The sequence below is a fragment of the Streptomyces sp. NPDC058231 genome, from assembly GCF_042882275.1.
Lineage (GTDB): Bacteria > Actinomycetota > Actinomycetes > Streptomycetales > Streptomycetaceae > Streptomyces.
The window spans coordinates 1-57,671 of sequence record NZ_JBHVWN010000014.1; the positions used below are offsets into that span (position 1 = coordinate 1).

At 70.8% G+C, this 57,671-nt stretch carries 47 protein-coding genes and 1 tRNA gene (1 of these 48 running past the window's edge); 35 read left to right on the forward strand and 13 right to left on the reverse strand.

From position 1 onward, the window contains the following. Positions 1-70 precede the first annotated feature (70 nt). Positions 71-2,281: a transglycosylase domain-containing protein gene (locus ACFVXE_RS12705; protein ID WP_389671129.1), complete on the reverse strand. Its 2,211-nt coding sequence runs from the start codon at positions 2,279-2,281 to the stop codon at positions 71-73. A gap of 408 nt (positions 2,282-2,689) precedes the next feature. Between ACFVXE_RS12705 and ACFVXE_RS12710 the strand changes: the two genes are divergently transcribed. Continuing rightward, positions 2,690-3,040 carry a WhiB family transcriptional regulator gene (locus ACFVXE_RS12710; protein ID WP_389671131.1) on the forward strand — a complete coding sequence of 117 codons (351 nt, stop codon included), beginning with the start codon at positions 2,690-2,692 and terminating at the stop codon, positions 3,038-3,040. A gap of 30 nt (positions 3,041-3,070) precedes the next feature. Here the strand turns inward: ACFVXE_RS12710 and ACFVXE_RS12715 are convergent, their stop codons facing one another. Then, the gene (locus tag ACFVXE_RS12715) at positions 3,071-4,447 is read right to left on the reverse strand and encodes an ArsA family ATPase (protein ID WP_389671132.1); all 1,377 of its coding nucleotides are present in this window, start codon (positions 4,445-4,447) and stop codon (positions 3,071-3,073) included. Then, entirely contained in the window at positions 4,444-5,430 is a 987-nt protein-coding gene (locus ACFVXE_RS12720; protein ID WP_389671134.1) for an ArsA family ATPase, read from the reverse strand. Before ACFVXE_RS12720 ends, ACFVXE_RS12715 begins: the two co-directional genes overlap by 4 nt. A 71-nt stretch (positions 5,431-5,501) precedes the next feature. Between ACFVXE_RS12720 and ACFVXE_RS12725 the strand changes: the two genes are divergently transcribed. The 4 genes from ACFVXE_RS12725 to ACFVXE_RS12740 all read left to right on the forward strand — a co-directional run bounded on the left by ACFVXE_RS12725 (position 5,502) and on the right by ACFVXE_RS12740 (position 8,076). After that, entirely contained in the window at positions 5,502-5,660 is a 159-nt protein-coding gene (locus ACFVXE_RS12725) for a DUF4177 domain-containing protein (RefSeq protein ID WP_003967454.1), read from the forward strand. Further along, complete coding sequence (locus ACFVXE_RS12730) at positions 5,660-6,130, forward strand: RidA family protein (protein WP_389671136.1); 471 nt, start codon at positions 5,660-5,662, stop codon at positions 6,128-6,130. The genes ACFVXE_RS12725 and ACFVXE_RS12730 overlap by 1 nt, the downstream gene beginning before the upstream one ends. Positions 6,131-6,367: 237 nt before the next feature. Beyond that, positions 6,368-7,249 (forward strand): NUDIX hydrolase, encoded by an 882-nt coding sequence (locus tag ACFVXE_RS12735; RefSeq protein ID WP_389671137.1) that lies wholly within the window; start codon positions 6,368-6,370, stop codon positions 7,247-7,249. Next, positions 7,246-8,076, forward strand: a complete 831-nt coding sequence (locus tag ACFVXE_RS12740; RefSeq protein ID WP_389671139.1) for an MBL fold metallo-hydrolase — start codon at positions 7,246-7,248, stop codon at positions 8,074-8,076. Before ACFVXE_RS12735 ends, ACFVXE_RS12740 begins: the two co-directional genes overlap by 4 nt. A 139-nt stretch (positions 8,077-8,215) precedes the next feature. Here the strand turns inward: ACFVXE_RS12740 and ACFVXE_RS12745 are convergent, their stop codons facing one another. Beyond that, positions 8,216-8,890: a Crp/Fnr family transcriptional regulator gene (locus tag ACFVXE_RS12745; protein ID WP_014046869.1), complete on the reverse strand. Its 675-nt coding sequence runs from the start codon at positions 8,888-8,890 to the stop codon at positions 8,216-8,218. 253 nt (positions 8,891-9,143) lie between these two features. Between ACFVXE_RS12745 and nth the strand changes: the two genes are divergently transcribed. The 3 genes from nth (at position 9,144) to ACFVXE_RS12760 (ending at position 12,172) form a co-directional block, all read left to right on the forward strand. Then, on the forward strand, positions 9,144-10,124 hold the full coding sequence (gene nth, locus ACFVXE_RS12750; protein WP_389671141.1) for an endonuclease III: 981 nt from the start codon (positions 9,144-9,146) through the stop codon (positions 10,122-10,124). Between the two features lie 14 nt (positions 10,125-10,138). Beyond that, positions 10,139-10,879, forward strand: coding sequence for an NUDIX hydrolase (locus tag ACFVXE_RS12755; protein ID WP_389671143.1), 741 nt, complete (start codon positions 10,139-10,141; stop codon positions 10,877-10,879). A gap of 87 nt (positions 10,880-10,966) precedes the next feature. After that, the gene (locus tag ACFVXE_RS12760) at positions 10,967-12,172 is read left to right on the forward strand and encodes a MarP family serine protease (RefSeq protein WP_389671145.1); all 1,206 of its coding nucleotides are present in this window, start codon (positions 10,967-10,969) and stop codon (positions 12,170-12,172) included. A gap of 48 nt (positions 12,173-12,220) precedes the next feature. Here ACFVXE_RS12760 and ACFVXE_RS12765 read toward each other — a convergent pair whose 3' ends face one another. From ACFVXE_RS12765 to ACFVXE_RS12795, 7 genes are all read right to left on the reverse strand, one after another. Then, complete coding sequence (locus tag ACFVXE_RS12765; protein ID WP_389671147.1) at positions 12,221-12,424, reverse strand: hypothetical protein; 204 nt, start codon at positions 12,422-12,424, stop codon at positions 12,221-12,223. A gap of 163 nt (positions 12,425-12,587) precedes the next feature. Beyond that, positions 12,588-13,550 (reverse strand): alpha/beta fold hydrolase, encoded by a 963-nt coding sequence (locus ACFVXE_RS12770; RefSeq protein WP_389671149.1) that lies wholly within the window; start codon positions 13,548-13,550, stop codon positions 12,588-12,590. Further along, the gene (locus tag ACFVXE_RS12775) at positions 13,547-14,086 is read right to left on the reverse strand and encodes a phage holin family protein (protein WP_389671151.1); all 540 of its coding nucleotides are present in this window, start codon (positions 14,084-14,086) and stop codon (positions 13,547-13,549) included. Before ACFVXE_RS12775 ends, ACFVXE_RS12770 begins: the two co-directional genes overlap by 4 nt. A 44-nt stretch (positions 14,087-14,130) precedes the next feature. Beyond that, positions 14,131-15,537 (reverse strand): Na+/H+ antiporter NhaA, encoded by a 1,407-nt coding sequence (gene nhaA, locus ACFVXE_RS12780; protein WP_389671153.1) that lies wholly within the window; start codon positions 15,535-15,537, stop codon positions 14,131-14,133. A gap of 229 nt (positions 15,538-15,766) precedes the next feature. Then, complete coding sequence (gene acs / locus ACFVXE_RS12785) at positions 15,767-17,764, reverse strand: acetate--CoA ligase (protein ID WP_389671155.1); 1,998 nt, start codon at positions 17,762-17,764, stop codon at positions 15,767-15,769. 167 nt (positions 17,765-17,931) lie between these two features. Then, positions 17,932-20,865: a SulP family inorganic anion transporter gene (locus ACFVXE_RS12790; RefSeq protein ID WP_389671157.1), complete on the reverse strand. Its 2,934-nt coding sequence runs from the start codon at positions 20,863-20,865 to the stop codon at positions 17,932-17,934. An 831-nt stretch (positions 20,866-21,696) separates the two neighbouring features. Then, positions 21,697-22,692 (reverse strand): ATP-binding protein, encoded by a 996-nt coding sequence (locus ACFVXE_RS12795; protein ID WP_389671159.1) that lies wholly within the window; start codon positions 22,690-22,692, stop codon positions 21,697-21,699. 102 nt (positions 22,693-22,794) lie between these two features. Between ACFVXE_RS12795 and ACFVXE_RS12800 the strand changes: the two genes are divergently transcribed. Then, complete coding sequence (locus ACFVXE_RS12800) at positions 22,795-23,619, forward strand: oxidoreductase (protein WP_389671161.1); 825 nt, start codon at positions 22,795-22,797, stop codon at positions 23,617-23,619. A 590-nt stretch (positions 23,620-24,209) separates the two neighbouring features. On the opposite strand, the gene ACFVXE_RS12805 is transcribed toward ACFVXE_RS12800, so the two are convergent. Continuing rightward, positions 24,210-25,049 carry an HAD family hydrolase gene (locus ACFVXE_RS12805; protein ID WP_389671163.1) on the reverse strand — a complete coding sequence of 280 codons (840 nt, stop codon included), beginning with the start codon at positions 25,047-25,049 and terminating at the stop codon, positions 24,210-24,212. Positions 25,050-25,616: 567 nt separating this feature from the next. Between ACFVXE_RS12805 and ssd the strand changes: the two genes are divergently transcribed. The 7 genes from ssd (at position 25,617) to ACFVXE_RS12840 (ending at position 30,665) form a co-directional block, all read left to right on the forward strand. Continuing rightward, positions 25,617-26,708, forward strand: a complete 1,092-nt coding sequence (gene ssd, locus ACFVXE_RS12810; RefSeq protein ID WP_389671281.1) for a septum site-determining protein Ssd — start codon at positions 25,617-25,619, stop codon at positions 26,706-26,708. Beyond that, positions 26,705-27,853, forward strand: coding sequence for a TadA family conjugal transfer-associated ATPase (locus tag ACFVXE_RS12815; RefSeq protein WP_389671165.1), 1,149 nt, complete (start codon positions 26,705-26,707; stop codon positions 27,851-27,853). The genes ssd and ACFVXE_RS12815 overlap by 4 nt, the downstream gene beginning before the upstream one ends. Before the next feature lie 59 nt (positions 27,854-27,912). Then, positions 27,913-28,707, forward strand: a complete 795-nt coding sequence (locus tag ACFVXE_RS12820) for a type II secretion system F family protein (RefSeq protein WP_389671282.1) — start codon at positions 27,913-27,915, stop codon at positions 28,705-28,707. Then, positions 28,704-29,507, forward strand: coding sequence for a type II secretion system F family protein (locus ACFVXE_RS12825; protein WP_389671167.1), 804 nt, complete (start codon positions 28,704-28,706; stop codon positions 29,505-29,507). Before ACFVXE_RS12820 ends, ACFVXE_RS12825 begins: the two co-directional genes overlap by 4 nt. A 57-nt stretch (positions 29,508-29,564) precedes the next feature. Continuing rightward, the gene (locus tag ACFVXE_RS12830) at positions 29,565-29,765 is read left to right on the forward strand and encodes a DUF4244 domain-containing protein (RefSeq protein ID WP_389671169.1); all 201 of its coding nucleotides are present in this window, start codon (positions 29,565-29,567) and stop codon (positions 29,763-29,765) included. Between the two features lie 94 nt (positions 29,766-29,859). Next, positions 29,860-30,189, forward strand: a complete 330-nt coding sequence (locus tag ACFVXE_RS12835; protein ID WP_389671171.1) for a TadE family type IV pilus minor pilin — start codon at positions 29,860-29,862, stop codon at positions 30,187-30,189. Positions 30,190-30,206: 17 nt separating this feature from the next. Then, positions 30,207-30,665 carry an Rv3654c family TadE-like protein gene (locus ACFVXE_RS12840; protein WP_389671283.1) on the forward strand — a complete coding sequence of 153 codons (459 nt, stop codon included), beginning with the start codon at positions 30,207-30,209 and terminating at the stop codon, positions 30,663-30,665. Here the strand turns inward: ACFVXE_RS12840 and ACFVXE_RS12845 are convergent. Further along, positions 30,571-33,084: a DEAD/DEAH box helicase gene (locus tag ACFVXE_RS12845; RefSeq protein WP_389671173.1), complete on the reverse strand. Its 2,514-nt coding sequence runs from the start codon at positions 33,082-33,084 to the stop codon at positions 30,571-30,573. The two genes, ACFVXE_RS12840 and ACFVXE_RS12845, sit on opposite strands and share 95 nt — an antisense overlap. Positions 33,085-33,162: 78 nt before the next feature. Between ACFVXE_RS12845 and ACFVXE_RS12850 the strand changes: the two genes are divergently transcribed. The 19 genes from ACFVXE_RS12850 to ACFVXE_RS12940 form a co-directional block, all read left to right on the forward strand. After that, positions 33,163-33,516 (forward strand): STAS domain-containing protein, encoded by a 354-nt coding sequence (locus ACFVXE_RS12850; RefSeq protein WP_003967428.1) that lies wholly within the window; start codon positions 33,163-33,165, stop codon positions 33,514-33,516. 452 nt (positions 33,517-33,968) lie between these two features. Beyond that, a complete protein-coding gene (locus ACFVXE_RS12855; RefSeq protein WP_389671175.1) occupies positions 33,969-34,436 on the forward strand; it encodes an ATP-binding protein in 468 nt (155 codons plus the stop codon). 283 nt (positions 34,437-34,719) lie between these two features. Beyond that, positions 34,720-37,161 carry a sodium-translocating pyrophosphatase gene (locus ACFVXE_RS12860; protein WP_389671177.1) on the forward strand — a complete coding sequence of 814 codons (2,442 nt, stop codon included), beginning with the start codon at positions 34,720-34,722 and terminating at the stop codon, positions 37,159-37,161. 517 nt (positions 37,162-37,678) lie between these two features. Further along, a complete protein-coding gene (locus ACFVXE_RS12865) occupies positions 37,679-38,302 on the forward strand; it encodes a small secreted protein (RefSeq protein ID WP_389671179.1) in 624 nt (207 codons plus the stop codon). A gap of 81 nt (positions 38,303-38,383) precedes the next feature. Further along, the gene (locus tag ACFVXE_RS12870; RefSeq protein ID WP_389671181.1) at positions 38,384-39,892 is read left to right on the forward strand and encodes a methyltransferase; all 1,509 of its coding nucleotides are present in this window, start codon (positions 38,384-38,386) and stop codon (positions 39,890-39,892) included. A gap of 61 nt (positions 39,893-39,953) precedes the next feature. After that, positions 39,954-40,961 (forward strand): ArsR/SmtB family transcription factor, encoded by a 1,008-nt coding sequence (locus tag ACFVXE_RS12875; protein WP_389671183.1) that lies wholly within the window; start codon positions 39,954-39,956, stop codon positions 40,959-40,961. An 80-nt stretch (positions 40,962-41,041) separates the two neighbouring features. Next, positions 41,042-42,115 carry an ATP-binding cassette domain-containing protein gene (locus ACFVXE_RS12880; RefSeq protein WP_389671185.1) on the forward strand — a complete coding sequence of 358 codons (1,074 nt, stop codon included), beginning with the start codon at positions 41,042-41,044 and terminating at the stop codon, positions 42,113-42,115. Continuing rightward, complete coding sequence (locus ACFVXE_RS12885) at positions 42,112-42,903, forward strand: ABC transporter permease (protein WP_389671187.1); 792 nt, start codon at positions 42,112-42,114, stop codon at positions 42,901-42,903. Before ACFVXE_RS12880 ends, ACFVXE_RS12885 begins: the two co-directional genes overlap by 4 nt. Positions 42,904-42,923: 20 nt before the next feature. Then, complete coding sequence (locus ACFVXE_RS12890; RefSeq protein ID WP_389671189.1) at positions 42,924-43,739, forward strand: ABC transporter permease; 816 nt, start codon at positions 42,924-42,926, stop codon at positions 43,737-43,739. 181 nt (positions 43,740-43,920) lie between these two features. Continuing rightward, a complete protein-coding gene (locus ACFVXE_RS12895; protein WP_389671191.1) occupies positions 43,921-44,118 on the forward strand; it encodes a hypothetical protein in 198 nt (65 codons plus the stop codon). Positions 44,119-44,464: 346 nt separating this feature from the next. Beyond that, the gene (gene topA, locus ACFVXE_RS12900) at positions 44,465-47,335 is read left to right on the forward strand and encodes a type I DNA topoisomerase (RefSeq protein WP_389671193.1); all 2,871 of its coding nucleotides are present in this window, start codon (positions 44,465-44,467) and stop codon (positions 47,333-47,335) included. A gap of 193 nt (positions 47,336-47,528) precedes the next feature. Further along, complete coding sequence (gene tmk / locus ACFVXE_RS12905; RefSeq protein WP_389671195.1) at positions 47,529-50,654, forward strand: dTMP kinase; 3,126 nt, start codon at positions 47,529-47,531, stop codon at positions 50,652-50,654. A gap of 143 nt (positions 50,655-50,797) precedes the next feature. Next, positions 50,798-52,003 (forward strand): DNA polymerase III subunit delta', encoded by a 1,206-nt coding sequence (locus ACFVXE_RS12910; protein ID WP_389671197.1) that lies wholly within the window; start codon positions 50,798-50,800, stop codon positions 52,001-52,003. Positions 52,004-52,089: 86 nt separating this feature from the next. Next, positions 52,090-53,622 carry an alpha/beta hydrolase gene (locus ACFVXE_RS12915; RefSeq protein WP_389671199.1) on the forward strand — a complete coding sequence of 511 codons (1,533 nt, stop codon included), beginning with the start codon at positions 52,090-52,092 and terminating at the stop codon, positions 53,620-53,622. Between the two features lie 126 nt (positions 53,623-53,748). Continuing rightward, positions 53,749-53,822: transfer RNA gene (locus ACFVXE_RS12920), tRNA-Thr, on the forward strand. A 454-nt stretch (positions 53,823-54,276) separates the two neighbouring features. After that, entirely contained in the window at positions 54,277-55,491 is a 1,215-nt protein-coding gene (locus ACFVXE_RS12925; RefSeq protein WP_389671200.1) for an AAA family ATPase, read from the forward strand. 438 nt (positions 55,492-55,929) lie between these two features. Beyond that, complete coding sequence (locus tag ACFVXE_RS12930; RefSeq protein ID WP_389671284.1) at positions 55,930-56,340, forward strand: GntR family transcriptional regulator; 411 nt, start codon at positions 55,930-55,932, stop codon at positions 56,338-56,340. Then, positions 56,318-57,232, forward strand: a complete 915-nt coding sequence (locus ACFVXE_RS12935; protein WP_389671201.1) for an ABC transporter ATP-binding protein — start codon at positions 56,318-56,320, stop codon at positions 57,230-57,232. Before ACFVXE_RS12930 ends, ACFVXE_RS12935 begins: the two co-directional genes overlap by 23 nt. After that, positions 57,229-57,671: the 5' portion of a hypothetical protein gene (locus ACFVXE_RS12940; RefSeq protein ID WP_389671202.1), read on the forward strand. Its footprint extends 463 nt past the window's final position; the window shows 443 of its 906 coding nt (coding positions 1-443); its start codon is at positions 57,229-57,231; its stop codon lies beyond the right edge, outside the window. Before ACFVXE_RS12935 ends, ACFVXE_RS12940 begins: the two co-directional genes overlap by 4 nt.

The window sequence follows — 57,671 nt, forward strand, 5'->3', positions numbered from 1 at the left end:
CCCGCGGGGGGGGGGCCCCCCGACATCCGCGGGCCCCCCCCACCTCCTCGTCTCCTGGGCCGGGCGCCGGTCAGTGGCCTCTCGCGCCGCCGCGGTTCTGGCCCTGGCCGCCGTGCTGTGCCCCGTTGTTCCCGCCGATCAGGTCAGGCGAGATGTCGGCGAACGGGTCGTCGGTGGTGTCGCCGTCGTGCCTGTCCCTGCCCCGCTCCTCGTCGTCCCTCGGCTCGTCCGGGATGTCGACGGTGTTGAAGCCCGGAGCGGGCTGGCCGTCGAGCGCGCTCGTCATGGCGTCGCGCCAGATGGGTCCGGGGACCTCACCGCCGTACACCTTGTCCCGGTACACGCCACCGATGTTGATGCCCACCATCTTGACCTCCTGGGTCGGACTGCCGACCCAGACGGCGCCGGACATGTTCGGCGTGTAGCCGACGAACCAGGCGTTCCTGCGTTCATCGGTCGTACCCGTCTTGCCCGCGCTGTCGCGGCTCTGCAGACCGGCCTCCTGGCCGGTACCGGAGTCGATCACGCCGAGCAGCAGCGTGTTGACGGTGTCCGCCACGGTCGGCGTCATCGCCTGTGTGCAGGTCGACTTCGGCACGGGGAGGGAGGAGCCGTCCGCCTTCTTCACCGACTCGATGGCGACCGGTGTGCAGTACGTGCCGTGGTTGGCGAACGTGGCGTAGGCGCTGGCCATCGTCAGCGGCGAGAGGCCCTTCGAGCCCAGCGCGATGGCGGGGACCTCGGGGAGCTTGTCCCCGTTGCCCTGCACCACTCCGAGCTTGTCGATCATCTTCATGACCGGGCAGAGGCCGATGTCCTGCACCATCTGGATGAAGTAGGTGTTGACCGACTTGGCCATCGCCTCCTTCATCGCGTACGGCCCGCGCTCCGAATCGTTCTCGTTCGGAACGCGCTCGCCGTTCAGGTTCACGTACGGCTTGCCGCTGCAGGTCTGCACCGTCGGATAGGGCATCTCGTACGGGGCCGGGTAGACCTGCGTCGCGGGCTTGCCCGCCGTTATGGCCGCGGCGGCCACGAACGGCTTGAACGTCGACCCGGTCGGGAAGCCGTAGTTCGAACCGCCCATGTCCTTGTTGACCGAGTAGTTGTACTGGGTCTCGTCCGGCCCGAAGCCGTACGGCTTGGACTGGCCCATGCCCATGATCTTGCCGGTGCCGGGCTGGACCAGCGTCACGGCGGTGGCGACCTTGTCCTTCTTGTAGACGTGGCTGCTGATCGAGTCCTGCACGCCTGCCTGGGCCTGCGGGTCGAGCGTGGTGCGGATCGTGAGCCCGCCCCGGTTCCAGACCTTCGCGCGCTCCTCCTGGGTCTTGCCGAAGACCGGGTCGGTGAGGAAGATCTTGCGCACGTAGTCGCAGAAGAATCCGGCCCCGCTGGCGGCGGTGATGCAGCCGTTCTGCGGCTTGCTGACCTTCAGCTTGATCGGCGTGGCCTGCGCCTTCCTGGCCTCGGCCCGGGTGATGTCGCCGACGTCCGCCATGCGCTGCAGCACGGTGTTGCGACGCTTGGTCGCCTCCTCCGTGTCGTTGACCGGGTCATAGCGGCTCGGGGACTGGACGATGCCGGCCAGCAGCGCGGCCTCCTCCAGCTTCAGGTCCTTCGCCGGCTTGGAGAAGTAGCGCTGGGAGGCGGCTTCGATGCCGTACGCCTGCTGCCCGAAGAAGGTGATGTTGAGGTAGTTCTCCAGGATCTTCTTCTTGCCGAGCTCTTCCTCGACCTGGATCGCGTACTTCAGCTCCTGGACCTTGCGGCCCAGCGTCTGCTGGGTGGCCTGCGCGACCTTGTCGGGGTCGTCACCCGCCTCCTCGACGAAGACGTTCTTGACGTACTGCTGGGTGAGGGTGGACGCGCCCTGCGCGGTACCGCCCTCCTGCACGTTGCGGTTCATCGCGCGCAGGACGCCCTTGAGGTCGATCGCCCCGTGCTGGTAGAACCGGGCGTCCTCGATCGCGATGATCGCCTTCTGCATGTACGGCGAGATGTCCTTCAGCGGCACCACCGTGCGGTCGCGCGAGTAGACCGTGGCGAGCGCGCCGCCCTTGTTGTCCAGGATCGTGGTGCGCTGGCTCAACGGTGGAGTCTTGAGGTTGGCCGGGATCTCGTCGAATCCCTCGACCGTCCCCTTCGCGGTGAGCCCCAGAGCTCCGGCGGCCGGCAGCGCGATGCCTGCGAGCACGACTCCGGAGAGTGCGGCGACACCGAGGAACTTGGCGGCCTGCTGGGTCGCGGTGAGACCCCCGCCCGAGCGGTTCTTTGGCATGGGGGCAGCCTACGTTCTCATTCGCCGGACACGCGTATATGCGTTGGCCTAAGCTGCTCTCAACTGTCACAGCAGTCCGGTTCCGTATCAACCCCCCTGCATCATCCGGCCGTGACCCACCCGTGACTCGGCCACGACCTCGGGCGCCCCCGAATCCGCCCGTTGTCCCACCGAACATCCCTTACGTCCCAGGTGATCTGTCCCGTTTCTCCTGGGATAGTCGCTGATGTCCTTGCATCACTCCCCTGGGTGATCTGCCGCGTACGCATAGTCCGTTCGGGCCATTCAAGATTGGGCCCGAAGGGGGTGTTGTGCTGTCGCTGCCTTCCGTAACGTCCTCAACTGGCAGCGGTGAATATGCCGCTACCGCCGTGGGGGAGCCTCGATTCGGGAGAGGACGGCGCCGGGATGGGCTGGGTAACCGACTGGAGTGCGCAGGCAGCCTGCCGCACTACCGATCCGGATGAACTGTTCGTACAAGGGGCAGCGCAGAACAGGGCCAAGGCGGTGTGCACCGGATGCCCGGTGCGGACCGAGTGCCTGGCCGATGCGCTGGACAATCGCGTCGAATTCGGCGTGTGGGGCGGAATGACCGAGCGGGAGCGTCGCGCACTGCTGCGCAGACGGCCCACCGTGACGTCCTGGCGCCGACTGCTGGAGACCGCTCGCAGTGAGTACGAGCGGTCCACGGGCATCCTGCCGGCGGCGATCGGTCTGGACGACGACGCACTGCACGAGACGTACGCCGCCGTGGGGTAGCCGATCGGGGGCCGCCGGTCGTCCGGGCGGTTACGCAGCTCCGGCCGGGGTCGAATCGGTTGCGAGCCGGTCTCCGATGGCCCGCAACCCGGCGAGGTCATGCACATCACCGGGCAGCGCGGCGACTTCGGTCACGGCAACCTCCGGGTGCAGTGAGGCGAAGCGCTCGCGGGTGTGCTGCTCACGCGCGACGACCTGCATGCGTTCAGCATGCAGCCGCAGCAGACCAGCGGTCAGCTGTTCGACGGAGACCAAGTCGGCTTTCGTGCCGGGCGCTTGATCGATTTCAGGCGTTCTGCTGTGCTCGGAACGGGCGGGGGAGGGCGTCGACTCGGGGTCTTCGGGGGAGATGACTGCCGAGTCGGCCGGGTCACGAAGTCCAGCCTTCCCGGCCGCCTGATCCACAATGCCGATGTCGTCAAGATTTTCTGCGGCGGTCAGCGCGTGCTCGGCGGAGAGCCGGGCGGCGTCGCTGCCGTGGACCCGGTTGAGGACCAGCCCGGCCAGCGGCATCTCCTCGGCGGCCAGCCGTTCCACGAAATAGGCGGCCTCACGCAGCGCGTCCCGCTCCGGCGTGGCGACGACGAGGAACGCCGTGCCGGGGGCCTGCAGCAGTCTGTACGTGGCGTCTGCCCTGGTCCGGAAACCGCCGAACATGGTGTCCATCGCCGCGACGAATGTCTGCACGTCACGCAGGAACTGGCCGCCGAGCAGCTTGCCGAGGGTCCCGGTCATCATCGACATGCCGACGTTGAGGAACTTCATCCCCGCCCGGCCGCCCATCTTCGCCGGGGCCATCAGCAGTTTGATGAAAGTCCCGTCCAGGAACGAGCCGAGCCGCTTGGGCGCGTCCAGGAAGTCCAGTGCGGAACGCGACGGCGGGGTGTCCACGATGATCAGGTCCCACTCGTTGCGCGCCCGCAGCTGCCCCAGCTTCTCCATCGCCATGTACTCCTGCGTGCCCGCGAAACCGGCCGACAGGGACTGGTAGAAGGGGTTCTCCAGGATCGCGCGGGCCCGCTCGCCCTCCGCGTGCGCCTCGACGATCTCGTCGAAGGTCCGCTTCATGTCGAGCATCATGGCGTGCAGCTCACCGGCGCCCTCGCCGTCGATGCCCGGCACCCGGCGCGGAACGTTGTCCAGCGAGTCGATGCCCATGGACTGGGCCAGCCTGCGGGCCGGGTCGATCGTGAGCACCACGACCTTCCGGCCGCGCTCGGCCGCCCGTACGCCCAGCGCGGCGGCGGTCGTGGTCTTGCCGACGCCGCCCGAGCCGCAGCACACGATGATCCGGATGCCCGGGTCGTCGAGCAGCGCGTCGGCGTCCAGCGCGGGCGCGACGGCGCTGCCGGGGGTTGCGCCGGTGCCGGTCCGTGTTCCGGCACCCGTCTTCGTACCCGCTGTCATGAACCCGCCCCTCGGCCCGTCTCTTCGCCCACGCCCTGCTTGCGGAGCTCGACCGCCAGGTCGTACAGCCCGGGCAGGTCCACACCTTCGCCGATCAGCGGGAGTTCGCTGGTCGGCAGCCCGAGGCCGGCGAGGACCGTCCGCTGTTCACGCTCCAGCTCGACCCGCTGGGCATGCTCGGCGGCCTGCTCGACCAGGGGGCGTACCAGCGCCGCGGAACCGGTCACGCCCGCCCGGGTCAGCGCCTTGGCGATCTCCTTGCGGCGGCCGCCCGAGGCGGTGCGGAGCGTGTCCTCGTCCAGCAGGTGCGGGCGCACCATGTTCACGACGACCCGGCCCACCGGCAGTTCGGCCGCCCGCAGCTCCGCGATGCCGTCCGCGGTCTCCTGGACCGGCATCTCCTCCAGCAGCGTCACCAGATGGACCGCCGTCTCGGGGCTCTTCAGCACCCGCATCACGGCCTGTGCCTGATTGTGTATCGGGCCGATCCTGGCCAGCCCCGCCACCTCGTCGTTCACGTTGAGGAAGCGCGTGATTCGGCCGGTGGGCGGTGCGTCCATGATCACGTAGTCGTAGCTGTACCGGCCCTGCCTGTCCTTGCGGCGCACGGCCTCACAGGCCTTGCCGGTCAGCAGGACGTCGCGGACACCGGGCGCGATCGTGGTGGCGAAGTCGATCGCGCCGAGCTTCTTCAGCGCCCGGCCGGCGCTGCCGAGCTTGTAGAACATCTGGAGGTAGTCGAGGAGTGCGCGCTCGGCGTCGATCGCCAGGGCGTACACCTCGCCGCCGCCCGGTGCGACGGCGATCTTGCGCTCCTCGTACGGAAGCGAATCCGCCTCGAAGAGCTGGGCGATGCCCTGTCTGCCCTCGACCTCGACGAGGAGGGTGCGCCTGCCCTCGGTCGCGAGGGCGAGCGCGAGGGCGGCGGCGACCGTGGTCTTACCGGTACCGCCCTTGCCGCTGACGACCTGGAACCTGCTCACGTATTCGAGCCTAACCAGTCGGGCCCCGGGCTACGCACGAGGCCGTGCGTGCCAGGCATTACAGTCGGCCTATGACCAAGTGGGAATACGCGACCGTGCCCCTTCTCGTGCACGCGACCAAGCAGATTCTGGACACCTGGGGCGAGGACGGCTGGGAGCTGGTCCAGGTCGTTCCCGGCCCGAACAACCCCGAGCAGCTCGTGGCCTACCTGAAGCGGGAGAAGGCGTGATGGCGGGCGCGGTCGAGGCGAAGCTCGCCGAACTCGGGCTGACGCTCCCGGACGTGGTGCCGCCGCTCGCCTCTTACCAGCCGGCCGTTCAGTCCGGGGTGTACGTGTACACCTCGGGCCAGCTGCCGATGGTGGACGGCAAGCTTCCGGTCACCGGCAAGGTCGGTGCGGAGGTCACGCCGGACGAGGCCAAGGAGCTGGCGAAGACCTGCGCGCTCAACGCGCTGGCCGCCGTGAAGTCTGTCGCCGGTGATCTGGACCGGATCAAGCGGGTCGTGAAGGTCGTGGGCTTCGTCGCCTCGGCAACCGACTTCACCGGGCAGCCCGGCGTCATCAACGGCGCGAGCGAGCTGCTGGGCGCGGCGCTCGGCGACAAGGGCGTGCACGCGCGCAGCGCCGTGGGCGTCGCGGTGCTGCCGCTGGACGCGCCGGTCGAGGTCGAGGTGCAGGTCGAGCTCTCCGAGGCCTGATCCGCTGCCGCAGTGGCGGGCGCATCCGTGATCAATGGTCCCGTCCGGTCGGTGCGACCGGGCGGGATCACGCGTACCGCCTGACGTGCGGGCGGAGCACGCGGGGGCCGTGGTCGCGGACGGACGGGCAGGCAGGAACCGCTCCCCTGCCCACCGGGACCGTGTGCCGGGGGCGGCACGTAGCTTGTGCCCTTGGCGCCTCTCGAACATCGTCGCGGTTCCGGATAGCCTCCGGCCATGTCCAATGGTCAGTGGTACCCACCGGAATGGCCCGACCGGATCCGGGCACTTGCCGCAGGTGAGCTGACGGCCGCGACGCCCCGGCGTGCGGCCACCGTCATGCTGCTCCGGGACCCCGCCGGCACCGAGGGCGGGCCCACCGTCCACATGATCCGCCGCCGCGCCTCCATGGCGTTCGCCGGAGGCGCGTACGCCTACCCGGGCGGCGGGGTCGACCCGCGTGACGACGACCGCCTCGTCGGCTGGGCGGGGCCCGCACTGGAGGACTGGGCCGAGCGGCTCGGCGTCGGTACGGCCGCGGAGGCGCAGGCCATCGTCTGTGCGGCGGTCCGCGAGACGTACGAGGAGGCGGGTGTCCTCCTGGCCGGTCCGACCGCCGGCACCGTGGTCGGCGACACCACGGGCACCGACTGGGAGGCGGACCGGGAGGCCCTGGTCGCCCGCGAGCTGTCCTTCGCCGAATTCCTGGACCGGCGCGGGCTCGTACTCCGGTCCGATCTGCTCGGTGCGTGGGCCCGCTGGATCACTCCGGAGTTCGAACCCCGACGCTATGACACCTGGTTCTTCGTCGCCGCGCTTCCCGAGGGCCAGCTCACCCGCAACGCCTCCACCGAAGCCGACCGGACGGTGTGGATCGCCCCCGCGGACGCCGCCGACGGGTACGACAGGGGCGAACTGCTGATGATGCCGCCGACCGTGTCGACGCTGCGTCAGCTGCGTCCGTACGGGACCGCCGCCGAGGCGCTGAAGGCCGCGTCGGCCCAGGACCTCACCCCCGTGCTCGCACAGGCCCGGCTGGACGGTGGCGAACTGGTGCTGAGCTGGCCGGGGCACGACGAATTCACCAAACACATCCCGACCGGAGATGGTTCCGCATGAGCGAAGCAGCAGTGCTGCCCGGGCAGCCGCGCGGCGGGGTCGTCTCCGGCCCCGCCACCGCCCGTACGGTCAACGTCCTCGCGCCCAACGCCTCGGCGATGACGCTCGACGGCACCAACACCTGGCTCGTCGCCGAGCCCGGCTCCGACCTCGCGGTCGTCATCGACCCGGGCCCGCTGGACGACGGCCATCTGCGGGCCGTCATCGACACCGCCGAACGCGCCGGCCGGCGGATCGGTCTCACCCTCCTCACCCACGGGCACCCCGACCATGCGGAGGGGGCCGCGCGCTTCGCCGAACTCACCCGTACGAGGGTGCGTGCCCTGGACCCGGCGCTGCGCCTGGGGGACGAGGGGCTGACGGCGGGCGACGTGATCACCGTCGGAGGGCTCGAACTGCGGGTGGTCCCGACCCCCGGCCACACCTCCGACTCGCTCTCCTTCCATCTGCCCGCCGACCGGGCGGTGCTGACCGGCGACACGATCCTCGGACGCGGCACCACGCTCGTCGCCCACCCGGACGGGCGGCTCGGCGACTATCTCGACTCGCTGCGGCGGCTGCGTTCGCTGACGGTCGACGACGGGGTGGCCACGGTGCTGCCGGGGCACGGTCCGGTTCTGGACGACGCGCAGGGCGCCGTCGAGTTCTACCTCGCCCACCGCGCGCACCGGCTCGCCCAGGTGGAGACGGCCGTGGAGGCGGGGCACGCATCGGCCGCCGAGGTGGTGGCGCACGTGTACGTGGACGTGGACCGGTCGCTGTGGCCCGCGGCGGAGCTGTCGGTGCGGGCGCAGCTGGACTATCTGCGCGAGCACGGGCTGATCTGAGGAAGCGCGGGCCGGTCCGGCGGACGGGGCGCCGGTGGGCGCTCCGTGTCCCCGGTGGGGTGCCGGGGCCCGTCGCAGGCCCGATACGCCGCGAGGCCCCGCCGTCCGGCGGGGCCTCGCGTACGAGAGGGGTGTCCGGCTAGCGCGAACGCTTCGCCAGACGCTCCACGTCCAGAAGGATCACGGCGCGCGCCTCCAGGCGCAGCCAGCCGCGGCCCGCGAAGTCGGCCAGCGCCTTGTTGACCGTCTCGCGGGAGGCGCCGACGAGCTGGGCCAGCTCCTCTTGGGTCAGGTCGTGGACGACGTGGATGCCTTCCTCCGACTGGACGCCGAACCGGCGCGACAGGTCGAGGAGGGCCCGGGCCACACGGCCCGGTACGTCGGAGAAGACCAGGTCGGACATCTGGTCGTTGGTCTTGCGCAGGCGGCGGGCGACGGCGCGCAGCAGGGCCGTGGCCACCTCGGGGCGGGCGTTCAGCCAGGGCTGCAGGTCGCCGTGGCCGAGGCCGAGCAGCTTGACCTCGGTCAGCGCTGTCGCGGTCGCGGTGCGCGGGCCCGGGTCGAAGAGCGACAGCTCACCGATCAGTTCGCCGGGGCCGAGAACTGCCAGCATGTTCTCGCGTCCGTCGGGGGACGTGCGGTGGAGCTTCACCTTGCCCTCGGTGACCACATACAGGCGGTCGCCCGGGTCGCCCTCGTGGAAGAGTGCGTCGCCGCGTGCGAGGGTCACCTCACTCATCGAGGCGCGGAGCTCCGCGGCCTGTTCATCATCGAGCGCCGCGAAAAGCGGGGCGCGCCGCAGAACGTCGTCCACGAGTTCTCTCCTTGTCGGCCTGTCCAGGGAACCGTGGTCCCCATCATGCCGGACGGTAAAACAGTGCGATCAATCACAAACCAGTTTGACGCACCTGCGTGCCCGACCGTGCGGCAGGGGGCCGATTGGGGGTGGATCCGCGGTGACCGGGGCGGATGTCAGTGCCTGGCCCTAGGCTGGCCGGGTGTCCGGAACGCCGGTGAGAGCGTAGGCCAAGGGGGCTGATGGGGTGTCGGAAGGCCGTAATTCCGCTGTGGGCGAACAGTCCGCGAATCGACCGGCAAAAGCCACAAAACGGGCGGCAGGGAAGCCGGTGAAGCCCGACGGTGCGGCGAAGGAGCCCGCGTCGGCGGGGGCGGCGGAAGCCGTGGCGAAGCCCGTGGCGACGACGGGACGGAGGGCAACGGTGAAGCCGGTGAAGCCGGAATCGCACCTCGCGATGGTCCGCCGCGCCCGCCGGATCAACCGCGAGCTCGCCGAGGTCTACCCGTACGCGCATCCCGAGCTCGACTTCCGTAACCCGTTCGAGCTCCTCGTCGCCACGGTCCTGTCCGCGCAGACCACCGACCTGAGGGTCAACCAGACGACGCCCGCGCTGTTCGCCGCGTATCCGACCCCGGAGGACATGGCGGCCGCGGTACCGGAGGAGCTGGAGGAGATCATTCGGCCGACCGGATTCTTCCGCGCCAAGGCGAAGTCGCTGATGGGTCTCTCCGCGTCCCTCAGGGACAACTTCGGCGGCGAGGTCCCCGGGCGGCTCGTGGACCTCGTCACGCTGCCCGGAGTCGGCCGCAAGACCGCCAATGTCGTGCTCGGCAACGCCTTCGGGGTCCCCGGCATCACGGTCGACACCCACTTCGGCCGGCTGGTCCGCCGCTGGAAGTGGACGGAGCAGGAGGACCCGGAGAAGGTCGAGGCGGAGATCGCCGAGATCTTCCCCAGAAGCGAGTGGACGATGCTCTCGCACCGCGTCGTCTTCCACGGCCGCCGCATCTGCCACGCCCGTAAGCCCGCCTGCGGTGCCTGCCCGATCGCTCCGCTCTGCCCCTCGTACGGCGAGGGCGAGACGGACCCGGAGAAGGCCAGGAAGCTCCTGAAGTACGAGATGGGCGGCCGGCCCGGCCAGCGGCTGAGCCCGCCGCCCGACTATCCGGGCGAGCCGGCGCCCGCGCTGGGAGCCGGGGTGACGGTGGCGCCCGCTCCGGAACGAAATGCGCGACCGCAGGCGTTGTGAGACGAGGGGTGCCCATGAAGACGCACGAACAGAGCCAGGCACCGGAGCGCGAGGACCGCGACGCCGACGCAGGCGGCGGCCGTGACGATGCCGTCGCCGTCACGGCCGACGGGCTGCCCGGCTGGCTCGCCCCCGTCGCACGCGCCGCGCGGACCATCGAGCCCCAGCAGCTCAGCCGTTTCCTGCCGCCGGACAACGGCACCGGGCGGCAGTCCGCCGTCCTCATCCTGTTCGGCGAAGGGGAGCGCGGGCCCGAGCTGCTTCTGATGGAGCGTGCCGGATCCCTGCGTTCCCACCCCGGGCAGCCGTCCTTCCCCGGCGGCGCCCTGGACCCGGAGGACGGCGACCAGGCGACCACGGGGCCGCTCAGGGCCGCTCTGCGGGAGGCCGAGGAGGAGACCGGCCTCGATCCGCGGGGCGTCCAGATCTTCGCCGTGCTGCCCCGGCTCTACATTCCGGTGAGCAGTTTCGTCGTGACGCCCGTACTTGGCTGGTGGCGGGCGCCGAGCCCGGTCGCGGTCGTCGATCCGGCCGAGACCGCACGGGTGTTCACGGTTCCCGTGGCGGATCTCACGGATCCGGCCAATCGGGTGACGACCGTGCAACCCAGCGGTCACCGGGGCCCGGCATTTCTGGTCGAATCCGCTCTGGTCTGGGGGTTCACCGCCGGAGTGATCGACCGGATTCTGCACTTCGCGGGCTGGGAGCGCCCCTGGGACCGGACCAGACAGGTGCCGCTCGACTGGCGCACATGACAGGCTGGCTCCGTGCTGGGCCGTACGGGTCTGCCCGACCCCAGCCGAACGAACGGGTCCGGTGACGAATCTGCGAGGCAATAGACGGTGAACGTGCTGGACATCCTGCTGCTGGCCGGCGCCGTGTGGTTCGCAGTGATCGGCTACCGCCAGGGCTTCGTCGTCGGCATCCTGTCGGTCATCGGCTTCCTGGGCGGCGGCCTGGTCGCCGTCTATCTGCTGCCGGTCGTGTGGGATCAGCTGACGGAGGGCTCCGAGGTCTCCTCCACGGCCGCCGTCGTCGCGGTCATCATCGTGATCGTGTGCGCCTCGGTCGGCCAGGCGTTCACCACCCACCTGGGCAACAAACTCCGCCGGTACATCACGTGGTCGCCGGCGCGCGCCCTCGACGCCACCGGTGGCGCACTGGTCAACGTGGTCGCGATGCTGATGGTGGCGTGGCTGATCGGTTCCGCGCTGGCCGGCACCTCGCTGCCGACGCTGGGCAAGGAGGTCCGCAGCTCCTCGGTGCTGCTCGGCATCTCCCGGGTGATGCCCACCCAGGCGTCCACCTGGTTCACCGACTTCTCCTCGGTCCTCGCGCAGAACGGCTTCCCGCAGGTCTTCAGCCCCTTCGCCAACGAGCCGATCACCGAGGTGCAGGCCCCGGACCCGGCCCTGGCCGACAGCCCCGTCGCGGCCCGTGCCAAGCAGTCCATCGTCAAGGTCGTCGGTACGGCCCCGAGCTGCGGCAAGGTCCTTGAGGGCACCGGCTTCGTGTTCTCCGACCGCCGGGTGATGACCAACGCCCATGTCGTCGGCGGGGTCGACGAGCCGACGGTCCAGATCGGCGGCCAGGGGCGGCTGTACGACGCGAAGGTCGTCCTCTACGACTGGCAGCGCGACATCGCCGTACTGGACGTCCCGGACCTCGACGCGAAGCCGCTGAAGTTCACCGACACCGACCACGACGCCGCGACGGGGAACAGTGCCATCGTCGCGGGGTTCCCGGAGAACGGTTCGTACGACGTACGCTCCGCCCGCGTCCGCGGCCGCATCGACGCCGACGGCCCGGACATCTACCACCGGGGCACCGTCCGCCGCGACGTGTACTCGCTGTTCGCGACGGTCCGCCAGGGCAACTCCGGCGGCCCGCTGCTGACCCCCGACGGCAAGGTGTACGGGGTCGTCTTCGCCAAGTCGCTGGACGACCCCGACACGGGCTACGCCCTGACGGCCGACGAGATCCGCCAGGACATCACGCACGGCCGTACCGCCGGCCAGCAGGTCGACAGTCAGGCGTGTGCCCTGTAGGAGGCGGAGCGGCCCGGACGCGGTCCGGGTGATGAGGTCAGGGCCGCGTCATCCGCGAGGATGGCGCAGCCGCGCCGACACCCAGCGGGCCCGGCGGCGGAGAATGCGCGGAATGCCCAGCCGGGGATCATGCAGATCATGCACAGTGTGCACCCGGCCCTGAGGGCCGTCCCCCTCGTGAGTGCCCGGATCCGCCGTGGCGGTCGAGCGGCGATTGCGTGCTGCGTCACCGAAGTCGTGCGTCCAGCCCATACCCCGACGTCTGCCCGTGCCTCATGGTCGGTAATCGCGCAGGCGTCAGCCAATTGGCCTATGCGCCGGGCAATTGGCTGTTCGACGCACAACTGTGCTCTTTCAGCCACGGGTTGGCCGCGCAGGGTGACCGTTCCGGCAGCGCGACGAGGTGGTCGCGTGGCTACCGGTCGGGCTCGGGATCCTGGAGCCAGTTGATGAGTTCGGTCGAGAACCCGACCGGGTCCTCCTCGTGAGGGAAGTGCCCCAGACCGTCGAAAAGTCGCCAACGGTAAGGCGCTTCGACGTACTCGCCGGACCCCGCCGCGCTCCGCGTACGGGCCACCGGATCGAGTGAACCGTGCAGATGCAGGGTCGGCACCCGCACCGGCCGCTTCATCCTGCGGTTGAACTGGATGCCGTCCGGACGCGCCATGGAACGCACCATCCAGCGGTACGGCTCGATCGAGCAGTGGGCCGTCGACGGGATGCACATCGCGCGCCGGTAGACGTCCACGGTGGCGTCGTCGGGGAACCCGGGGGTCCGCGGCCCCGCCCAGTCCGTGATCAGCCTGCCCACCAACGCCCCGTCGTCCGCGACGAGCTGACGCTCCGGGACCCAGGGGCGCTGGAAACCCCAGATGTACGAGCCGGCGCGGGACTGCGCGAAGTCGGAGAGCATCGAGGACCGCCAGCGGCGCGGGTGCGGCATCGAGGAGACCACCAGTCGGCGCACCAGCTTCGGCCGCATCACCGCGGCCGTCCAGGCGAGGTAGCCGCCCATGTCGTGGCCGACCAGCGCAGCGTCCGGCTCGCCGAGCGAGCGGATCACCCCGGTGACGTCGAGGGCCAGGTTGGCGGGGTCGTAGCCCCGCGGTGTGCGGTCGCTGCCGCCCACCCCGCGCAGATCCATCGCGACGGCCCGGAAACCGGCGTCGGCGAGCGCGGTCAGCTGGTGGCGCCAGGTCCACCAGAACTGCGGGAATCCGTGCAGCAGCAGCACCAGCGGGCCGTCGCCCAGCTCCGCGATGTGGAAACGTGCTCCGTTGGCCGCCACGTCCCGGTGGGTCCACGGACCGTCGATCCGTACGGGACTGCCGGAGCCGGGGCCGGTGGGGCCGAATGCACTGGAATCGGGGACGGTCATGTGGATGAGCGTGCCACAGCGGACGCGTTGTCCTTGACCGCCGCCTTCGCCCCGGCCTTGTCCAGCTGCGTGCTGCCCGGCCCGGTGATGGCGGGACGACCGGCGCCCGCGGTGACCTCCGGACGCGGGTGCGGCTTGACACCCTGCAGCACCGCCGCCGTCTGCTTCGCCGAGGCGATGGACTTCTCCGGCGGCTTGACCTTCTTGAACTTGGCGTACCCGAAGAGCCCCAGCGCGATTCCCAGCAGGATGTACGCGCCGCCCACGATCAGGAACGACCAGGCCAGTCCGAGCCCCAGGTTGTTGATCCCGTACGCGGCCGCGAAGCTCAGAACCGGGATCGCGAAAAGGAACAGCACGCCCGTGACGATGAACGACGCACTGCCGATCACGCCCCGCTTGACGTCCTGCCGCACCTCCGCCTTGGCCAGGGCGATCTCGTCGTGCACCAGTGCGGACATCTCGGCCGTCGCCGAGGCGACCAGCTGCCCGAGACTGCGGTCGGCGCTGCCCGCGTAGTTGCCGGGGTCGCTCATCCCTGACTCCCTCTCCTGCTCTGCTCAACACATCTGGTGTCAGATCATGCCGGACTGTCCGGCTTGCTGCTCGCTGCCCCCGCCAGTTCGGCAAGGCGGCGGTGTTCCGCTGCCTTCCTCTCGTGCAGCGCGGCCATCCGGAGGTGGTACTCCGGATCGTCCTGTTCGTAGATGTCGGGCACGCCGTCCTCGTCCTCGTCGCGCTCCTCCGCCTCGTACAGCGCCCGGTAAGTACGTACCCGGAGTTTGAGCAGCACACCGGAGAGCGAGGCGGCAATCAGCGACCCCAGCAGTACGGCTGCCTTGATCTCGTTCTCGACGGACGCGTCGCCTTCGAAGGCCAGCTCGCCGATGAGCAGCGAGACGGTGAAGCCGATCCCGGCGAGCGAGGCGACCGCGAAGACGTCCGCCCAGGCCAGGTCCTCGTTCAGTTCCGCCCTGGTGAAGCGGGCGGCCAGCCATGTACCGCCGAAGATGCCGACCGTCTTGCCGACGACGAGCCCCAGCACGACGCCGAGCGTCTCGGGCCGGGTGAAGACATGCGCCAGCGCGTGGCCGGAGAGCGGGACGCCGGCCGAGAAGAGCGCGAACATCGGCACGGCCAGGCCGGCCGACAGCGGGCGTATCAGGTGTTCGATGTGCTCGCCGGGGGAGTGCTCCTCGCCCTCGCGCCGGGTGCAGCGCAGCATCAGGCCCATGGCGGCACCGGCGATGGTGGCGTGGATGCCGCTGTTGTACATCAGGCCCCAGATGACCAGGGCGAGCGGTACGTAGACGTACCAGCCGCGCACGCCGCTGCGCAGCAGGAGAAAGAAGACGGCGAGGCCGACGAAGGCCCCGGCGAGGGCGACGAAGTCGATGTGGTCGGTGAAGAAGATCGCGATGATCAGGATCGCGAACAGGTCGTCGACGACGGCGAGCGTGAGCAGGAAGGCGCGGAGCGCGGACGGCAGGGAGGTGCCGATGACCGCGAGCACGGCGAGCGCGAAGGCGATGTCGGTGGCGGTGGGTACGGCCCAGCCGGCCGTCGAGCCGCCGCCTGTCACGTTCACCAGCGTGTAGACGACGGCCGGCGCGGCCATTCCGCACAGGGCGGCGATGACGGGCAGCGCGGCGGCCTTGGGATCGCGCAGATCACCCGCGACCAGTTCCCGCTTGAGCTCGACGCCCGCGACGAAGAAGAAGACCGCGAGCAGCCCGTCGGCCGCCCAATGCTGCACGGAGAGGTTGAGGCCGAGGGATTCCGGACCGAAGTGGAAGTCGCTGAGGGCCCGGTAGCCGGTGCCGAAGGTGTTCGCCCAGATCAGCGCGGCGATGGCGGCGACCAGCAGGATGACTCCGCCGACGGTCTCGGTTCGCAGGGCGTCCGCGAGGTAGTTCCGCTCAGGGAGGGAGAGGCGCCCGAGAAAAGTGCGGCGGGGTGAAGGGGGGGTGGGGATGGGCGCGGCCACGGGTGGAGACCTCCGGGTCGGTACGGCAGCCACGGCATGGCTGATGCACTTGCCGACCAGACTTCCCGGCACACCCTGTGGAGCATTCTTGTCGTGTTGTTGACGCTGCTGTCACTGTACCGGGGGTGTGCGGGGGCGTATCCAGTGATCTTCACCTTAAATGCCCGAGGGGCACCCGGCGCGTTGCCGGATGCCCCTCGGAGCCGTACGCGTACCGCAGCCCGTCCGGTCAGTCCTCGGAGGCGGACGACGGCAGCTGCGTCTGGATGAGGTCCATCACCGAGGAGTCGGTGAGCGTGGTGACGTCGCCCAGCTCACGGTTCTCGGCGACATCGCGCAGCAGACGCCGCATGATCTTGCCGGAGCGGGTCTTCGGCAGTTCGGCCACCGGCAGGACCCGCTTCGGCTTGGCGATCGGGCCGAGGGTGGCGCCGACGTGGTTGCGCAGGTCCACGACGAGCTCGTCGGAGGCGGACGCCGTACCGCGCAGGATCACGAACGCGACGATGGCCTGGCCGGTCGTCTCGTCGGCCGCGCCGACCACGGCGGCCTCGGCGACCGACGGGTGCGACACGAGTGCCGATTCGACCTCGGTGGTCGAGATGTTGTGCCCGGACACGAGCATCACGTCGTCGACCCGGCCGAGCAGCCAGATATCGCCGTCCTCGTCCTTCTTCGCACCGTCACCCGCGAAGTACTTGCCCTCGAAGCGCGACCAGTACGTGTCGATGAAGCGCTGGTCGTCGCCCCAGATGGTGCGGAGCATCGACGGCCACGGCTCGGTGAGGACCAGATAGCCGCCCCCGCCGTTCCCCACCTCGTTGGCTTCGTCGTCGACGACGGTGGCGGAGATGCCGGGCAGGGCGTGCTGCGCGGAACCGGGCTTTGTCTCCGTGACGCCGGGGAGCGGCGAGATCATCATCGCGCCGGTCTCGGTCTGCCACCAGGTGTCCACGATCGGGCACGTGTCGGCCCCGATGTGCTTGCGGTACCAGATCCACGCCTCGGGGTTGATCGGCTCACCGACCGAACCGAGGACCCGCAGGGACGACAGGTCGAACTTGGCGGGGATGTCGTCCCCCCACTTCATGAACGTACGGATCGCGGTCGGCGCCGTGTAGAGGATCGTGACGCCGTACTTCTGCACGATCTCCCAGAAACGCCCCTGGTGAGGAGTGTCGGGCGTGCCCTCGTACATCACCTGCGTCGCGCCGTTGGCCAGCGGGCCGTAGACGATGTACGAGTGTCCGGTGACCCAGCCGATGTCGGCGGTGCACCAGTAGACATCGGTCTCCGGCTTGAGGTCGAAGACCGCGTTGTGGGTGTACGCCGCCTGCGTCAGGTAACCGCCCGACGTGTGCAGGATGCCCTTCGGCTTACCCGTCGTGCCCGAGGTGTAGAGGATGAAGAGCGGCTGCTCCGCCTCGAACGCCTCGGGAGTGTGCTCGGCGGACTGGCGTCCGGTGATCTCGTGCCACCAGACGTCGCGTCCCTCGGTCCAGGCGGTGTCCTGGCCGGTGCGCTGCACCACGACGACGTGCTCGACGCTGTCGATGCGGGAGACCGCGTCGTCGACCGCCGGCTTCAGCGCGGACGGCTTGCCCCGGCGGTAGCCGCCGTCGGCGGTGATGACGACCTTGGCGTCCGCGTCCTGGATGCGGGCGGCGATGGCGTCTGCGGAGAAGCCGCCGAAGACCACCGAGTGCGCGGCCCCGATGCGGGCGCAGGCCAGCATGGCGACAGCGGCCTCGGGGATCATCGGCAGATAGACGGCGACCCGGTCGCCCTTGCCGACACCCAGCTCGGTGAGGGCGTTGGCGGCGCGTGAGACCTCGTCCTTCAGCTCCGCGTAGGTGATCGCGCGGCTGTCGCCGGGCTCACCCTCGAAGTGGATGGCGACCCGGTCGCCGTTGCCCGCCTCGACATGACGGTCGACGCAGTTGTACGCGACGTTCAGTTTGCCGTCCGCGAACCACTTCGCGAAGGGCGGGTTGCTCCAGTCGAGCGTCTCGGTCGGCTCCTTGGCCCAGGTCAGGCGCCGGGCCTGCTCGGCCCAGAAGCCCAGCCGGTCCGCCCCGGCCTGCTCGTACGCCTCCGCTGTGACGTTGGCGTTCGCGGCCAGATCGGCAGGCGGTGCGAACCGCCGCTCCTCCTTGAGCAGATTGGCCAGGCTTTCGTTGCTCACGACATCTCCCATTCCCAGGGTGTCCGTTGTGTCCCGGGGCATAGCTCATCAGGCCAGCGGCCAGGTGACAAGTGTCTGCCGGGAATTGGTTTAGACCTGTGCCTTCGTGTATGGAGGCGCGATCCCGCTTCCGCCGGCAGGTGCGGGTGAAGCGCGGTGCAGTGCGGAAGCAGGACCACAAGGTCTCACGGACCCGAGATGAGTGGGGTTCAGCCGCGGGTACGTTCCAACTCGTCGGAGCCGAAGGGGCCGCCCGGATCGCCGGGATGGCCGGGACGGGCGAGGTGGTACGGAACGGAGGGCCGGTAAGGGTGGGTGGGGCCGTACTGCCCGGCGGACGGATACGGGTCGGTGGGGCTGTGCGGTTCACCGGGGCCCACCTGGTCGAAGACCTCGTCGATCCCGGTGCCGGCGCTCGCGTCCTCGGTCAGCAGATACGCCTGGGCCTCGCCCACATGGAAGTACATCCCATGGAGTTGCAGTGTGCCGTCGGCGAGCCGCCGCGCCACCGATTCGTGGGCCCGCAGATGGTCCAGCTGTTGGACCACATTGGTGAGGCAGAGCTGCTCCACCGCATCGGCCGGCAGCCGGCCGGCGATCCGCGCCCGGGCATGGTCGCGGGAGGCCATCCGCGCCAGGCTCGGCAGACCGTGCCGCAGCCACCGCCACAGGGACGTCTGCGGGGTGTCCGGCTTCGCGCCGAGCAGAGCCTGCATCGCGCCGCAGCCGGAGTGGCCGCAGACGGTGATGGACTCCACCTTCAGTACGTCCACCGCGTACTCGATCGCGGCGCCCACCGAGTCGTCACCGGCTTCCGAGTCCGGCGGGGGCACCAGATTGCCGACGTTCCGCACGGTGAAGAGATCGCCCGGACCGCTGGCCGTGATCATGCTCGTGACCAGACGGGAGTCGGCGCAGGTGATGAAGAGCTGGGAGGGACGCTGTCCCTCCCGGGCCAACCGGGCCAATTCGTCCCGCACCAGAGGCGCCGTATTGCGCTGGAACGAGCTCAGCCCACTGGCCAGACGGTGTGCGCCGGTCCGGCGCGGAGTGCCGCATGTCGTCGGGGCGCCGCCGGGCCGGGCGCCTGCGCCCGGAGAGGTGCCGGTGGCGGCATCAGGGGCGATTCCTGGGGAGCCGCCCGAGGTGGTCGTGGCGTCTGTCGCGTCGGTCATGGTGTCGGCCGCCGTGGGGTCGGTTGTTCGGTGGTGGTGGTCGGAGCCGGAACTTCCGGCGCTGGAGCGGGAGTCGTGGCCGGGAGCAGACGTAGGAGTGGGAGCGGAGGCGGTGTCGGCCGGGCCGTGCACGGTGCCGGTGGAATGGTGCCCGGCCGTCATGGGCCGGACATCGCTGTCGTGGGCGTGGGCGTGGGCGTGGGCGTGGGCGTGGTCGGCGTTCGCCGCCTCGGGCCGGTCATGGCAGTGGTGGTTGCGCCACGGTGTCCAGGGGCGGCAGCAGGAGTGGGCCGCCGAGGCCGGCTCGGCGATCCTGCCGCCCGATCTGCCGGTGAAGACGACCCGGCCGCCATGGGCGCTCTGGGCGTTGCTCCAGTCCTGGATCGTCTCGTACGCCGCGTGGTCCATGAAGAAGCCGTCCAGCTCGACGACCGCGTCCTCGCCTGGGGGGAGCTGACCGAGCGTCCGGCTGAGACGCGGTACCGCGAGGAACGTCAACTGGCCGCGTACGACGACCAGATGCTGCCCGTTCTGATGTGTCACCGTGATCCGGGTCCTGGTCAGCCGGTGCAGGGCGACGGCGACGGCCACCACGATCCCGATGACCACGCCCTTCAGTACGCCGAAGACCACCACGCCGGTGATCGTCGCCGCGTACACCGGGAATTCGCGGTGCCTGTGGACATTGCGGATATGGGCGAAGCTGACCATCTGGATGCCGACCATCATCACCAGCGCGGCGAGGGCGGACAGCGGGATCCGCTCCAGGACCGCGACCAGCAGTCCGGTGGCGAGCAGGACCCAGACGCCGTGCAGCACGGTGGCGGCGCGACCGGTGGCCCCGGCCCGTACGTTCGCCGAGCTCCGCACCGCGCCGCCGGACACCGCCAACCCGCCCAGCAGCCCGGACAGGACATTGGAGACGCCCTGGCCGCGCAGCTCGCGGTCGAGGTCGGAGCGCTTGGCCGGCAGGGCGGGGACCGTGGACCGGTCGGGCGGTGCGGCAGGCGTTCCGGTGCCGGCCTGCCTCGTACCGTCGGTCCGGGTGTCGGAGCCGACCACGGCCGGCCCGGTGGCGCGGTCGGCGGCCAGCTTGTCCACCGCGACCGCGGCGAGCAGCGATTCGAGGCTGGCGACCAGCATCACCGTGAACACGGCGGTGGCCAGGCCGGGTACGGAGCCCTGAGGCAGTTCGGGCAGCGCATGGGAGTCCCAGGAGGGCAGTTCGACCCGGGCGATCCCGGGCGCAGCGGCCGCTGCCACAGCCGTCGCGATCGCCACCGAGGCGAGGGCTGCCGGGATCCGTCTCACCGACCGCCCGATCCGCCCTGGGAGCCGTGGCCACATCATCAGGATCGCGATGGTCAGCCCACCGATGAGCGGGGCCGCCGGGCTCAGCCGGCCCAATTGGTCCGGCAGCGCGAAGGCGTTGGCGACGGCTGAGCTCTGAGGTGAGCCGCCGAGCACGATGTGCAGCTGGGCGAGAGCGATGGCGACGCCGATGCCGGCCAGGGTGCCGTGAACGATGGCGGGGCTGACGGCGAGAGCGCTGCGTGCCGCTCGCAGTGAGCCGAGCAGGATCTGCAGCAGACCGGCGCCGACGGTGATCGCGCAGGTGGTGCGCCAGCCGTAGACCTGGATCAACTCGGCTGTCACCACGGTCAGTCCGGCCGACGGGCCGCTGACCTGGAGAGGCGTGCCGCCGAGCAGTCCGGCGACGATGCCGCCGATGGCGGCGGAGATGAGTCCGGCCTCCAGCGGGGCGTCCATGGCGACGGCGAGGCCGAGCGACATGGGGATGGCGATGAGAAAGACAGTGATCGATGCGGACAGATCGGCGCCCGCGATACGGAGTCGTCCGCGCGGGCGCGGTGGTGGCGGGCTGTGGGGGCGCTTGATTCCAGAGTCGCTGGATGGGCGCGAACTGCGGGATGTGTGGTCATGACGAGTGGGGACGCAGGCAGGCATATTCCCGTCTCCTCCGGGGCAGCGCGGTCGCGGAACGTGGGTGGCGCGGCCGTGGGTCACGGCGTGCAGCGGCGGGATTTCTCAACTCTCGGTAAACAGATCGTAATGGAGAGTAAAGTTCTGTGTCCATGTTTTAGAGCAAATGGCCGGGTTCATCACTCGTTCAAGTGAATAAGTATCTTTTCATTTGGTTTATGATGCCGATTTTTTCGGAGGTGCAGTGCGTGTGGCTGACACCTTGGCCGCGGCCATAGCGCCGTATGTCGCGCAAATTATCCGAAAATTTGCTCTCCGCTCCGCATTCCGGTGCGGTTCCGCCCCTTCCCGGGTGTGGGTGTCCGAGAGTGCGTTCCGGTGTCGGTGATGGCTCGACGAGGACACGCGGGGCGCCTCGGATCGCTAGTTGCGCCGGGGCGAGCAGCTGCGCAGCGGCCGGATCCAGGTCCGCGGCCGGGCATGTGAAGGGAGCCGCGCGCCGGTGAGAGGGTCTTCGGCGGCGGTGGGTGCGTCGTCTCATTCCGGCAGTCCGTCGACGGCTGGACGCCCGGGAGTCGACGACGCCGGCCGAGCTGAGGGTGCCCGGCGCAGGCCATGGCCGGAGGAGGGCTGGGCGTCCTGACCCGGTGCCGTGGCCTCCGGTTCGGTCCGGACCTCTGGCGCGCGGCACGGGTTCCCGGCAGATCCGACGCGAAGCCGGCTGATACTGCTGCCCTCCGACCCGCCGGTCGCCGCGGTGCGGGGCGACCGGCCGGATCAAGGGACCGGACCCTGGGGCCGGGGGCAAAGTCAGGAAGGCGCGACTTCAGGGCGCCGGGCGGTGGAATGGCCGCATCACGCGGGCTGAGCTGCGCCGAGATGTGCACACCGCTCGTCGAGTACGAAGGCCGGGTCGACCTGGGCGGCCAGGTCGGCGCCGGTCTTCTCGTTCCCCCAGCTCTCCGCGTTCCTCAGGTGGAAGTGCACCATCTGCCGCGTGTAGCGGTCCCAGTCGCGCAGCTCGTACGAATCCTCTGCCGCGTTCTGGAGGGCCTGCAGGGCCATCCGGTTGTCCGCCTCCAGCAGTTCGAAACGGGCTGGACGGCCTTTCTCCATGGCCCGGACCCAGTCGGAGTGGCCGACTGTGACCAGCAGGTCGTCGCCGACCTCGGCCCGCAAGAAGTCCACGTCGTCCTGGCCCTGCACCTTGTTGCCGACGACTTTCAGGGCCACTCCGAAGTCCCGGGCGTACTCCTTGTACTGCCGGTAGACCGAGACCCCCTTGCGCGTCGGTTCGGCGATCAGGAACGTCATGTCGAAGCGGGTGAACATGCCGGACGCGAACGAATCCGAACCGGCCGTCATGTCGACGACCACGTACTCGTCGGGGCCGTCGACGAGATGGTTGAGGCACAGCTCGACCGCGCCGACCTTGGAGTGGTAGCACGCCACCCCGAGATCCGATTCGGTGAACGGCCCGGTGGCCATAAGCCGGATCTCCCCGTCGTCCAGCCCGACCGTCCGGGCGCACGCGTCGTAGACCGGGTTGTCCTCGCGGACCCGCAGCAGCCGTGAGCCCTCGCCCGGCGGAGTCGTCTTGATCATCGTCTCCGCCGAAGCGATACGGGGATTGCTGCCCCGCAGGTACTCCTTGATCAGAGGCAGATGCGCACCCAGGGCGGGCAGCGCCGCAGCCTCCTCCTCGTCGAGGCCCAGCGCGGCCCCGAGGTGCTGGTTGATGTCGGCGTCCACTGCGACGACATGGGCTTCATTGGCAGCGAGGTGGCGGATGAAGAGCGAGGACAACGTGGTCTTGCCGCTGCCGCCCTTCCCTACGAAAGCGATCTTCATGTTCACCTAGGGTAGCGGTCCGATTGCTGTGTGCTGTCGAACTTCGTGAAGAAGGCCACTCCGGGGCAGCAAGGGTGTAGGGGACGCGTAGCCTCGCTACTTATGAGTACGACTGCCTCAGATCCGCTCGCCGCCCTCGGTTCGCTGCCGGGGGTCACCGACGCGGTGGACTCCGTACGCAAGGCCGTCGACCGGGTCTACGGTCACCGTGTCATGCGCCGCCGCAGCAACGAGGTCACCGCGGAGGCGGCGCTGCGCGGCGCACGCGGCTCTGCTGCGCTGTCCGGCGCCGACTGGAATCTTGAGGAGGTGCGCCGGCGCACCGACTTCAGCGGTGACGGCGAGTCCCAGGTGATCGGTGCTGCCCTCCGGCTCACCGCGGAGGCCGGTCAACTGCTCTCCATCTGGCGTCAGTCGCCGCTGCGGGTCCTTGCCCGGCTGCATCTGGTGGCGGCCGGCGGGGCAGCGCCCGAGGAGTCGGTCGGCCGCCCCCGGCTCGCGGGCGAACCGGTGGACGAACCGCTGATCGAAGCGCCGCTTCCGGATGCCGACGAGGTGGCCGGACGTCTGGAGGGGCTCTCCGGCCTGATCCTTTCGGGCAGCGCGGCCCCCGCGCTCGTGACGGCTGCCGTCGTGCACGGCGAACTGCTGGCACTGCGCCCGTTCGGTGCGTACAACGGGCTGGTCGCACGCACTGCCGAACGGATCGTGCTGATCGGGAGCGGACTCGACCCGAAGTCGATCTGCCCGGCCGAGGTCGGGCACGCGGAACTGGGCCGGGCGGCGTACGTCGCGGCGTTCGACGGCTACCTCTCGGGGACGCCCGACGGTATGGCCGCTTGGATCGCGCACTGCGGGCGCGCGGTCGAGCTGGGGGTCAGGGAGTCGACGGCGGTCTGCGAAGCGCTTCAGCGCGGGGCCGCGTAGCCGCCTGCTGTACCGAAGTGGGCGCGCCGTCCTTCGTTGGGGCTGCTCGTTCCTTCGATCCTGCCGGTGCCGATCCTGCGGGTGTCCGGGAGCACGCCAACTCGGCTCGGGGTTCAAAAGGGTTGCGGCGGTACCGTCCTCGGTACCGCCGCTGGCATGTCCACCCAGTTACCAGGCGTCCTCGAAACTTGCCCATCAGGTCGGGAACTCAGCCCGTCACCTGGTGCGGCTGGCCCGTAATCGACGGGTCGACGTCGCGTGGGTGCTCGGTTTCCATGCTCGGTCCGTGGGGCCATCTCTGCGTTATCAGGTAATCCTTTCGGATGTCCTTGGTCTCGCGGGCCGTTGAGTCCTTTGTACTCCTGAGCCGCGGTAAGCGGTAGTGCTGGCCAAACTTCTTTACTTTTGCTTTCAAATATGGACATTTTGGATAAAGGGTCCGGGTTGAAATCCGGCCCCTCGGGGCGGTGCGGCTGGGTGGGCGGGCAGGGTCGGGTGCGGGTTCCTCCGTCTCCGGGGCGGGCCCCGTGCGTTCCGGGTGTGCACGCCCGGAACACACGGCTCGGCAACTTTGCCCTGGTTGCCTGATGTCAGGCGGATGCCGCGGCTGCGCGCCGGCGTGAGGTGTACCAGACCAGTCCTGCGGTGAGGGCGGCCGCACCCACCGCCGCCGCGGCGACGAGCGCCGGGCGCGGTGGCATCGACAGTGTGGGCAGTCGTTGCTTGAGCCGGACCGGGCGGTCGAAGACGAGAATCGGCCATTCCCGAAGTGTCGCTTCGCGTCGCAGCGCACGGTCCGGATTGACCGCGTGCGGGTGGCCGACGGACTCCAGCATCGGTACATCGGTCGCGGAGTCGCTGTAGGCGTAGCAGCGCGAGAGGTCGTAGCCCTCGGACACGGCGAGCGACTTGACCGCCTCGGCCTTTGTCGGCCCGTATGCGTAGTACTCCACCTCGCCGGTGAAGCAGCCGTCGTCACCGACGACCATTCGGGTGGCCACGACCCGGTCGGCGCCGAGCAGTTCGCCGATCGGCTCGACCACCTCGGCGCCCGAGGTGGAGACGATGACCACATCGCGTCCGGCGGTGTGATGCTCCTCGATGAGGGTCGCCGCCTCGTCGTAGATGATCGGGTCGATCAGATCGTGCAGTGTCTCGGCGACGATTTCCTTCACCTGCTGGACGTTCCAGCCCTTGCAGAGCGCGGAGAGATATTCGCGCATCCGCTCCATCTGGTCGTGATCGGCGCCCCCGGCGAGGAACACGAACTGTGCGTACGCGGTGCGCAGTACGGCACGGCGGTTGATCAGTCCGCCTTGGTAGAAGGACTTGCTGAAGGTCAGAGTCGATGACTTCGCAATGACCGTCTTGTCCAGGTCGAAGAAGGCTGCTGTGCGCGGCAAGGAGTGGTTTTCCACAAGGCAGAGCATAGGGGCCCACCATTCGGCGTAAACTCTGGCGCGTGGGTTTGCCTGAGAAGGCTCTCGGGTACACCATGGAAGTCACGGATCGTTCGCGACCGTGCTAACCCGGTCCGACTCCTCCCCCCCCGAGTCGGCCGTGGGGACGACCCCCGCTCTCCCCCCCGGCGGGGGTCGTCGCATGTCCGGACGCGTTTCTGCCGTTCGGAATCACTCATTCTTCCTCCTTCTCGGCCGCGACGGCCCACTTTTCCCGATGTCTCGCACCACTCTGTCCCGTCACAGTGTGTAACTGGAGCGCCGCTCTCCGGAAGTCGCTGGTTTGAGTGACCGAGATATTCACAACGGTGGAGTTGTCCACAGTTTTTGAGCAAGATCCACACGATTTTCCGAAGCGCTGCACGGTGATTCCACCCGCGAAGTCCGCGGGTTCCGGAAATCGCCGATCTCGGAACGCTCCGAGATCGCCGCGAAACCGTGGTGAAGGTGGAGTGGGAAGGGGCGGAGAACGTGGCTGAATCCATCGCACGAGATCGTCTGCCGGTCGCCGGGGAGCGGCGGAGCGGACCGCTGATCGTGACCGAAGACGTGGATCTGCTCGATGATCTGCTGCGGCTGTGCGCGGCCGCCGGGGCGGAGCCCGAGGTGCACCACGCTCTGCCCGAGGGCAGAGGCGGCTGGGAGCGGGCTCCGATGGTCCTGGTGGGTGACGACGCGGCTCTGCGGTGCCGCGGAGCCGTGCGCAGGCGGGGCGTGATGCTCGTAGGGCACGACCAGGACACCCCGGACGTCTGGCGGCGGGCAGTGGAGATCGGGGCGGAGCATGTGCTGCGGCTGCCCGACGCGGAGAGCTGGCTGGTGGATCAGATCGCCAACGCGGCCGAAGGGGTGGGCCGCCCGGCCCTCACGGTGGGAGTGATCGGCGGGAGAGGCGGTGCCGGCGCGTCGACACTTGCCTGCGCACTCGCCCTGGCCTCGGCGAGGGCGGGGCGACGGACCCTGCTCATCGACGGCGACCCGCTGGGCGGTGGCATCGATGTGCTGCTCGGCGGCGAGCGGGCGGAAGGGATGAGATGGCCGGATTTCGCTCATTCCAAAGGGCGGTTGGGCGGCGGCGCGCTGGAGGAGTCCCTGCCCGCGCTGCATGGACTGCGGGTGCTCAGTTGGGGCCGTGACGACTGGGTGACCATTCCGGCGCAGGCCATGGAAGCGGTGCTGGCGGCCGCGCGCAGGCTCGGCGGGGTGGTGGTCGTCGATCTGCCTCGCCGGGTCGACGAGCCGGTGGCCGAGGCGCTGGCGCAGCTGGATCTCGGACTGCTCGTGGTCCCGGGCGAGCTGCGGGCGGTCGCCGCCGCGAAGCGGGTGGCGTCGATGGCCGGGATGGTCCTGGACGATCTGCGGGTCGTGGCACGCGGCCCCTATGCGGCGGGCCTGGACGGGCGTTGGGTCGCCCGGGCGCTCGACCTGCCGCTCGCCGGTGAACTCCCCGTGGAATCAGGGCTGCTGGGGGCGCAGGACAGTGGTGTGCCGCCCGGCTCCGGTAGTCGCGGGCCGCTGTCCAGATTCTGTACGGCCTTCTGGGAACAGGCACTTGCCGGCGGAGGCGTCGGAGAGGGCGGCGGATCCGGTGGGGGCGTCGGACGTCTCGGCGGGGGAGGTGTGTCATGACCGATGCCCTTCTCGATGCCGTGCGGCAACGGCTGGCGCAGAGCGGTGCCGCACCGACCCCGGCCGGGGTGGCGGCCGCGCTGCGCGCCCAGGGCAGGTTGCTCGGTGACACCGAAGTGCTGGGCGCGGCGGAGGAGTTGCGCGGCGAACTGGTCGGCACCGGGGTGCTGGAGCCGCTTCTTGCCGATCCGGCGGTGACCGACGTTCTCGTGTCCGCCCCGGACCGGGTGTGGGTTGACCGGGGCTGCGGGCTCGAACTCACCGGGGTGACCTTCCGGGACGCCCCCGCGGTGCGCAGGCTTGCACAACGGCTCGCGGCGGTGGCGGGACGCCGACTTGACGACGCCCGGCCCTGGGTGGACGCCCGGTTGCCGGACGGGACCCGTATGCATGCGGTGCTGCCGCCGGTCTCCGTCGGCTCCACCTGCCTGTCGCTGCGGGTGGTGCGCCCCAGGGCGTTCTCGCTGGCGGAACTGGTCGAGGCGGGGACCGTGCCGCCGGGTGGTGACAGGGTGCTGCGGGCGCTGGTCGAGGCCCGGGTCTCGTACCTGATCAGTGGTGGGACCGGGGCGGGGAAGACCACGTTGCTGTCGAGCCTGCTGGGCGTTGTCGGGGAGTGGGAACGGATCGTGCTCGCCGAGGACTCGGCGGAACTGCGGCCGGACCATCCGCACGTGGTGCGTCTGGAGTCCCGCCCCGCAAACCAGGAGGGGGCCGGGCAGGTGACCCTCCGGGACCTGGTGCGGCAGGCGTTGCGGATGCGGCCCGACCGGCTGGTGGTCGGAGAGGTGCGCGGTGCCGAGGTCACCGAGTTGCTGGCCGCCTTGAACACCGGCCACGAGGGCGGGTGCGGGACGGTTCACGCCAATGCGGCCGAGCACGTCCCGGCCCGGCTGGAGGCGTTGGGCACGGCGGCCGGTCTCGACCGGGTGGCGCTGCACAGCCAGTTGGCGGCGGCATTGTCGGTGGTGGTCCATCTCGTACGGGACCGGGCCGGGCTGCGGCGCCTCGCCGAGGTGCAGGTCCTGGAGCGGGACGCGGCCGGGTTGGTTGTGACCGTTCCGGCGCTTCGGTGGGGCGGTGACGGGTTCGTCCGCGAGCGGGGCTGGGGGCGGCTGCGGTCGCTGACCGGAGGTGCGCTGTGACGGCGCCGGAGTGTGTGACGTACGCGTCCGCCGTGTGCGCGGGGGCTGCGGCCTGGCTGATGGTCGGGCAAGGCCCCGGGCGGGCACGGTTGTTGTTCGTGGACGGGGCGGCGGAACCGGGGCCGCGGATCGGCCGGGAGCGGGTCCGGGCATGGTGCCGGGTGGTGTTCCGGGAGCGCCGGGAGTGGTTGTGTCTGCCGGTGGCGCTGGTGCTCGCCGTGCTGGGGGAGTCCGTCCTGCCCCTGGTCGCGGGCGTGGTGGCAGTGCCCCTGGTGCGGCGGTGGCTGCGGAAGCGGGCAGGGAGGCAGGAGCGGGAGCGTCGGGCGGACGCAGTGGTGGCGCTCTGCGGCGCGGTGGTGGGCGAGCTCCGGGCCGGGCATGAGCCGGGACAGGCGTTGCTGGTCGCGGTGCGTGGGGCGGCGGCGATGGACGTGGCGGAAGCCGCGGTGTCGGCTGCCGCGCGGTTCGGCGGCGATGTGCCGGGGGCGCTCGGGCAGGCGGCGCGCGAGCCGGGCCTGGAAGGGCTTGCCGGGGTGGCGGCCTGCTGGCGGGTGGCTGTGGCCGGCGGAGCCGGTCTGGCGGCCGGGCTCGACCGCCTGGAGGGCGCGCTGCGTGCCGAGCGGCGTCGGCGGGAGGAGTTGCGGGCGCAGCTGGCGGGCGCCTGGTCGACGGTGGCGGTGCTGGCGCTGTTGCCGGTGCTGGGTCTGGGGCTGGGGGCGGCGCTCGGCGCGGATCCGTTTCGGGTGCTCCTGCACACTCCGGCCGGGCTGGCCTGCCTCGTCGCGGGCGCACTGCTGGAGACGGCCGGTCTCTGCTGGGCCGGCCGGATCGTACGGGCGGGGGAGGCGGTGTGAGCGCGGTGGCCGGTGGGGTTGCGGGAGTCGTCCACGGACCGGGGCTCTCGGGAGCGGCCCTGGGTGTCGTTGTCTGCGTGGCCCTCTCGCTGGCCGGGCGGAGGCGTGAGCGGATGGTGCGCCGCCGGGGCGAGGCGCTGCTGGCGGTCGGAACCGCGAAGCGGCGGCGCGGGAGCCCGGTCTCCGTGGCCCGGGCGCGTGAGTGGGCGGCGCCGCTGGGCGCTGTCGTGACGGGCTGGATCCTCGTCGGGGGGCCGTGGGGGTGCGCGGCCGGACTGGCGGGGGCGTACGGAACGTGGCGGTGGCTGCGGGCGCGGCGACGGCGCATACCTGCGGTTTCCGCGGTGGACGCCGCCGAGACCGCACGCGGGCTGCCGTTGGCTGCCGACCTGTTGGCCGCCTGCATCTCGGCCGGCGCCGGCCCTGGGGAGGCGGCGGAGGCGGTCGGGGAATCACTGGGCGGTCCGATCGGCGAACGGCTTGCGCGGACCGCGGCGGAGATCCGGCTGGGGGGTGAACCTGCTGTGTCCTGGGGGAGGTTCGGCGAGCTGCCGGGTGCCGGTGCGCTGGCCCGCTGTCTGGACCGGGCGGGTTCGACGGGCGCTCCGGCGGCGGAGCCGGTGGCCCGGTTGGCCGAGGCGATGCGGGCCGAACGTTCGAGTGCGGCCGCGGCGCGCGCCCAGCGGGCCGGGGTCCTGATCACAGCGCCGGTGGGGCTGTGTTTTCTGCCCGCCTTCCTGGCCGTCGGGGTGGCGCCCGTGGTCATCGGTCTGGCGGCCGGTCTGCTGCACGCCGGTTGATCGCGAAGTAACGAAAAGTATCTATTCGGTAGAGATGGAAAATTTGCGGGGGCTGAAATGGCACAACGAATGATGGGCTGGATGCGAGGCGTGATCCGCCGGGCCCGCTCGGATGGCGGAATGACTACATCCGAGTACGCGGTGGGGACGATCGCGGCCTGCGCGTTGGCGGCGGTGCTCTACAAGGTGGTCACCAGTGCGCCCGTCGTGGCGGCGCTGCAGTCGGTCATCACGGGCGCGCTCGATGCGAAGGCCTGAGGGGAGCACCGGGAGCGGGGCCGGTGGCAAGGGCAGGGCCGGCCGGGGCGGTGGCGGAGGCGCAGGCCGTGCCGGGGGAGGCGACCGGGGCGCGGTGACGGCCGAGGCGGCGATGGTGATCCCGGCGCTGGTGCTGTTCGCCCTGGCCCTGCTCTGGGCGCTGATGGCCGCCTGCGCCCAGATCCGTTGCGTGGATGCGGCGAGGGCCGGGGCGAGGGCGGCGGCGCGGTCCGAACCGGAGGCGCAGGTGGTTGCGGTCGCTCGTTCGGCGGCACCCGACGGAGCCCGGATCGCGGTGGAACGGGCCGGGGAGCTGTGGCGGGTACGGGTGACGGCACCGATGCCCGGACCCGGCCCGCTGTCCCTGACGCTGAGAGCGGACGCGGCTGCGTCGGCCGAGGACCTGGTGGAGGCGGAGCCGTGACGGGGGCGGTGCGGGCGATGGCGGGCGCGACCGAGCGGTGGGCGCGGCGGGTGCTGGGTGCCTTGGGGCGGGGGCGTGGGGCGGGGAGCGACCGGGGTGTGGCCACGGTCTGGGTGGCGATGACCGCGGCCTCACTCTGCGCGGTGTTCGCGGTCGTGCTCGCACTCGGACAGGCGGTGGCCGCCCGGCACCGGGCGGCCGGGGCGGCGGACCTGGCGGCCCTGGCAGCGGCCGATCGCGCCCTGCAGGGTGCGGAGGCGGCGTGCCGGGCGGCCAGGGAGGTGGCCGTGGCGCAAGGCGCGGTGGTGGTGCGCTGCGCCGTGCAGGGGGAGATCGCCGACGTGACGGCCCGGGCGCGGTTCGGGCCGTACGGACCGGAGATCAGGGCTCGGGCGGGCCCTGCGACGGACGGTCCGGGCCCGCCGGGCTCCGCGGCTGCTCCGGGTCCGGCGGGGCGGACCGGAGGAGTTCGGTGAGGAGGCGGACGGCGCCCCGCTTGTGCAGCGGGTCGTTGCCGTTGCCGCACTTGGGGGACTGGATGCATGACGGGCAGCCCGCCTCGCACTCGCAGGACGCGATGGCCTGGCGGGTGGCGATGAGCCAGCCGCGCGCGGTGTGGAACGCCCGCTCGGCGAATCCGGCGCCGCCGGGGTGGCCGTCGTACACGAAGACCGTCGGCAGCAGGGTGTCGGGATGCAAGGGGACGGAGACGCCGCCGATGTCCCAGCGGTCGCAGGTGGCGAAGAGCGGCAGCATCCCGATCGACGCGTGTTCGGCGGCGTGCAGGGCACCGCCCAGGATCTCCGGGTTGATACGGGCGGCGTCCAGCTGGTCCTGGGTGACCGTCCACCACACGGCGCGGGTGCGCAGAGTACGGGGCGGAAGGTCGAGTTTGGTCTCGCCGAGGACCTCGCCGGTGATCAGTTTTCGACGGAGGAAGGAGACGACCTGGTTGGTGACCTCCACGGAGCCGTAACAGAGCCTTCCGTCGCCCCACGGGATCTCGCTGTCGGTCTCCAGGACGGCGATCGAGGTGGTGTCGCGGGCGGTCGTCGAGTACGGCGGATCGGCCTTCTCGACCAGGGCCACCGAGTCCTCCAGATCCAGTTTCCGGACCAGATAGGTGCGGCCCTGGTGGAGGTGGACGGCTCCTTCGTGGACGGCGGTGTGCGCCGCCGACTCGTCGACGGTCCCCAGCAGCCGGCCGGTGCCCTCCTCGACGATCTGGACCGGGCGGCCGCCCTCGCCGCGGATGTCGGTGAGGTCGGCGGCCCGCTCCCGGCGGGTCCAGTGCCATCCCGACGCCCGCTTGCGCAGCAGCTTCGCCGCCTCCAGCTGCGGCAGCAGTCCGGCCGCGGCGGGGCCGAACAGTTCCAGGTCGCTCCCGGTGAGCGGAAGCTCCGCGGCGGCGGCGCACAGATGGGGGGCGAGGACATACGGGTTGTCCGGGTCGAGCACGGTCGACTCCACGGGCTGCTGGAACAGCGCCTCGGGGTGGTGGACGAGGTAGGTGTCCAGCGGGTCGTCGCGGGCCACCAGGACGGCCAGGGCCCCCTGGCCGGCGCGCCCGGCGCGGCCCGCCTGCTGCCAGAGCGACGCCCGGGTGCCGGGGTAGCCGGCGATGACGACGGCATCCAGGCCCGAGACGTCGATGCCTAGTTCGAGGGCGGTGGTGGCGGCCAGGCCGAGCAGCCGGCCGGAGTGCAGGGCGCGTTCCAGGGCCCGGCGCTCCTCGGGGAGGTAGCCACCGCGGTAGGCGGCGACCCTGGCGGGCAGCGACGGGTCCACCTGGGCGAGCCGCTCCTTGGCGATGACGGAGATGAGCTCGGCGCCACGCCGGGAGCGCACGAAGGCGACCGAACGGACGCCCTGGACGGTCAGGTCGGTGAGCAGGTCGGCGGTCTCGGCGGTGGCAGTACGGCGCACCGGGGCGCCCTTCTCGCCGTGCAGCTCGGTCAGCGGCGGCTCCCACAGGGCAAAGACCAGCTCGCCGCGGGGCGAGGCGTCGTCGGCGACCTCCATGACCCTGAGGCCGGTGAGACGGCCTGCGGCGACCGACGGCTGCGCCGCCGTGGCCGAGGCGAGCAGGAACACCGGATCGGCCCCGTACCGGGCACAGAGGCGACGGAGGCGGCGCAGCACCTGGGCGACATGGGAGCCGAAGACACCGCGATAGGTGTGGCACTCGTCGATGACGACATAGCGCAGCGCGCGGAGGAAGGAGGACCAGCGGGGATGGGACGGAAGGATTCCGCGGTGCAGCATGTCCGGGTTGGTCAGGACGTAGTTGGCGTACTGACGTACCCATTCGCGTTCCTCGACCGGGGTGTCGCCGTCGTAGACCGCGGGTCTCACCGCGTTGCCGAGCGGCGCCGCGAGCTCCTTGACCGAACGCCGCTGATCGGCGGCGAGCGCCTTGGTGGGCGCGAGGTACAGGGCGGTCGCGCCCCGGCCGTTGGGGGCCTCCGAGCCGTCGAGCAGGGCACTGAGGACCGGGGCCAGATAGGCGAGCGACTTGCCGGAGGCCGTTCCGGTGGCGATCACCACGGATTCGCCGTCCAGCGCGTGTTCGGCGGCGGCCGCCTGGTGCGCCCACGGGCGGACGATTCCGGCTTCCTGGATGGCGGCGACCACTTCCGGTCGGATGCGATCCGGCCAGATGGCATGGGTTCCCCCGCGCGGGGGCAAGTGCTCCGTATGAGTGATGCGCGCGGCCCGGCCCGCCCCTGCGGCGAGCCGGTCGAGGACCATGGCGGGAGAGGGGCGGGAGTCCCCGCTCTCGGGTGGTCGACTGGGGCGGTGATTCTTGGCCATCGGCACCGAGTGTGTCACCGCTGTGACGGACAATGGTCCCAAGGCGTCGTGCATGGCTGCTGGTAAGTGATTGAATGCCATCGCGGCTGGCGATCCGTCCCCTGGCTCCGTCGGGGAGACCGAGGGGCGACCGCTCGATAGCAAGGTGCTGGAGGATCCGTGGACCTGTCCTTGTCGACTCGCAATGTGTCCGGCCCTGGTGGCGACCGTACGGTCGTCGAGGTCGGTGGCGAGATTGATGTGTATACCGCGCCCAAGCTGCGCGAGCAGTTGGTCGAGTTGGTGAATGACGGCAGCTACCACCTGGTTGTCGACATGGAAGGTGTCGATTTCCTCGACTCCACCGGCCTCGGCGTGCTCGTGGGCGGCTTGAAGCGTGTCCGGGCCCATGAGGGCTCACTGCGCCTGGTCTGCAACCAGGAGCGCATTCTCAAGATCTTCCGGATCACTGGTCTGACCAAGGTGTTCCCCATCCACACCACGGTCGACGAGGCGGTCGCGGCCACCGACTGACGGCCGGCTCGCGCTCGGACCGGTTCGCGCCGGTCCGGCGGAGCAGTCGGTACGGAAGGCGGCCGGCCCGGTGGACAACCGGGTCCGGCAGGTGGTCCGACGACCCGTTCGGCGGGCGACCGGTTCGGTGGATCTTCGGGATGCCGGTTCAGTGGCATCCCGGAAGCCGGACCGCGCCGGTTCGACGCGGGTGGCCGGAGGGTGGCCGTGGGCTGCCAAAAGACGGCTGCCGTTGTTCCGCAGGCCCGTATGTCGCAGGCCGGGCGAACCGTCGGTCGGCCGCCAGGGCGGGCAGGCCGTTCGTCAGGACGGTCCTTCGCCCGGCCGGTCGCCGGCAGGTCTGCCGAGCACCGGTGACCGGTGGCCTCATGGCCTCCGGAGGAAGAGAGCAGGGTGCCGGGCAGTATGCCCGGGCCCCTGGGATGCAGGCCCGTATGTCTGAGGGGGATCGCATGGCCACCGTTGAACTCCGCTTCAGCGCCCAGCCCGAACACGTCAGAACGGCCCGCCTCGTGGCGGCCGCGGTGGCGCGCCGGGCCGGGGTCGACGAGGCAGTGCTCGACGAGGTCAGACTCGCCGTCGGTGAGGCCTGCAGCCGCGCCGTGGGGCTGCATCGCAGCTACGGAATCACCGCTCCGGTCACCGTCCTCCTGATCGAGGAGGAGAAGTCCTTCTCGATCGAGGTCGGTGACGGGGTGCCCGGCCCGGGTGAGGAAACCGGGGCCGAGACAGGCCCCGGGGCATCCGGCGCCACGCCCGGGGCGGGGCTCGACGCGCCCGACGCCGATATCGACGGCGAGGACGAGATGGGTCTCGCGGTCATCAGCGGTCTGGTCGACGATGTGGAAGTCAGCTCGGGAGCCGACGGCGGAGTGATCCGGATGAGCTGGCCGAAGCTGCCCGCAACGGTGCTTCCCTGAGGCCACCCGCGTCCCGGCGGGCCCGCCCGTACCGGCTGCGCCTGATCCACCGTCCTTGATCCGCTTTCTGAGGCCCTGCCGAGCAGGGCCTTTTTCATTTCTGCTTGATCGATGATCTGCTGACAATGCGCCTGCCCCATTACTGCATTCGGAGCAATGTAGGACGCGATCAAATATCGATCGGTGGGCGATTGTTGATTTACATTTCCCGCACACTGTTTTGATCAGGCTCTGCTCCCTACAATCCGTCCACGTCTTGAGCGCTGAGCGTCAAGGAGGACGTATGGCGGGCTTCTTCAACACACCACTGGCAGAACTGCCCGAAGTTTCCGCACTTTCCGACCGACCCACCGCCCTCGCGGCCGCGGTGCTCACCGATGACAACCGTGTCATCGTGATCGCCGTCGCGGTCGTCGCCGTCGCCGCACTGATCGTCGCCCGGCTGCTGGTACGCCAGGTGCTGGCGGCCGGCGAGGGCACCGACCGCATGAAGGAGATCGCTGCAGCCGTCCAGGAAGGCGCCAATGCCTATCTGGCCCGGCAGCTACGCACCGTCGGCATCTTTGCCGTCGTGGTGTTCTTCCTGCTTCTGCTGCTTCCTGCCGACAACTGGTCGCAGCGTGCGGGCCGCTCGTTGTTCTTCCTGGTGGGCGCGCTTTTCTCGGCGGCCACCGGATACATCGGCATGCGCCTGGCCGTACGCAGCAATGTGCGTGTGGCAGCCGCCGCGCGCGAGGCGACTCCGGCAGAAGGCGAACCGGAAAAAGATCTCACCGAGGTATCGCACCGGGCGATGAAGATTGCCTTCCGCACGGGCGGCGTGGTCGGCATGATCACGGTGGGGCTCGGGCTGCTCGGTGCCTCCTGCGTGGTCCTCGTCTACGCCGCCGACGCCCCCAAGGTGCTGGAGGGCTTCGGGCTCGGTGCCGCGCTGATCGCCATGTTCATGAGGGTCGGCGGCGGCATCTTCACCAAGGCCGCCGACGTCGGGGCCGACCTCGTCGGCAAGGTCGAGCAGGGCATCCCCGAGGACGACCCGCGCAACGCCGCCACGATCGCCGACAACGTGGGCGACAACGTCGGTGACTGCGCGGGCATGGCGGCCGACCTCTTCGAGTCGTACGCCGTGACACTCGTTGCCGCGCTCATCCTCGGCAAGGCGGCCTTCGGCGACGCCGGGTTGGCCTTCCCTCTGATCGTCCCGGCGATCGGCGTGGTCACCGCGATGATCGGCATCTTCGCGGTCGCCCCGCGGCGCGCCGACCGCAGCGGGATGACCGCCATCAACCGCGGATTCTTCATCTCCGCGGTGATCTCGCTCGTCCTGGTGGGGGTGGGCGTCTTCGTCTATCTGCCGTCCTCGTACGCCGACCTGGACGGTGTCACCGACAGTGCGATCACCACCCATGGCGGTGACCCGCGCATCTTCGCCCTGGTCGCCGTCGCCATCGGCATCGTGCTGGCCGCACTGATCCAGCAGCTGACCGGCTACTTCACCGAGACCAACCGGCGCCCCGTCCGGGACATCGGCAAGTCGTCGCTGACCGGCGCCGCGACCGTCGTACTCGCCGGGATCTCCATCGGTCTGGAGTCCGCCGTCTACACCGCGCTGCTGATCGGACTCGGCGTCTACGGGGCGTTCCTGCTCGGTGGTACGTCGATCATGCTGGCGCTCTTCGCGGTGGCCCTCGCCGGTACCGGGCTGCTCACGACCGTCGGAGTCATCGTCGCGATGGACACCTTCGGACCCGTTTCCGACAACGCGCAGGGCATCGCCGAGATGTCCGGCGACGTCACCGGCGCCGGGGCCCAGGTCCTCACCGACCTGGACGCCGTCGGCAACACCACCAAGGCCATCACCAAGGGCATCGCCATCGCCACCGCCGTTCTGGCGGCGGCGGCGCTCTTCGGCTCCTACCGCGACGCGATCGCCACGGCGGTCGACGACGTGGGTGCCAAGGCCGGGGAGATGACTCTGAGCCTCGACATCTCGCAGCCGAACAACCTGGTGGGGCTGATCCTCGGTGCGGCGGTGGTCTTCCTCTTCTCCGGGCTGGCCATCAACGCGGTGTCCCGGTCCGCCGGGGCCGTGGTCTACGAGGTGCGGCGGCAGTTCCGTGAGCACCCCGGGATCATGAGCTACACGGAGAAGCCGGAGTACGGGCGCGTCGTCGACATCTGCACCAAGGACGCGTTGCGCGAGCTCGCCACGCCCGGGCTGCTCGCAGTGCTGGCCCCGATCGCGGTCGGATTCACCCTCGGCGTCGGAGCGCTCGGTTCGTACCTCGCGGGCGCGATCGGCACCGGGACACTGATGGCGGTCTTCCTCGCCAACTCCGGCGGGGCCTGGGACAACGCCAAGAAACTCGTCGAGGACGGTCATTACGGCGGCAAGGGCAGCGACGCCCACGCCGCGACCGTGATCGGTGACACGGTCGGCGACCCGTTCAAGGACACGGCGGGACCGGCGATCAACCCGCTGCTCAAGGTGATGAACCTGGTGGCGCTGCTCATCGCCCCGGCGGTGGTGCAGTTCAGCTACGGGGCGGACGCGAGCGCGGGCGTCCGTGCCGTGGTGGCGGTGCTCGCCCTCCTGGTCATCGTCGGCGCGGTCTATGCCTCGAAGCGCCGCGGGATCGCCGTGGGCGACGAGGAAGAATCCGGTGGCGGGGACGAGGACGGCGGCGCGTCCGCCAAGTCGAGCGATCCGGCGGCCGTTTCCTGAGGGGCGTGCAGGGAGAAGGGCGAAGAACTGCAGGCAGTACCTGACCGGCCTCGGGACGGGAAGGGACCCGTCAAGGGACGGGCGGACGACGCATTCTGATGTGTTGTCCGCCCGTCCGCCCGTCCGCCCGTCCGCCCGTCCGCCCGTCCGCCCGTCCGGACCCTGCCCGCTCGCCCTCGCCCGGCTGCGGCCGTTCGTGCGACTCCCGGTCCACCCAGGTCCACCCCGGTCCGCCCGGTCCGCTCCCGGCTGCCGGCCCCGCCGGTCGGTCCGCCGGCCCCTCGCCGGGCCCGTTTCCGTGTCCCGGCTGTCTGTTCGTCAGCTCGCACGAAGTCCGTCGACCGAGCCGCTTGTCGGCGTGTCGGATGCGTTCACCCGTTCGCGCGTGAGTTGTATCTCCCTCATTTCGCTTGGTGCAAATGGCTACAAATGGCTATCCATCGGACGCTCAGCACCCGGATGGAGCTCATTTGGCGTGTAAGTTCCGGGGCCGAGAGCCTTGGAAGGGACCGATCCGGTGAACAAGAAGCTTGCAGCCGCACTGTCCGGCGGTGCGGTACTCGTACTTGCGCTGTCGGGCTGCAGCGACGACAACAGCAGCGACAACAAGGTCAATGACTGGGCCAAGAAGGTATGTGACCAGGTCAAGCCCCAGCTGCAGAAGATCGCGAACGCCAACGCCGCCATCCAGCAGCAGACCGCCGACAACAGCAAGCCCGCCGATGTCCAGAAGACCGACTCGACCGCCTTCCAGCAGATCTCGCAGGCGTACAAGGCGCTGGGCGCGGCTGTGGACTCGGCGGGCGCACCGCCGGTCGACGACGGTGAGACCACGCAGAAGGAGGCCGTGAAGGAGCTCAACGCCTCCTCGGCCGCGTACGCGAAGCTGCAGAAGAAGGTCGACGCGCTCGACACGAAGGACCAGGCGAAGTTCGCCGACGGTCTGAAGGGCATCGCCGACGAGCTGAACAAGATCAGCACCAATGGTGACCAGGCGCTGAAGAAGCTCCAGTCCGGAGAGGTCGGCGCCGCGATGGCCAAACAGCCGGGCTGCCAGAAGCCGACGGCCTCGGCCCCGCCCGCCGCCACGCCCTCGAAGAAGCCCGCTTCGCCGTCCGCGTCGCCCAGCAAGAAGTCCTGACAGCTGCTTCACGACCGGCCCGGCAGCCCCCGTGGCTGCCGGGCCGGTGCCGTTGTCGGTGGAAACGGCCACAATGGGCGGGTGAGTAAGACCAGTCTCCCCGCGTCCGACCGTTCGCCCCGGCTCCGCGAAGCCCTGCTTGCCGCCGACTTCACCGCCGACGGGCTCCTCGACCTGCTCGGCGCGCCCGCCTACGCCGCGCTCGCCCGCAGCGAGACGGTCCCGGCGCTGCGGGCCACCCGTGGCGACTCCCCGCTCGACACGCTGGTGCGGCTCTTTCTGCTCCAGCGCCCTGTCCCGTGCGAACAGGCGCGCGTCGCCCTTCCGCTGGACGAGTGCATCGAGGACGGCTGGGTGGTCCGCGAGGGCGACGAGGTGCGGGCCACCGTCGATGTGCGGCCGTACAGCGGGCCCGAGACGCAGGACTGGTTCATCGTCTCCGACCTGGGCTGCGCGGTCGGTGGCGCGGGCGGCATCCGTTCGCACGAGGAGGGAGTGGTCCTCGGCGTCGGCGGGGCCTCCTCCACCCTCGCCGGGATCACCGTCCGCGGGCCCGTCGCCTCCGCCCTCGACCTCGGTACGGGCTCCGGTGTCCAGGCACTGCACGCCGCGCAGCACGCCACCCGGGTCACGGCCACGGACCTCAACCCCCGGGCTCTCGCGTTCACCCGGCTGACTCTTGCCCTGTCCGGCGCCGCACCGGCCGATCTGCGCGAGGGCTCGCTCTTCGAGCCGGTCGGCACCGAGACGTACGACCTGATCGTCTCCAACCCGCCGTTCGTCATCTCGCCCGGCGCCCGCCTCACGTACCGCGACGGCGGCATGGGCGGCGACGACCTGTGCCGGACGCTGGTGCAGCAGGCCGGCGACCGGCTGGCCGACGGGGGGTACGCCCAGTTCCTCGCCAACTGGCAGCACGTCGAGGGCGAGGAGTGGCAGAGCCGGCTGCGTTCGTGGGTGCCGCGCGGCTGCGATGCCTGGATCATCCAGCGCGAGGTGCAGGACATCACGCAGTACGCGGAGCTGTGGCTGCGCGACAGCGGCGACCACCGCACGGACCCGGTGGAGTACGCCGCGCGGTACGACGCATGGCTGGACGAGTTCGAGGCCCTCAAGACGAAGGCCGTCGGCTTCGGCTGGATCACGCTGCGGAAGTCGGAATCGGCTGTGGAGAACCCGTCGATCGTGATCGAGGAGTGGCCGCATCCGGTGGAGCAGCCGCTCGGAGAGGCGGTGGAGGCCCACTTCGCGCGCCAGGACTACCTGCGGACCCACGACGACGCGGCTCTCCTCGCCGACCATTTCACGCTGGCACCGGAGGTGGTGCAGGAACAGGTCGGCCTGCCCGGCGCGGAGGACCCCGAGCATGTGGTGCTGCGTCAGAACCGCGGCATGCGGCGCGCGACGAAGGTGGACGCGGTCGGAGCGGGCTTCGCCGGCGTTTGTGACGGCACCCTGCCCGCGGGCAGGATCCTGGACGCGATCGCGCAGTTGATGAACGAGGACCCGGTGCTGTTGCGCGACCGCACGCCGCAGGCGATCCGGCTGCTGGTGGAGGAAGGCTTCCTGACGCCGGCGGGGCAGGCCTGACGGGGCGCGCGTCGACGGGTGAGGGGGATGCGATGAGGCCGGTGGGGAGTGTGGCGGCGCGGTGATCCGGATCGAGTTGGACGAGGCGGCGCTCGGTGCGACGAGGATCGCCATCAGCCCGCTGTGGGACGCCTTCTGCAGTCTGCATCTGATCAAGCCGCACCGCACACCCTCCTGGCCGTACGAGGAGTGGGCCGTACGGGCCCGCAAGGTGCTGCGCGAGGACGACCGGACCGCGGCGCTGCGGCTGCTGATCGACGGCCGGACCAACTTCCCGGACTTCCTGCTTCCCCGTCCGGTCGGGGCGTCGTCGGTGGAGACGGAGCTGGACACCATCAGGGCGACGCCGCCCGAGGCCGTCCGGGCCGGGATCCAGGAGCACTACGCGGGGCTGGAGGACCATCCCCGCATCCGCCCCTACCTGGACGACCCCGAGGCGGCCTGCGCCGCACTCGCCGACGCGTACGCCGCGTACTGGGAAGGCGCGCTGGCGCCCCACTGGCCGACCATGCGGCGTCTGGTCGAGGACGAAGTCCTCATCCGTGCCCGGACCTTCGCGACCGAAGGCGTCGACGCGCTCTTCGCGGGGTTGGAGGCACAGGCCAGGTGGACCCCGCCCGTGCTGGAGCTGACCAAGCACATCGACGCCGAGTACCGGGCGGGCGAGCGGCGGCTCCTGCTGGTCCCGCTCGTCTTCGCCGAGGGCTGCCGGCTCTACTCCACCGATGATCCCGAGGTCCTCGCCGTCTCCTTCCAGGCCAGGGGCGCGGGCGCGCTGCGCGAGCGGGCCGCGACCGGGCCGGAGGCCACCGACCGGCTCGGTGTGCTGCTCGGGCGGGGCCGGGCCTCGGTCCTTCGCCAGCTCGGCGGACCGCTCACCACAGCCGGCCTGGCCGACCGGCTCGGCCTCGCACCGAGCACGGTCTCCGAGCACCTGTCCGTCCTCGCCGAGGCGGACGTCGTCACCCGCCACCGGGTCGGGCGCAGCGTCTACTACCAGCTCACCGACACCGGCCGGGCGCTGCTCGCACTGCTGTCGGGCGAGGACGTGCTCCGCGCCGTCTCCTGACCGGACCGGGGTGTGAACGACGATTCGGCAGCGCCCGAATCAATGGCGGGTGCGGCACGTACGGGCCTAGCGTCCGCGCCATGCTTGCGATCGAGGCGAACAATCTCCGCCGCACCTACACCAGCCGCACCGGCTTCCTGCGCCCCCGCCGCACCGTGACCGAGGCCGTGCGCGGCGTCAGCTTCGAGGTGGCGCGCGGCGAGCTGTTCGGACTGCTCGGCCCCAACGGCGCGGGCAAGACCACGACCATCAAGATGCTCAACACCCTGCTGCTGCCCACCTCCGGCACCGCCCGCGTGCTCGGACACGACGTGGCGTCCGACCCGGTGGCCGTACGCCGCAGGATCGGCTACGTCTTCGGCGGCGACCGGGGGCTGTACGACCGGCTCTCCGCCCTCGACAATCTGCGCTACTTCGCCGAGCTGTACGCGGTCGAGCCGCGCGACCGCAAGCGGCGGATCGCCGAACTCCTCGACCTGGTCGGCCTGGCCGGCCGGGAGAAGGAACGCGTCGAGGGTTACTCGCGCGGCATGAGGCAGCGTCTGCACATCGCCCGCGGCCTGCTGCACAAGCCCGATGTCCTCTTCCTCGACGAGCCGTCCATCGGTGTCGACCCGGTGGCGGCGCGCGACCTGCGCCGTACGGTCGCCGACCTGCGGGCCGGGGGCACCACCGTCCTGCTCACCACCCATTACATGGCCGAGGCCGACGAGTTGTGCGACCGGATCGCGGTGATCGCGGGCGGCACGATCCGGGCGCTGGACACCCCGGAGCGGCTCAAGTCCCTGGTGCAGGGGCGCGACATCCTGGAGATCGAGGCCCACGGGGCGGCCGACGAGCACCTCGACCGCATCCGGGAACTGCCGGGAGTGCGGGGGGTGGCGGCCGAGGACCGGGGCAGCCGGCAGGCCGTCATCGTGCAGACGGAACGGGGCGCGGAGCTGCACTCACGGGTCCTGGCGGCGCTCGACGGGATCCGGATCGGACGGGTCGTCACCCGCGAACCCACCCTGGAGGACGCGTACATCGCGATCGTCGAGGAGGCCGCGCAGCCCGAGGAGGCACGGAGCGGTGCGGACAACGGCGCGGACACCGGTCCGGCCGGCGGCTCCCGCACCGCTGTGGCCGCCCCGTCCGAGGAGGCGGCGGTATGACCGTGTCGCGGGCCCTTCGCCTGACCGCCGTCGGAGTGCGGACCCATGTCTCGTACATGAGCCGCTCACCGATCGAAATCACCTTCGCCGTACTCGTGCCACTCGTGTACGCGACCCTCGCCGTCTATCTCTTCCGCGCCGCCGACGACCCCGACCGGCTGCTCACCGCGGCCGTCGGGGCGGGGCTGATGGGCATCTGGTCCTCGGTGCTCTTCGGGTCGGGCGGAGCCGTACAGAACCAGCGATGGCTCGGCACCCTGGAGACGCTGGTCAGCTCGCCCACACCGCTCTCCCTCGTCCTGCTGCCCATCACCCTGGCCACAGCCGTCATCGGTACGTACGCCATGGGCGCGACCGTGCTCTGGGGGGCCGTGCTCTTCGATGTGCCCCTCGACTTCGCGCACCCGCTGCTCTTCCTGGTGGCCGTACCGGTGTGCGTCCTGTCGCTCGGGATGATGGGGCTGCTGCTCGCCGCCACCTTCGTCCTGCTGCGCAACGCCAATGCGCTCGCCAACCCGCTGGACGCGCCCGTGTGGCTGCTGTCCGGGATGCTCGTGCCCGTCACGGTGCTGCCGGACTGGACACGCCCGGTCTCCTGGGCGCTGCCGACCACTTGGGGTTCGCGGGCCGTGCACGCGGCGACCTCGGGAGGCGCGTCCGTCGGCGGGGTGCTGACCCCGATGGCCGTCGCACTCGCACTCGGCGCGGTCTACGCGCTGCTCGCCGTGCTCGTCCTGGGGCGGGTCGAACGCCGCGCGCGGGCCGCCGCCACCCTCTCCCTCGCCTGACACCCTGGAGTTACGCCCCCATGCTCTCCCGCATTCCCCACCTCGCCCGGCGCACCGTCCGTGCGCTGCGACTCGTCGTGGTCGGCGGCGCCCTCTCGTACCGGGCACTGTTCAACTGGACGACACCGCCCATGTTCATCGGCACCCTGCTGGTCGGCCCGCTGCTGCAACTGCTGTTCTTCGTCTTCCTCGGGCGGCAGCTCGGCGTCGCCGACGACCGCTTCTACCTGCTGGGCAACGCCGTGGTCGCCGCCTCCACCGCCTGCGTCTACGGCGGCACCATGGCCATCGCCAACGAGCGCCGCTACGGCACGCTCGGAGCGGTGCTGCTGAGCCCTCGGCATCGGGCTCCGCTCTGGTTCGGGCGCGCTCTTCCCTATGTACTGAACGGCCTCCTCATCAGCGTCTTCACGCTCACTGCCGCCTGCCTCCTGCTCGGGCTGCGGATTCCGGTTGGCTCGCTGCCGGGTCTCGGTGCGGTGCTCGTCGCCGCCGCGGCCGGCTGTTCCGCCTTCGGGCTCGCCCTGGGGGCGCTCGGCCTGCGGTTCCGCGACGTGTTCCTGGTGTCCAACGTGGCGAGTTCCGTACTCCTCCTGCTCACCGGGGCGAATGTGCCGCGGGAGACCCTGCCGGGGTGGATGCGGGCCGTCGGGGACGTACTCCCGCTGACCCATGCCGCCGAGGCCGCCCGGCAGTTGTCCGCGGGGGGTGGCCTCGACCGGGGGCGGCTCGGCGCCGAGCTGGCGACGGGGGCCGGGTACGCGGTGCTCGCCGTCGTCCTGCTGGCCTTCTTCGAACGAGGCAGCAGGCGTCGCGCGACCCTCGACGTGATGTGAATCCGGCCGTCGCGCACCGGCTCCGGCCGACCGTGGCCGGTCACCGCCGCGGTATGCGGCGGCCGGAGTTCACCCGGGGTTCGTGTCGACGACGCCCGTGCGTGGCAGCGTCGCCCTGACGCGAGGCGACTCGGCGCAGGCACCGGCTCCGGGCCGGGCCCGGACAGAGAGGCGTACGGACATGGAGAGCGGACCTGCGATCTTCGCCGGGGCGGCGTTCGCGCTGTTCGGGGCCGCGCTGCTGGTCTGGACGGGGGCGCGAGTCATGCACCGCGCGCCGGTCGCGCACGGGGTGAGCCCCGTCGTCTCCACCGCACTCGCCACTCTGTTCGGCGTACTTTTCCTCGTCCTCGGCGTGTGGTGCTTCACTCACGTCTGATCCATTTCCCTCCCCGGTGCCACCGGGTCCCCGCCGCGCCCCGACCGGGCGGCCACCGGTCCCGGATCCGCGAACACGCCCGGGATCCCGGCCCCTCTCCCCCGACCGCCGCAGCGCGGCCACAGCACCTCGAAACCCGCAGGCGGTGACCGGGCGCACCGCGTATCGGGCGGTCCGGGCGGCAGGAATGGCGGAAGTCGGGTTACCGTTCGAGTGGCCGTTGCGGGCTTTTGCCGTTTGACACGGGGGCGGGTTGTACCGTCACACTCCGCAGCGACAGCACCGTCGGCAGCGTCATCGCGCTGCCCGGATGCCCACTGAGTGTCGACCGGAGAGAAGAGCGAAGTTGTCCCCGACCAGCGAGACCGCACAGGGCGGCCGCCGACTCGTCATCGTCGAGTCGCCTGCCAAGGCGAAGACGATCAAGGGCTACCTCGGCCCCGGATACGTCGTCGAGGCGAGCGTCGGGCACATCCGCGACCTGCCGAACGGCGCCGCAGAGGTCCCGGACGAGTACACCGGCGAGGTCCGTCGGCTCGGCGTGGACGTCGAGCACGACTTCCAGCCCATCTATGTCGTCAACGCGGACAAGAAGGCGCAGGTCAAGAAGCTCAAGCAGCTCCTCGCCGAGTCCGACGAACTCTTCCTCGCCACCGATGAGGACCGCGAGGGCGAAGCCATCGCGTGGCACCTGCAGGAAGTGCTGAAGCCGAAGGTCCCGGTCCACCGGATGGTCTTCCACGAGATCACCAAGGACGCGATCCGGGCCGCCGTGGCCAACCCGCGCGAGCTCAACCAGCGCATGGTCGACGCCCAGGAAACCCGCCGTATCCTCGACCGCCTCTACGGCTACGAGGTCTCGCCGGTGCTGTGGAAGAAGGTCATGCCCCGGCTGTCGGCCGGCCGTGTCCAGTCCGTCGCCACCCGGCTCGTCGTGGAGCGGGAGCGGGAGCGCATCGCCTTCCGTTCCGCCGAGTACTGGGACCTGACCGGCACCTTCGCCACCGGCCGCACCGGTGACGCCTCCGACCCGTCGACGCTGACCGCCCGCCTCAGCGCGGTGGACGGCAGGCGGATCGCCCAGGGCCGCGACTTCGGTTCGGACGGACAGCTGAAGCCCGGCTCCAGCCAGGTGCTGCACCTGGACGAGACGAATGCCCGCGCCCTGGCCGCCGCGCTCGCCGACACCGCGTTCGCCGTACGGTCCGTCGAGTCGAAGCCGTACCGGCGCTCCCCGTACGCCCCCTTCCGCACGACGACCCTCCAGCAGGAGGCGAGCCGCAAGCTGGGCTTCGGGGCGAAGGCCACCATGCAGGTCGCGCAGAAGCTGTATGAGAACGGCTTCATCACCTACATGCGTACGGACTCCACGACCCTCTCCGACACCGCGGTTTCCGCGGCAAGGGCACAGGTCACGCAGTTGTACGGCGCCGACTACCTGCCGGAGAAGCCGCGCACGTACGCCGGGAAGGTCAAGAACGCCCAGGAGGCGCACGAGGCGATCCGCCCCTCCGGCGACCGCTTCCGCACGCCCGCCGAGACCGGCCTGACCGGCGACCAGTTCCGCCTCTACGAGCTGATCTGGAAGCGGACCGTCGCCTCCCAGATGAAGGACGCGGTCGGAAACTCCGTCACCGTGAAGATCGGCGGCCGGACAGGCGACGGCCGCGACGCCGAGTTCTCCGCGTCCGGCAAGACGATCACCTTCCACGGCTTCATGAAGGCGTACGTCGAGGGCGCCGACGACCCGAACGCAGAGCTCGACGACCGCGAGCGCCGGCTGCCGCAGGTCGCCGAGGGCGACGCGCTGTCCGCCGACGAGATCTCGGCCGACGGCCACGCGACCAAGCCGCCGGCCCGCTACACCGAGGCCTCGCTGGTCAAGGAGCTGGAAGAGCGCGAGATCGGCCGCCCGTCGACGTACGCCTCGATCATCGGCACCATCCTCGACCGCGGCTATGTCTTCAAGAAGGGCACGGCGCTCGTCCCGTCCTTCCTCTCCTTCGCCGTGGTCAACCTGCTGGAGAAGCACTTCGGCCGGCTGGTCGACTACGACTTCACCGCGCGGATGGAGGACGACCTCGACCGCATCGCGCGGGGCGAGGCCCAGTCGGTGCCGTGGCTGAGGCGCTTCTACTTCGGTGAGGGCGACGACGCCGCCAGTGGCTCGGCGTCCGCCGCGGGCAACGGCGACGGCGACCACCTCGGCGGTCTGAAGGAGCTCGTCACCGACCTCGGGGCCATCGACGCCCGGGAGATCTCCTCCTTCCCCGTCGGCAACGACATCAAGCTCCGCGTCGGGCGCTACGGCCCGTACATCGAGCGTGGGGAGAAGGACGCCGAGGGCCACCAGCGCCAGGACGTCCCGGACGACCTGGCTCCCGACGAGCTGTCCGTCGAGTACGCGGAGGAGCTGCTGGCCAAGCCGAGCGGCGACTTCGAGCTCGGTGCGGACCCGGTCAGCGGCAACCAGATCATCGCGAAGGACGGCCGGTACGGCCCCTACGTCACCGAGGTGCTGCCCGAGGGCACGCCGAAGACCGGCAAGAACGCGGTGAAGCCGCGGACGGCGTCCCTCTTCAAGTCGATGTCGCTGGACACGGTGACGCTGGCCGACGCGCTCAAGCTGATGTCGCTGCCGCGGGTCGTCGGCGAGGACGCCGAGGGTGTCGAGATCACCGCCCAGAACGGTCGCTACGGCCCGTACCTGAAGAAGGGCACGGACTCGCGGTCACTGACGTCCGAGGACCAGCTCTTCGACATCACGCTCGACGAGGCCCTGGCGATCTACGCCCAGCCCAAGCAGCGCGGGCGGGCCGCCGCGAAGCCGCCGCTGAAGGAGCTGGGCACGGACCCGGTGAGCGGCGCCCCGGTCGTCGTCAAGGACGGGCGCTTCGGCGCGTACGTCACCGACGGCGAGACGAACGCGACGCTGCGCACCGACGACAGCGTCGAGGACATCACCCCGGAGCGCGGCTACGAGCTCCTCGCCGAGAAGCGCGCCAAGGGACCCGCCAAGAAGAAGACGGCGAAGAAGGCCCCCGCCAAGAAGGCGACCGTGAAGAAGACCGCGGCGAAGAAGACCACGGCGACCGCGGCGAAGAAGACGGCGGCGAAGAAGACGACCACGGCCAAGAAGACGACGGCCGCCAAGAAGACGGCGACGGCGAAGAAGGCCCCGGCCAGGACGGCGTCGTCGGCCTCGGCCGAGGACTGACCGGACGCGAGGAGCGCCCCCGGGCGCCGGAGTGCTGAGACTCCGGTGCCCGGGGGCGCTTTTTCCTTTCGGCCTCTTTTCCCTGGGCGGACCGAGGCCGGGCCTCGCCCGCAGCCGGCCGATCCCCGCCCCGGACGCCCGTATGTTCGGACGGGGCCACCGGCGACCGGACCGCTCCGGATAGGCTGGGCGGATGACGCGAGCCGAGCAGCCAACGGTCGTGAGCCCCACCTCCGACACACTTGCCGCAGACTCACGCGAGCGCGCCGTACGAGCCCTGTTGCGTGTTCCCCCGCTGAAGCGGTTGTGGAGCGCCCAGCTCGTCGGCGGGATCGGCGATGCACTCGCCGTTCTCGTGCTGGTCCTGCTGTCGCTGCAAGCAGCGGTCGAGGGCTCATTCGGATCCGGATTCCGCGGGGCGGCCTTTGCCGTCGCCGCTGTCTTCGGTGCCCGAATCCTTGCCACGCTTCTCTTCGGAGCCGTACTCCTCGGGCCGTTGACGACGCTCGTCGCGCCCGGCGGACCGCTGGACCGGCGATGGCTGATGATCGGGGCGGACGGACTGCGGCTCGCGCTGCTGGTCGTCGCACCGCTCTGGATCGACTGGATGCCCGACAGGGCGCTCATGATGATCCTCATCACCGTCTTCGTCACCGGTGTCGGCGAACGGCTGTGGACGGTCGCCAAGGAGAGCGCCGCACCGGCGCTGCTGCCCGCCCCGCCCATCGAGGGCGCCGCGGTGCGCCCGCTGCCGGACCACCTCGACGCCCTGCGCCGGCTCTCCCTCCGTACCGACTTCGCCGCCGTCCCCGCGGCCGCGGCCGTGCTGCTGGTCGCCACGGTGATCGGCAATCTGCTCTCCTCCGGGCTGGAGTGGTTCTCCTTCCACCAGGCGGCCCTCGGCTCGTACGTCGCGGCGGGACTGTTCTCCGCCTCGATCTCGACCCTCTACTTCCTCGAACTTCCCGGTTCGCCGACGCCCCGCCCTCGCTCGCCCCTGGAGGGCCTGCGCCGGCCGGCCGGCGGTAACGGTCCGGACAAGGGCCGCACCGGCAGCCTCCCGCTGCTCGTCGGCACCTGCGCCGTGATCGCCGCGGCGATCGCCGCGGCGGCCGCCGTCGCCGCCCTGCACGCGGCCGACCTCGGTGGCGGACCGGCCACGTTCGCGCTGCTGATCCTCGCCCTGACGGGCGCCACCGGTGTCGGCATCCGTACCGCCGAGAAGGTGCTCCCCGCCCTGTCGCGCCGGCGGCTGCTGGCCTTCGCCACCGCCGTCACCGGAGTCGCGCTCCTCGCCATGGGTCTGGTGCCGGACACGGCGACCGTGGTCTTCCTCGCGGTCCTCGCCGGCTACGCGGCGGGCGTCGCGGCCAACACCGGCCACACGCTCGTCGACCAGGAGACCGAGGAGTCCCGCCGGGCCAGGACGGCCGAACACCTCCAGGCCGTCGTCCGGGTCCTGATCGCGCTGGGCGCGGTCGCCGGACCGCTGCTGGCCGCCGCGATCGGCACCCACCGCCTGACCGTGGGAGATTTCGTCTTCGCCCACGGCGGCGCCGCGTTCGCCCTGATGCTGATCGGAGCCCTGCTGCTGCCGGTCGCCGCGATCGTCCTCGCGAAGACCGACGACCGCTCCGGAGTGCCGCTGCGCCGCGATCTGCGCGAGGCGCTGCGTGGCGGCGAGCCGTCCGTCGCACCCGCCGCCACCGGCTTCTTCCTCGCCCTGGAGGGCGGCGACGGAGCCGGCAAGTCCACCCAGGTCGAGGCGCTCGCCGAGTGGATCAGGGCCAAGGGCCACGAGGTCGTCGTCACCCGTGAGCCGGGCGCCACGCCGGTCGGCAAGCGGCTGCGTTCGATCCTGCTCGACGTGTCGTCGGCCGGGCTCTCCAACCGGGCCGAGGCCCTGCTGTACGCCGCCGACCGCGCCGAGCACGTCGACTCGGTCGTGCGTCCGGCGCTGGAGCGCGGCGCGATCGTCATCTCCGACCGTTACATCGACTCGTCCGTCGCCTACCAGGGCGCCGGCCGCGACCTCTCCCCGACCGAGATCGCCCGGATCTCGCGCTGGGCGACCAGCGGTCTCGTGCCGCATCTGACGGTGCTGCTCGACGTCGACCCGGAGACCGCGAGGGAGCGGTTCACCGAGGCGCCCGACCGGCTGGAGTCCGAGCCGCCCGAGTTCCACGCCCGGGTGCGGTCCGGCTTCCTGACGCTGGCCGCGGCCGACTCGACCCGCTACCTGGTGGTGGACGCCGGCCAGGAACCGGAATCGATCACCACTGTCGTACGTCACCGGCTCGACCAGCTCCTGCCGCTCTCCGAGGCCGAGATCAAGGCTCAGGCGGAGGCGCGCAAGGCGGCCGAGGAGGAGGTCCGGCGCAAGACCGAGGAAGAGGCCGCGCGCAAGGCGGAGGAGGAGCGGCTGGAGCGCGAGCGCCAGCAGCAGCTCGCCAGGCTCCGCGCCGAGGAGGAGGAGCGCAGGCTCCGCGAGCTCCAGGAGGCCCAGCAGCGCGAGGCGGAGCGGCAGGCCGAGGAGGCCCGGCAGCGGGCCGAGGAAGCCCGCCGGATCGCCGAGGAGGAGCGGGTCCGTCGCGAGGCCGAGGAGCAGGCGCGCGAGGCCGAGCAGGCCCGGCTGCGCAGGCAGGCCGAGGAAGAGGCCCGGCTGCGCAAGGAGGCGGAGGCACGCCGGCTGGAGAAGCAGCGCAAGGCGGAGGAGGCGCTGCTGCGCGCCGAGGCGGCCCGGCGACAGGCCGAGGCCGATGCGGCCGCGGCGGCGGAGGCAGCCCGCGCGGAGGCGGCCGCGTCCGTCCCGGACAACGAGCTGACGGTACCGACGCCGGTCGTCCGCCCCAACGACGTGACGCAGCCGGTGCCGTCCCCGGTGGCCAGGCCGGACGGCGACGCCGAGACGTCTCTGCTCCCGAAGTTCACCGACCGGCCGGGGCGCCCCGCCCCACGGGACGCCGCGGGCTCCGCGGACGAGACGTCGGTGCTGCCCTCGGTACGCGACGTGCGGCAGACCCGGGACGACCAGCCGGAGGACCGGGTCCCGCGGGGGTTCTTCCGCGACGAGCACCCGGCCGGTGGCACGGCGGAGAACGAGAACGAGCGCACCCGGGAACTGCCGCAGATCAACGACCCGCGCGCGGCCCCGCCCGCCGAGGACGGGCCTCAGCGCGGACGCCGCCCCCGCCCGGACTGGGCGGAGGAGACCCCGCTGGACGATCTGCCCACGCTGGCCGACGAACTGCTCGGCGACCACGACGGCGACGACGAGGACCACGGCACCTCAGGACGGGGCCGCCGCCCGCGCCGCTGAACGGTTCCTGACGGGGGAGGGGCACCGGCACGTGCGCCGGGCCGGAGGGGTGCCGGTGGCGGACCGGATCGCCGGGATTGTCAGACCCTTCCCCCACAATGGGAAGCCGGAGCCGTAGACCACCACCGGAAGGGCGGTGACCCATGACCGTATGGGACGACCTGGTCGGCCAGGACCGAGTGCAAAAACAGCTCGGTGCCGCCGCCAGGGACGCCGATGCGCTGGTCACCGCCGTTTCCGCGGGGGAGCAGATGCCTCCCGGGTCGAAGATGACGCACGCCTGGCTGTTCACCGGCCCGCCGGGTTCCGGGCGGTCCACCGCCGCCCGCGCCTTCGCCGCCGCCCTGCAGTGCACGAGCCCGGACCGCGCCCTGGGAGGCGCACCGGGATGCGGCTTCTGCGACGGCTGCCACACCAGCCTCGTCGGCACGCACGCGGACGTCGAGGTGGTCCGCACGGACCTGCTCTCCATCGGTGTGAAGGAGACCCGGGAGCTGGTCCGCCGCGCCCAGCTCTCCCCGGCCGTCGGCCGCTGGCAGGTGATCATCCTGGAGGATGCCGACCGGCTCACCGAAGGCGCGGGAAACGTGCTGCTGAAAGCGGTGGAGGAGCCCGCGCCCCGCACGGTGTGGCTGCTCTGCGCGCCCTCGCTGGAGGACGTGCTGCCCACGATCCGGTCCCGCTGCCGTCATCTCACCCTGCGCACGCCCCCGGTCGACGCCGTCGCCGACGTGCTGATCCGGCGTGACGGCATCGACCCGGCGCGGGCCGCGTCCGCCGCCCGCGCCACCCAGGGGCACATCGGCCGCGCCCGCCGTCTCGCCACCGACGAGAAGGCCCGCGCGCGCCGCGCCGCCGTACTCAAACTGCCGCTCCGGGTGGATGACGTCGGTGGCTGCCTCAGAGCCGCCCAGGAGCTCATCGACACCGCCACCGAGGACGCGAAGCAGGTCTCCGAAGAGGTCGACGTCAAGGAGACGGAGGACATGAAGGCCGCGCTCGGCGCCACCGCCGGAGGCCGGATGCCGCGCGGCACGGCGGGGGTGATGAAGGAGCTGGAGGACAAGCAGAAGCGCCGCAAGACACGGACCCAGCGCGACAGCCTCGACCTCGCCCTCACCGATCTGACGGGCTTCTACCGCGATGTGCTGGCGCTGCAGCTGGGCTCGCAGATCGCCCTCGCCAATGTCGATGTACGGGACGCACTGGACCGGATCGCCCGGTCCTCCACACCGGAGCGCACCCTGCGCCGGATAGAGGCGGTGATCGCCTGCCGCCGGGCGCTGGACCGCAACGTGGCCCCGCTGCTCGCGGTGGAAGCGATGACGATGGCCCTGCGCGCCGGCTGACGCGGCCGCAGCCCGTCCCGCACCGCCGATTCATCCGAAAGGGTAAGAAATCAGGTGAGTCGTCCCCCGAGGGCTACGCTCCGGGGATGGATACCAGGCGACTGCTCCGTACCTTCGCCACCGTGCTCGGCACGGCCGGCCTACTCATCTCCGGCTGCAGCAAAGGCAGTTCGACGACGAGCGCGTCGGGCTCCGTGCCCGTGGCGCCGTCCGCCGCGCTCCAGCCGTATTACGCACAGCATCTGAAATGGCGGGACTGCGGCGCCTCCGGTTTCCAGTGCGCCACGATGAAGGCCCCGCTCGACTACGGGAAGCCGACCGGTGGCGACATCAAGCTGGCCGTCTCCCGCAAGAAGGCCACCGGCCCCGGCAAGCGGCTCGGATCCCTGCTGGTGAACCCGGGCGGCCCCGGCGGCTCCGCCATCGGTTACCTGCAGAGTTACGCCGCCATGGGATACCCCGCCCAGGTCCGTGCCCGCTACGACATGGTGGCCGTCGATCCGCGCGGCGTCGCCGGCAGCGAGCCCGTCGAATGCCTCACCGGCCCGCAGATGGACGCGTACACCCAGGTCGACCAGACCCCCGACGACGCCGCCGAGGTCACGAAGCTGAGCACGGCCTTCAAGAAGTTCGCGGGCGGCTGCGAGCAGCGCTCCGGCAGAATCCTCCCGCATGTCTCCACCGTCGAGGCGGCCCGTGACATGGACGTCCTGCGCGCCCTGCTCGGCGACGAGAAGCTGAACTACGTCGGGGCGTCGTACGGCACCTTCCTCGGCGCGACGTACGCCGAGCTCTTCCCCGCCCGGGCCGGCCGGCTCGTCCTCGACGGTGCGATGGACCCGTCGCTGCCGTCCGAGGAGATGAACCGCGACCAGACCGCGGGGTTCGAGACCGCCTTCCAGTCCTTCGCCGCGGACTGCATCAAGAAGTCGGGGTGCCCGCTCGGCACGGCGTCCACCGCCGACGCCGCCACCCGTCTCAAGCAGCTCTTCGCCGGCCTCGACGCCAAGCCGGTGCCCGCGGGCGGCTCCCGCAAGCTCGGCGAGTCGCTCGCCACCATCGGTGTCGTCGCCGCCATGTACGACGAGGCGGCCTGGCCGCAGTTGCGTACCGCCCTGACCGCCGCGAAGAAGGGCGAAGGCTCGGGCCTGCTGGCGCTCGCCGACAGCTACTACGAGCGCCAGCCGAACGGCAGCTACGCCAACCTCATGTTCGCCAACGCAGCCGTGAACTGCGTGGACGCGCCCCCGGCCTTCAGCGGCCCGGCCGACGTGACCCGGGCCGCCCCCGGTTTCGAGAAGGCCTCCCCGGTCTTCGGCGAGGCCTTCGCCTGGGCCGCGCTGAACTGCGCCGACTGGCCCGCCGCGCCCACCGGAACCGCTCACCGCATCACGGCGAAGGGTGCGCCCCCGATCGTCGTGGTCGGCACCACCCGCGACCCGGCCACCCCGTACAAGTGGGCCCGGTCCCTCGCCGGCCAGCTCTCCTCCGGCACCCTCCTCACCTACGAGGGTGACGGCCACACGGCGTACGGCCGCGGTAGCAAGTGCATCGACACCGCGATCAACTCGTACCTCCTGAAGGGCACCCCGCCGGCTGACGGCAAGAAGTGCTCCTGACTCCCCGCGCCCCTCTCCGCCCCCCTGACCTGCGCATACGGCCTCGGGGGCGGGTGGTGCGGAGCACTCCCGGAAACTGTGTAGACTTAGCGACGCTGCTGATCGCACCATAGTGCGACAGGGCGCGCCGCCTTAGCTCAGTTGGCCAGAGCAACGCACTCGTAATGCGTAGGTCTCGGGTTCGAATCCCGAAGGCGGCTCTGTGGAAGCCTCAGGACTCACTCGCCGTGACCTGGGGCTTTTGCTTTTATTGGATGCGACGGCGCCGTCGACCGCGGGCCGCGCGAGTGTCGACCGCCTCAGTTCTGGTCTCAGTGGGGCCTGGAGCCGGCTTCGATTTTGCGGGAACGAAGAACTCCCCCCGGCCGTGTGGCGACTCCCGTCGTAGAGGCGGCGGTCGTATCCCGGCCTCCGCTGCAGGTGTGACCAAACTGCCAGACGCCAGGCACGCTCGCCCTCGACTGTGCTGGGGCGGCCGTCAACCACCGTGGAGCCGAGGCGTTCCAGAAGGCGGTTGGCGTGGGCCCGTCCACCACTGATCACGCGGGGGCACGCAACCGCGACGGGCGGGCCCCTGAGGGGCATCCCGGCAGGGTGCGGTTCGGTGTTAATTGGGTCGACGTGCTCGCCACGCGTCCGTGACAATCCCCTGCCATGGTGCATGCATCCGATCCGCTCCAGGTCCTCTGGCTCTGCGGGCCGGCAGGCGTCGGCAAGACCACGGTGGGCTGGGAACTCTTCACCCGGCTCACCGCATCAGGGCTCCCTGCCGGCTATGTCGACATCGACCACCTGGGCATCTTCCTGCCAGGACCCCCCGAGGATCCGGAACTGCACCGGATGAAGACGCGCAACCTCGCTGCGGTGCTGGCGAACTTCCATGAGGGGGGCGCTCGGTGCGTGGTGGTGTCAGGAGTCGTGGATCCTGAGCAGGGCGTGTATGCGGACGAACTGCCCGGCATCGCACTGACGGTATGCCGACTGCGTGCCGACCGGGAGGAGTTGGCGCGGAGGTTCATCGGGCGCGGCATGCAGACGCATCGAGTGCAGGAGACGCTCGACGAGGCAGACGTCATGGACGTGAGCGGCTTCGGCGACGTGTGCATCGATACGACCGGGTCGGACGTGACGGAGGTTGTGCAGCAGGTTGCGGAGCGCATCGGCGACTGGACAGGCCCAGGGCGATGCGTCGCAGAGCCGAGGGCCGGGGGCTCGTCCGCGCCGCTGCCCCCCAGCCGGCCAAGCTCGCCCGGCCCGGCCCTGTCATCGCCGGAGCCAAGGATCCCTGCGGCTGGTGCCCGGGTGCTGTGGCTGTGCGGCCCCACCGGAGTCGGCAAGTCGACCATCGGGTGGCCGGTCTATCAGCGCGTCCGCAGCTCCGCCCGCACTGCATACGTCGAACTCGACCAACTCGCCTTTCTCTGTCCCGCCCCACCCGACGACCTCGCCAACCACCGCCTCAAGGCAAGGAACTTGGCTGCCCTGTGGCACGCCTACAGCGATGCCGGCGCCGAGGTCCTCATCGCCAACGGCCCGGTCGAGGACGGGGCGACCGTCAAGACGTACACCGCTGTACTGCCGGATGCCGACGTCACGGTGTGTCGCCTGCACGCAAGCCGCACCGTCCTGACCGAGCGGATCACATCCCGTGGCCGGGGTGGCAGCTGGCCCGCACCGGGCGACCCGCTGAAGGGTCGGCCGACCGCGGAGTTGCTCCGTATCGCCGACGAGGCAGCCGCGACAGCCGGGGCCTTGGAGCGGGCTGCGCTGGGCCACCTGCGCATCGACACGGACGACCGCACGGTCGAGGAGTCGGCGGCCGCGATCACCGCTGCCTGGCAGACCCGCCACTACTCCGACCGGCGATGACGACCTGCCCTCGGGGAACGGGGTCTTCGCGTCGAGGCTGTGCCGGATCGCCCGGTGCGTAACCAGGGACGTCGTCCCTGGTCTCAGTTGCGGTCTCGCTCCGCCGTAGTTCCGAGGTCGTCCGCCAACGTCTTTCGGCGGCCGGCGTGCCGGCTGACCTGCGGCGCAGCTTTCTGCACGGACACCAACGGACGGCGCCGGTCCTCGGCGCCGGCCTCGTCAGCGACTGCTGCCGAGGTCCGCCGGAGGCGGGCGACGGGCCCCTCGGGAGAGGCGGCCGACCGGGGCCGGTTGCAGCCGTCTGTCGCCCATCAGCCCACTTTTCTCCGGGTGCGCGGGACCGGTCCTCGCCCGACTCCGCCGGACGGCTATTGACGTGAGGAGAGACATCAATGCATCATTCCACTAGTTCATTCACCCATTGGGGGTCCGGCCGTGGTGTTCGCCTTTCGGATCGATCGGCGCAGCGGGGTTCCCAGCTATGTGCAGATCGTCCAGCAGGTTCAACAGGCTCTGCGTTTGGGCCTGTTGGAACCGGGGGACCGGCTGCCCACCGCTCGTGCGGTGGTCGAGGCCACGGCGCTCAACCCGAACACTGTGCTCAAGGCGTACCGCGAACTCGAATCCCAGGGCCTGGTCGAGACCCGGCGCAGACATGGGACGTTCGTGACCGGCACGCTCGGTGCCTCCTCAGCCGACTCGCCCTGGCGGGCCGAGCTGGCGGAGGTGGCCACGCGGGCCCATGCGGCGGGCCTGGAGCGTGATGATCTCGCAGCGCTGTTCACCGATGTACTCGAAAATCTCTACGCCCCGAAGGAACCCGATATTGCCCCCCATCAGCAGCTCTGACCCGGCGCTCGCTGCCCACGGCCTCACCGGGAGATACCGGCGCAGAGGTCCCGACGTACTCGACGACTGTTCCTTCGCCGTCCCGGCCGGGGTCGTGTCCGCCCTCGTCGGTCCCAACGGCGCGGGCAAATCGACGTTGCTGGAGCTCGCGGCCGGCCTGCGGCGGCCGAACGCGGGGGTGATCGAGGTGTTCGGCGGGCCGCCGAGGGCCGGACATCCCCAAGTCTCCTACCTCGCCCAGCACCGCCCGCTGTTCACCCGGTTCACGATCGCCGAGACCCTGCGCCTGGGCGCACGGCTCAACGAGGGCAACTGGGACGGCGAGTTGGCCGATCGGGTTGCGGACCCGTCGCGCTTCCACAGGAAGGACCGCATCGGCGATCTGTCCGGCGGTGAGCGCACCCGGATCGCCCTGGCGCTCACCCTCGGCAAGCGGGCCGACCTGCTGCTGCTCGACGAGCCGATGGCAGACCTGGACGTCCTCGCGAGGCAGGAGCTGATGGGCCTGCTCATGGCTCATGTGGCCGACACCGGCACCACCGTGGTGATGTCCTCGCACATCGTCTCCGAGCTGACCGAGGCATGCGATCACCTGTTGCTGCTCGACGAGGGCACGACCCGGCTGCACGGAGACATCGAGGATCTGACCGCCTCCCACGCCGTGGTCACCGTCCCCGGCGGCGCCGACCGGCTCGCCGGTCACACGGTCGTCGAGTCCCGCCCGGCCGGACGTGGCACCAGCGCGTTGATCCGCCCGGGCGGGCCGCTGCCCGCCGACTGGGAGGTCCGGCCCCCGTCACTGGAGGAGCTGGTGCTCGCCCACCTCTCCGCCCCCGGAACCCCCGGCCCCGCCAGTTCGCTCGCACCGAGCAGCAAGGAATCCGCCGTATGACCGCCACCACCCTGAGGGGACCGGCATCCCGCCGGCCCGGCCGGAGCCTGCCGCTCGCGCGCATCCTCATACGACAGTTCCGGGCAGCCATCGCCCTGTGGGCGCTGTCCGTACTGGGCGTCTGCCTGCAACTGACCCTCCACTACCAGGGGTGGGCCGACGCCGTGGCGCTGCGCAACCGCGTCGGCTCGGAGGCGTACCACTTCCGGAACTACGTCGGCGACGCGCACGTCATGACCGCGAGGCTGCTGGCGGACGGCAACATCATCGCGTTCAGGCCCGCTCTGATTGCCGCGGTGATCACCGGTTTGCTGACGGCCCGGGAGTGGGAGGCGCGGCGCGTCACGCTGACGCTGTCCCAGTCGGTCTCGCCACGGCGGTGGTTCGGCGTCCGCTGGGCCACCATGGCGGGGATCCTCGTGGTGCTGACGCTGCCGCT

What these genes read in the sequence shown, in the direction of transcription:
- ACFVXE_RS12880 (WP_389671185.1), top strand. Translation starts at nt 41,042, where the DNA reads ATGCTTGCGATCGAGGCGAACAATCTCCGCCGCACCTACACCAGCCGC.
- ACFVXE_RS12730 (WP_389671136.1), top strand. Translation starts at nt 5,660, where the DNA reads ATGGCGGGCGCGGTCGAGGCGAAGCTCGCCGAACTCGGGCTGACGCTC.
- ACFVXE_RS12735 (WP_389671137.1), top strand. Translation starts at nt 6,368, where the DNA reads ATGTCCAATGGTCAGTGGTACCCACCGGAATGGCCCGACCGGATCCGG.
- tmk (WP_389671195.1), top strand. Translation starts at nt 47,529, where the DNA reads ATGACGCGAGCCGAGCAGCCAACGGTCGTGAGCCCCACCTCCGACACA.
- ACFVXE_RS12840 (WP_389671283.1), top strand. Translation starts at nt 30,207, where the DNA reads ATGGCGGGCGCGACCGAGCGGTGGGCGCGGCGGGTGCTGGGTGCCTTG.
- ACFVXE_RS12860 (WP_389671177.1), top strand. Translation starts at nt 34,720, where the DNA reads ATGGCGGGCTTCTTCAACACACCACTGGCAGAACTGCCCGAAGTTTCC.
- ACFVXE_RS12855 (WP_389671175.1), top strand. Translation starts at nt 33,969, where the DNA reads ATGGCCACCGTTGAACTCCGCTTCAGCGCCCAGCCCGAACACGTCAGA.
- ACFVXE_RS12715 (WP_389671132.1), bottom strand. Translation starts at nt 4,447, where the DNA reads ATGACAGCGGGTACGAAGACGGGTGCCGGAACACGGACCGGCACCGGC.
- ACFVXE_RS12890 (WP_389671189.1), top strand. Translation starts at nt 42,924, where the DNA reads ATGCTCTCCCGCATTCCCCACCTCGCCCGGCGCACCGTCCGTGCGCTG.
- ACFVXE_RS12725 (WP_003967454.1), top strand. Translation starts at nt 5,502, where the DNA reads ATGACCAAGTGGGAATACGCGACCGTGCCCCTTCTCGTGCACGCGACC.
- ACFVXE_RS12775 (WP_389671151.1), bottom strand. Translation starts at nt 14,086, where the DNA reads ATGAGCGACCCCGGCAACTACGCGGGCAGCGCCGACCGCAGTCTCGGG.
- ACFVXE_RS12765 (WP_389671147.1), bottom strand. Translation starts at nt 12,424, where the DNA reads ATGGGCTGGACGCACGACTTCGGTGACGCAGCACGCAATCGCCGCTCG.
- ACFVXE_RS12805 (WP_389671163.1), bottom strand. Translation starts at nt 25,049, where the DNA reads ATGCTCTGCCTTGTGGAAAACCACTCCTTGCCGCGCACAGCAGCCTTC.
- ACFVXE_RS12770 (WP_389671149.1), bottom strand. Translation starts at nt 13,550, where the DNA reads ATGACCGTCCCCGATTCCAGTGCATTCGGCCCCACCGGCCCCGGCTCC.
- ACFVXE_RS12705 (WP_389671129.1), bottom strand. Translation starts at nt 2,281, where the DNA reads ATGCCAAAGAACCGCTCGGGCGGGGGTCTCACCGCGACCCAGCAGGCC.
- ACFVXE_RS12790 (WP_389671157.1), bottom strand. Translation starts at nt 20,865, where the DNA reads ATGCCTGCCTGCGTCCCCACTCGTCATGACCACACATCCCGCAGTTCG.
- ACFVXE_RS12895 (WP_389671191.1), top strand. Translation starts at nt 43,921, where the DNA reads ATGGAGAGCGGACCTGCGATCTTCGCCGGGGCGGCGTTCGCGCTGTTC.
- ACFVXE_RS12815 (WP_389671165.1), top strand. Translation starts at nt 26,705, where the DNA reads ATGACCGATGCCCTTCTCGATGCCGTGCGGCAACGGCTGGCGCAGAGC.
- acs (WP_389671155.1), bottom strand. Translation starts at nt 17,764, where the DNA reads ATGCCCCGGGACACAACGGACACCCTGGGAATGGGAGATGTCGTGAGC.
- ACFVXE_RS12885 (WP_389671187.1), top strand. Translation starts at nt 42,112, where the DNA reads ATGACCGTGTCGCGGGCCCTTCGCCTGACCGCCGTCGGAGTGCGGACC.
- ACFVXE_RS12800 (WP_389671161.1), top strand. Translation starts at nt 22,795, where the DNA reads ATGAGTACGACTGCCTCAGATCCGCTCGCCGCCCTCGGTTCGCTGCCG.
- ACFVXE_RS12915 (WP_389671199.1), top strand. Translation starts at nt 52,090, where the DNA reads ATGGATACCAGGCGACTGCTCCGTACCTTCGCCACCGTGCTCGGCACG.
- ACFVXE_RS12925 (WP_389671200.1), top strand. Translation starts at nt 54,277, where the DNA reads ATGGTGCATGCATCCGATCCGCTCCAGGTCCTCTGGCTCTGCGGGCCG.
- ACFVXE_RS12710 (WP_389671131.1), top strand. Translation starts at nt 2,690, where the DNA reads ATGGGCTGGGTAACCGACTGGAGTGCGCAGGCAGCCTGCCGCACTACC.
- ACFVXE_RS12830 (WP_389671169.1), top strand. Translation starts at nt 29,565, where the DNA reads ATGGCACAACGAATGATGGGCTGGATGCGAGGCGTGATCCGCCGGGCC.
- ACFVXE_RS12740 (WP_389671139.1), top strand. Translation starts at nt 7,246, where the DNA reads ATGAGCGAAGCAGCAGTGCTGCCCGGGCAGCCGCGCGGCGGGGTCGTC.
- ACFVXE_RS12755 (WP_389671143.1), top strand. Translation starts at nt 10,139, where the DNA reads ATGAAGACGCACGAACAGAGCCAGGCACCGGAGCGCGAGGACCGCGAC.
- ACFVXE_RS12845 (WP_389671173.1), bottom strand. Translation starts at nt 33,084, where the DNA reads ATGGCATTCAATCACTTACCAGCAGCCATGCACGACGCCTTGGGACCA.
- ACFVXE_RS12910 (WP_389671197.1), top strand. Translation starts at nt 50,798, where the DNA reads ATGACCGTATGGGACGACCTGGTCGGCCAGGACCGAGTGCAAAAACAG.
- ACFVXE_RS12820 (WP_389671282.1), top strand. Translation starts at nt 27,913, where the DNA reads ATGGTCGGGCAAGGCCCCGGGCGGGCACGGTTGTTGTTCGTGGACGGG.
- ACFVXE_RS12795 (WP_389671159.1), bottom strand. Translation starts at nt 22,692, where the DNA reads ATGAAGATCGCTTTCGTAGGGAAGGGCGGCAGCGGCAAGACCACGTTG.